Genomic DNA, 42,830 nt, shown 5'->3' on the forward strand with positions numbered 1-42,830 from the left:
GCGGGATGGAGCAGCCCGGTAGCTCGTCAGGCTCATAACCTGAAGGTCGTCAGTTCAAATCTGACTCCCGCAACCAATTTAATCAAATAAAACAGTGACTTACACAGCGCCCCAAGGGGCGCTAAACGTGTTTCAAAATTTGAGTCACCACCTGGTCACCAAAAATGGCCAACGCGATGCAAGCTGATTCTCAGTCACCGCAAGGCGGCATCGACAATCAGATTTAGCCGGACGGCATTGTCAGAGGAAACTGGCTTGAGCTGGGCCGAACGTCGGCCTAGCCTTGCCGAATGACAAAACGCAACCCATTTCGCTACTTCAAAACCAGCCCTGAGGTGCTCCGCCTGGCGGTGATGATGTACATCCGTTTTCCTCTTTCACTGAATAGCCCCTAGATTTGTAGATGCCTTGCTTGGTAACTTTGGAAGCAAGGAGGACGAGATGTCCACGAACAAATTCACTGACGAGTTCAAGCGCGATGCGGTCGCTCAGGTTGTTGATCGGGGCTATGTGCGAACTTAAAGATGATTCTGTCTTCGAGAACGGAAGCACCCTGATCCTGCTGGGCCATGCTTGTGAAATGTGGCTTTGGCTGGCTGTCAGTGCTAACAAGAAGAAAGTGAAATGGCGCGCCAAGGCCGCCCTTTTGGCGGGGACGCACTGCCAGTTTCTCCTTTGGGTTTGGCAAGAATTTGCGATTTGATTTGGAATGGGGTGACCACGATGCGATATGAGAAACCCGCGACGGCAGAGGAAGCCGTACGTCTTTTGGCAAACGAGCCGGGCGTTGCCCGCGTGCTGTCGGGCGGAACGGATATCCTGGTGCAGCTTAAGGCAGGGATCATTGAGCCGGATCTGATTGTCGACATCAAAAGCCTCGACCAGATCAAAGACATCCTCGCTGAGGACGGGGGTTTCAGAATTGGCGCTGCCGTCTCTGGCGCTTCGCTCGGAGAGCACGAGGGCGTTGCCGCGCTTTGGCCGGGGGTCGTCGAAGCCTTCGAATTGATCGGTTCGACGCAGGTGCAGGGGCGGGCGACGATGGCCGGAAATCTGTGCAACGGGTCGCCTGCGGCAGACAGCGTTCCCGCCATGGTCGCCGCGAACGCAACGGCGCGCATCGTGGGGCCGGACGGTGTTCGGGACTGTCTGGTGCAGGACATACCCGTCTCGCCGGGCCGTATCTCTTTGGCAAAGGGCGAGATCGTGACCTCGATCTTTTTGCCCGCACGCCCCGCACGCGCCGCAGACGCCTATCTTCGCTTTACACCTCGCACGGAAATGGACATTGCCGTAGCTTCAGCCGCTGTCAGTCTGGAACTTGACGGAGGCGGCACATGCATAGCGGCGCAGATCGCACTTGGAGCAATCGCGCCGACTGTCGTGTTGGTCGATGCCGCGTCCAGATGCATCATCGGAACAAAGCTTGATCTGGTCGCGCTGGAGGCCTTGTCGGCGGCCTGTTCCGCCGCGTGCAATCCAATCGACGACAAGCGTGGAACCATCGCGTTCCGCACCCAGGTTGTTGGCGTTCTGGCCAAACGGGCCGCGTTGATTGCCTATAAACGAGCAGGAGGCCGCTCATGAATACCCTTCACATTTCGACCACGGTGAATGGCGACCAGACTGAATTTGTCTGTGCACCGGACGAGACATTGCTGGATGTGCTGCGAAATCGTCTTGGGCTGACCGGCGCAAAAGAGGGCTGCGGGACCGGCGACTGCGGCGCCTGTAGCGTGACGCTGAACGGGCGCCTTGTCTGTTCGTGTCTGGTTCTGGGGGTAGAGGCCGACGGCGCTGAAATAGGCACGGTCGAGGGGCTGGCAACAGGCGATCACCTGCATCCCTTGCAACGTAATTTCATTGACCATGCCGCCCTGCAGTGCGGGATCTGCACCCCCGGCATTCTGGTTGCGGCAAAGGCCCTGCTTGAAAAAAATCCGGACCCGACCGATCAAGAGATCAGATACTGGCTTGCGGGAAACCTGTGCCGCTGCACCGGCTATGACAAGATCATAAAAGCCGTTCAGATCGCAGCAGCCGAAATGAGGGGTGCATAAGATGGCTTTGGATTCAAAGGTGAACCGCGTGTTCAAAGTGGTCGGAACCCGCCCTCCGCGCCCCGATGGCGTCGAAAAGGTGACCGGACGTGCGATGTATGGTGCCGATGCGACTGCACCCGGCATGCTGGTGGGGCGCATTCTGCGCAGCCCGTATGCTCATGCCATCATTCGGTCCATCGACACCTCTGCGGCAGAGGCACTGAAGGGGGTCAAAGCGGTTGTCACGGCTGCAGATTTCGGAGTGCCCGATGATCTGTCAATCCGTGATGTGCAGGACAACTGCATGGCGCGGGGAAAGGCGCTGTATCATGGCCACGCCGTTGCCGCCGTCGCCGCGACCACCGCAGCCGTAGCCGCGCAGGCGTTAAAGTTGATCCGGGTGACCTATGACGTCCTGCCTCATGTCACGGATGTGGACGAGGCGATGCGCGCGGGCGCGCCGGTTGTTCAGGCAGGGCGGGTTCTGGAAAACGTTGCGGCGGGATTTTCGGAAAATGTGACAAGCCAGTGCGAATTCGGGCACGGCAATCTGGAGGCGGGCTTTGCTAGGGCCGACAAGATCATCGAGCGCAGTTTTACCACCGCCGCGACCCATCAGGGATATATCGAACCGCATGCCTGCCTTGCGTCGATGTCGTCGGACGGACGGGGCGATTTGTGGTGCTGTACGCAGGGCCAGTTCTATGTCCGCACCCTGTGCGCCGAAATCATGGGTATGGACGCCAGCCAGTTGCGGGTGACAGCTTCGGAAATCGGCGGTGGGTTCGGCGGCAAGACGACGGTGTTCATCGAACCGGTGGCCCTTGCCCTGTCCCGCAAATCGGGGCGGCCTGTCAAGATCGTGATGACCCGCGACGAGGTGTTCAAGGCGACGGGGCCGACGGTGTCGTCCTCTATGGATGTAAAGATCGGCATGACCAGGGATGGTCGTATCACCGCTGCGCAAGCCCGTCTGCGCTATCAGGGCGGCGCATTTCCTTCGGGAACTGCGGCGATGGGGGCCCAAAGCGCCTTTGCCTGCTATGATCTTGACGCGGTTCAGACTTTGGGTTGGAACGTGCTGACCAATCGCCCGAAAGAGGCCGCCTACCGCGCGCCCGGTGCCCCGATGGCGATATATGCTGTCGAAAGCGTTGTGGACGAGCTGTGTCAGGACCTTGGCCTTGATCCGCTGGACGTCCGGCTGAAGAACGCCGCTGCCAAGGGAACGAAGTCGTCCTATGGTCCGACCTTTGATGACATCGGTCTTCGGGCCACGCTTGAGGCGGCAAAGGCGCATCCGCATTACTCCGCCCCCCTTGGTCCAAATCAGGGGCGCGGTCTGTCCTGCGGATTCTGGTTCAATTTCGGCGGGAATACCTGCGTGTCATTGAACATCAATACCGACGGCACGGTAGGGATTACCGAAGGCAACCCGGATATCGGCGGCTCTCGGGCGGCGATCAGCCAGATGGCGGCGGAGGAGCTTGGCATTCCCTACGACAAGGTCAGGACGATCATCGCCGACACCAATTCGCTTGGCTACAACGACGTGACCGATGGCAGTCGCGTCACCTTTTCAGTAGGCCTTGCCACGATCGAGGCGGCGCGGAACGCGATCAAGGTGATGTGCGGGCGGGTTGCGAAAATCTGGGGCATCGATGAAGACGCTGTAATGTGGGAAGAGGGATGCGCCAAGCCATCGGGCGCGAATGCAGGCAATTTTGCCCCGATGTCGATCAAGGAGATCGCGGCGATCTCTGCCAATACCGGCGGCCCGATCGCAGGTCACCACGAGGTCAATGCAGACGGCGCGGGGGTAAGTTTCGGTGTGCATCTTGCGGATGTCGAGGTTGACCCGGAAACCGGCGCGACCAAGATCCTGCGCTACACGGTGTTTCAGGACGCTGGAAAGGCCGTGCATCCCGACTATGTCGAGGGCCAGATGCAAGGCGGAGCGGTTCAGGGGATCGGCTGGGCGCTGAACGAGGAATACATCTACGGCAAAGATGGATTGCTGCAGAATGCGGGCTTTCTTGATTACCGGGTGCCTGTCGCCTCGGACCTGCCGGACATCGAAACCGTCATCCTTGAAATCCCGAATCCGGGTCATCCTTATGGCGTGCGCGGGGTCGGCGAGACGCCGATCGTGCCGCCCTTGGCCACATTGTCAAACGCGGTTGCCCGCGCCATCGGGAAGCGCATGTTCGAACTGCCGATGTCGCCGCCAAAGCTGCTGAAGACGATCGGGCAAAAGGGGTCCGCATGGTCAAGGTGACGATCTGGGGATCATTGCGGTCTGCCACGGATGGACAGGGTGAAGTCGACGTCGATGCGAGCAATTTCAAGGAATTGCTGGACCGTCTGGCGACCCAATACCCCGGCCTGAAACCGCAAATCGAACGCGGCGTGTCGCTGGCATTGGATGGCAAAATCTACCGCGAGGCATGGTTTACCGAAATCGGGCCAGAGAGCGAAGTGGTCCTCATGCCCTATATGACAGGCGGGTGATAGTCGGCGACTTCGCTGTGACCCAACTTGGTTTCGGGCCAACCGCAGCACATCTGGTTGTTCGAAATTTGATCGATGTTTCAGTCGCAGTAGATTATGGGCGCTTCGCGCCCTGAGCTGCGCCTCCGGCGGGGAAGTTTTGTTTTGGGGTTACCTGCGAGAACGCCATTAATAGGTGTAAGCAGAACAACGATTGCAATTTCTGGGGCCATTTTGTCCAACCTTAACCGGACAATCCGGCCATTCATCTCACAAGTATTCTATCGAATACCATGATGCGGAGTATGAAGTAGCGCGTTAACTCTGGAAGACCTGAATATTCTGACGACGAAGTCCCAAGGATCCGTAACTGCCGCCTATGCCCCGTTGATTTCGCCGATTTCTGACGTGTGACGGGCTTGTTGATGCCATGGGAGGGCATCCGCGCCGTCAACAAAGTCTCCCCTGCAGTTGAGGGTGTACCAATTAAAAAAGGTTCACGTGCGCTGCAGTTGAACAGCGGAAAGCCAAGAAACCCTTTCGACGACGACTAAATATTAGCCATATTGATTAAATTAATGCCATATTTTTATGACCATGTTCGGAATTCTAATTTTTCCCTTGCGTGATTTGCGATCTGTTGTGAACGTGTACCAATAAGAATTGGTGCAAAGGAATCCTTGGTGTCGGAACAAGACAACTCCAGCCTCGCCTTCGAGCGGCTTCGCGAGATGCTTTGCGAGATGCCGCAAACGGGCGACGTGAAGCTTCCGACCGAACGCGCGCTTGCCGAAGCGCTACGGATCAGCCGCCGCTCGGTCCGGCGCGCGTTGGAGGTGCTGGAGGCAGAGGGTTTGGTCTGGCGGCGGCAAGGTGCTGGCACATTTGCAGGGCCGCGACCTGATACGCTTATCGACACACCCGCTCCCGAGGCTAACCTCACCGAAGTGATGGAGGTTCGCCTGCGGATCGAACCGCATCTGGCCCAGCTTGCAGCGCTGCGCGCCGGGGCCGAAAGTGTGGAGCGGATGCGTGACATTCTGTCCCGCCTCGAAGTCACCGAGGATGCTGACGGCCGTGAGCTTTGGGATTCCGCCTTTCACCGCGAAATTGCGCGAGCAGCGGGCAATCGCTTTTTTCTGATGATCTTTGACACGATCGACCGGTCCCGCCACGAGGAAAGCTGGCGCGCGATCCGCGAACAGGCCCGCAACCGCCCGAACCTTGAACGATACAAGGGCCAGCACCACGAGATCGTCGAGGCGATTGCGGCCCATGACCCGGTGCGCGCCGGAGAGGCGATGCGCGCGCATATCAAGGCCGTCAACGATGGCGTTCTGAACCTTACAATGATGGAGCAGCCCGCCGATGCGCCTTGAACCCGTGCTGGACATCCGCGACCTCTCTATCCGGTTTCGCGGACAGACGATCGACCTGATCGATGGGGTAAGCCTTTCGATCGATCCGGGTCGGACGCTGTGTCTGGTGGGCGAGTCGGGCTGCGGCAAATCGGTGACCTCGCTGGCCATCATGGGGCTGCTGCCGAAGCAGGCCGCACAAGTGACCGGGGGACAGGTGTTGTTCCGGGGGCAGAGCCTGTTGACGCGCCCCGAGAATGAGATCGAGGATCTGCGCGGCAACCGGATCGCGATGATCTTTCAAGAGCCGATGACCAGCTTGAATCCCATCTTCACCGTTGGCCATCAGGTGGCCGAGGCGGCGCGGCGACACAGGGGCTGTTCTGCGCCAGAGGCGCGCGACCGGGCGTTGGAGATGTTCCGCAAAGTGCGCATTCCGGCTGCGGAAAAGCGGCTTGACGACTATCCGCACCAGCTTTCGGGGGGGATGCGACAGCGCGTGATGATCGCCATGGCACTGGTGAACGATCCCGAATTGCTGATCGCGGACGAGCCGACGACGGCGCTTGATGTCACGATTCAGGCGCAAATTCTTGACCTGATGCGAGAGCTTCAGGAGGAAACCGGCGCGGCGCTGCTGATGATCACCCATGACCTGGGTGTCGTGGCCGAGATCGCCGACGACGTGGCGGTGATGTATGCGGGCCGCGTGGTCGAAAGCGGCCCGGTGGCACAGATATTCGACGATCCGCAGCATCCCTATACACTGGGGCTCATGGGGTCGATGCCCGCCATATCCGGTCGTCAGGGGCGACTTTTGACCATTCCCGGTTCGGTCCCCGGCCCCGATGCGATGCCGCCGGGCTGCCGTTTCGCCTCGCGCTGTCCTTTTGCCGATACAGGCTGCGACGCTGGTCGGCCACCGTTGACCAACATGACCAACGGACAGCGGGTGGCCTGCTTCCGCGCGCCCCTCGAACGGATGGCGGCAGTGGCATGAGCGATATCATCCTTGAAACCCGCGGCCTTGAACGGCGGTTCGAACAGGGCAGGGGCCTGTTCCGCACCCCGACGGTCATTCACGCGGTCAACGGCGTATCGCTTCGGATCAGGCGGGGCGAGACCTTTGCCATCGTCGGGGAATCCGGCTGCGGAAAATCCACGCTTGCGCGGCTTTTGCTGCGGCTGATCGACCCGAGTGCTGGCGAGGTGATCTATGACGGCACACCGCTGACCGATCTTTCGCCCGCCGAAATGCGGGCAAAGCGGGCCGAGATGCAGTTCATCTTTCAGGATCCGTTCTCGTCGCTGAACCCGCGCATGACGGTCGAGGCGATCATCGGCGAGCCGTTGCGCGTCCACACGACGCTTGGCACCGCGCAGCGACGTGCGAAAGTGGCGGATCTGATGGTGCGCGTCGGCCTGCGCCCCGAGATGGCCGACCGCTTTCCCCATGAATTCTCGGGTGGGCAGCGACAGCGCATTTCCATCGCGCGGGCGCTGGCCTCAGGGCCGAAACTGCTGATCGGGGACGAACCTGTTTCGGCGCTTGACGTGTCGGTTCAGGCCCAGATTGTCAACTTGCTGGAGGATCTGAAAGCCGAGTTCGGGCTGACGCTTGTTGTCATCGCGCACGACCTTGCGGTGATCCGGCACATGAGTGACCGCGTCGCGGTGATGTATCTGGGCGAGGTGGTCGAACTGGCCGGAACCGAGGCGCTATTCACTGCGCCGCGCCATCCCTACACACAGGCGCTGCTTGCCGCGATTCCGGTGCCGGTGCCGGGCGGGGCCAAGGGGCGCAAGGTGCTTGGGGGGGATATGCCGTCGCCTGCAGCGCCACCGCCGGGCTGCCTGTTCAGCACGCGGTGCCCCTATGCGACCGACATCTGTCACAGCACCCGACCGACGCTTTCGCAAGGCCCGCATCACGTGGCCTGCCACCACTGGAACGACCTGCCGCCCCCCGTGCTTCCGCTTGCGGTAGCAGGGCACCGCAGCGCCGCAGCCGAAGCACGTTTTGCCCTGTGGCGGCGTGCAACGCAAAACGGAACCCCCAGCAAGGAGACTATCAAATGATCACGAAAAAGCTGCTGACCACGCTACTTGCGTCGGTTGTCATGGCCTCTTCGGCCATGGCCACCGATCTGCGAATAGGCCTTCAGGAGGATCCCGATGCGCTTGACAGCGATCAGGCGCGGACCTTTGTCGGGCGCATCGTGTTTGAATCCCTCTGCGACAAACTGGTGAACATCACCCCCGCACTCGACTTCGTGCCAGAGCTTGCCACCTCGTGGAACTGGTCCGAAGACGGCAAGACGCTGGTGATGCAGTTGCGCACCGATGCGACGTTCCACGATGGCACCCCGTTCAACGCCGAGGCGGTGGTGGCCAATATCACCCGGTCCAAGACCCTGCCCGAAAGCCGTCGCAAGTCAGAGCTGACCTCGGTCGAGACGGTTACGGCGACCGGCCCACACGAGGTGACGTTCAACCTGCAATCCCCCGATGCAACGCTGATTGCGCAGCTGTCCGACCGCGCGGGCATGATGGTGTCGCCCACCGCCGCCGCCGAAAAGGGTCTAGAGCTGTCCAATAGTCCAGTCTGTTCCGGCCCCTACAAATTCGTCGAACGCATTCAGCAGGACCGTATAGTTCTAGAGAAATTCGCAGAACATTACGATGCAGATAAATATAGCTTTGACCGTCTGGTCTTTTTGCCGATCCCGGACACGACCGTTCGTCTCGCCAACTTGCGCTCGGGCGATCTTGACATGCTAGAGCGGCTGGCACCGTCCGATGTCGCTGCGGTCAAGGCCGATGGATCGCTTCGGTTCGAGGCCGCCACGAGCCTTGGGTATCAGGGCATTACGGTGAACCTTGCCAACGGCCCTCGTGCGGAAACACCCTTCGGACAGGATACGCGCGTGCGCCATGCGCTGTCGCTTGCCATCGACCGCGAGGTGATCAACCAGGTGGTGTTCGAGGGAACCTATGCGGCCGGAAACCAGCCGTTCCCGCCGACCTCGCCGTGGTATGACGCATCCAACCCGGTGCCTGCGCGCGATCTCGAGGCAGCCAAGGCGCTGCTGGCAGAGGCCGGGATTGACCGGATCGACGTCGAGGTGCAGGTTGCCAACAACCCGGTGCAGTTGCAGCTGATGCAGGTGGTTCAGGCGATGGCAGCCGAGGCCGGTATCGACGTATCAATCAAGGCCACCGAGTTCGCCACCATGTTGCAGGAGCAAAGCGCCGGCAATTATCAGGGCACGCAGGTGGGGTGGTCGGGCCGGACCGACCCCGATGGCAACATCCATTCCTTCGTGACCTGCAAGGGCGGGCTGAACGACTCCAAGTTCTGTTCGGAAGAGGTGGATGCCCTGCTCAACGCCGCCCGCACCTCGACCGATCCGGCAGAGCGCAAGGCGAAGTATGATGCGGCAGGCACGATCCTGAACGCCGAGCTGCCGATCATCTACCTTTATCACCAGACTTGGCTTTGGGCCATGTCGGACGCATTGAAAGGCTTCACCGCTTATCCCGACGGGATGATCCGCCTTGCAGGCGTCTCCAAAGGCTAGCACGCAACCGCCCTGCGCAGCATTGGCCTGCGCAGGGCTTTTCCCCGCATGACCGGATTTGCCCATGCTGACCTATATCCTTCGCCGCATCCTGATTGCGATTCCGACATTGCTTCTGGTGTCCGTCTTTGTGTTCGGGCTTCAGAAGCTCTTGCCGGGCGATCCGATCCTTGTCATGGCAGGCGAAGACCGCGACCCGGCGGTGATAGAGCTTTTGCGCGAGAAATACCGCCTGAATGATCCGATCCCGATGCAATATCTTTACTGGCTGGGCGATGTCGTCAGGGGCGATCTGGGAATTTCGCTGCGCACCAATGAACCCGTGCTTTCGCTTATCGCCTCGAAACTGCCGGTCACGATCCAGCTTGCGATCATGTCGATGATTTTTGCCGTGCTTATAGGTATTCCGGCGGGCATTCTATCTGCGGTGCACAAGGGCACCTGGGTGGACTGGCTGGCAAATGTGGTGGCGCTTTCGGGCCTTTCCATCCCGAATTTCTGGCTGGGGATCATGCTGATCCTTTTGGTTTCGGTCAACCTTGGCTGGCTGCCCGCCTCCGGCTACGAAAGCCCATGGGTCGATCCGGTCAGATCGTTCCAGACGATGCTGATGCCGGCCTTTGTGCTGGGCACGGGGCTTGCCGCCACGCTGATGCGGCACACCCGGTCCGCGATGCTGGGGGTCCTTCAGGCCGATTACGTCCGCACCGCCCGCGCCAAGGGTCTGCGCAACCGCGTTGTCGTGCTCAAACACGCTTTCCGCAATGCGGTTCTGCCGGTTGTCACGCTTCTGGCGCTGCTTTTTGGCGAGCTTCTGGCAGGCGCAGTGCTGACCGAACAGATCTTTACCATTCCGGGCTTTGGCAAGCTGATCGTCGATGCCGTCTTTAACCGCGATTTCGCCGTGGTCCAAGGCGTTGTGCTGTGCACAGCCATCGGATTTATCGCGATGAACCTTGTGGCCGATGTCGCCTATGTGCTGCTTAACCCCCGTTTAAGGACCAACTGATGCCTGCCGCCAACACTGCCACCGCCATCGCAGGTCCGCAACGGCGCCAGAGCCGGGCGTGGAAAAAGCTGCGCTCGAACCGGAGCGCCCTGCTTGGGGCCGCCATCGTGCTTGTCTTCGTGACGCTGGCGGTGCTGGCACCGGTCCTGCCCATCGCCGACCCGATCACCACCAGCTGGACCGCCATCCGCAAGCCGCCCTCCACGCTCGCGTGGTTCGGCACGGACGAGCTGGGGCGCGACGTCTTCTCGCGGATGATCTGGGGCGCGCAGGCCTCTTTGCTGGCGGGTGTCGTTTCAGTGATGATCGCAGTGGCGGTGGGGGTGCCCTTCGGTCTTGTTGCCGGCTATTTCGGCGGCTGGACCGATGGCGTCATCAGCCGCGTCACCGATGCGCTTTTGGCGATGCCGTTCCTGATCATGGCTATTGCGCTGGCGGCGTTTCTGGGGCCGTCGCTGACCAATGCCATGGTTGCCATCGGCCTTTCGGCGGTGCCCGTCTTTATTAGGCTGACCCGCGGTCAGGTTCTGGCCGTGAAGATGGAGGATTTTGTCGAAGGTGCGCGGGCTATCGGCCTTGGACACGGAGCGATCATGTTCCGCTATATCCTGCCCAATGTGCTGGCACCGATCCTTGTGCAGGCGACGCTGACCGTCGCAACGGCGATCATTGCAGAGGCGTCGCTGTCGTTCCTTGGGCTGGGCCAGCAGCCGCCCGCGCCAAGCTGGGGATCGATGCTGAACATTGCCAAAAATTTTCTGTCCCAGGCCCCATGGATGGCCATCTGGCCGGGTGCCGCGATTTTCCTTGTGGTTATGGGATTCAACCTTATGGGCGACGGGCTGCGCGATGCGCTGGACCCGCGCGAACATTGACTGTCCGGGAGTAGACACATGACATCATTCACCACCCGCCCCGAGATTCTGGGCCGCTTCGGGGTTGTCACCTCGACCCATTGGATTGCCTCGGCTGTCGGAATGAAAATCCTGGAACAGGGCGGCAATGCCTTCGATGCCGCCGTGGCCACCGGCATGACCCTTCAGGTGCTGGAACCGCATCTGAACGGGCCGGGCGGGGATATGCCCGCGCTTGTGTATTCCAAGGCCAAAGGCAAGATAGAGGTAATCTGCGCCCAAGGCGCCGCGCCCGCAGGTGCGACGATCGAACATTACCGCGCCGAGGGGCTTAAGGTCATCCCCGGTGACGGGCTGTTGGCCACGGTCATTCCCGGTGCCTTCGACGGCTGGATGCTGATGCTGCGCGACTATGGTCGCCTGTCGCTGGCAGAGGTGATGGCCCCCGCGATCTGGTACGCCGAAAACGGGCACCCGATGCTGCCTCGCGTATCCGCCACGATTGAGGGGTTGGGCGATTTCTTCAAAAAGGAGTGGCCAAGCTCGTATCAGACCTGGCTGCCCGGCGGGGCGGCCCCCGCACCCTATTCGAATTTCTGCAACCCGGCGCTGGCCGAGACGTGGAAGCTGATCGTGCAGACCGCCGAGGCGAAACGCGGACGCGAAGCCCGGATCGATGCGGCGCGGGATGCTTTCTATAGGGGGTTCGTCGCCGAGAAGATCGGTGACTTCCTTGAAACCGCCGAGGTGATGGACGCCTCAGGCAGCCGCCATCGCGGCGTGCTCTCGATGGAAGACCTCGCCGGCTACTCTGCCAATATCGAGGCCCCGGTGACCTATGACTACCACGGATGGACCGTTGCTAAATGCGGGCCCTGGACGCAGGGACCGGTCTTGCTTCAGGCGCTGGCGCTGCTCAAGGGGATCGACCTTGCGGCGATGGACCCGAATGGGGCCGACTTCGTCCATAATGTGGTCGAGGCTAAAAAGCTCGCCTATGCCGACCGCGAGGTCTATTACGGCGATCCCGACCATGCCGAGGTGCCGCTGGATGTGTTGCTGTCCGACAGCTATAACGAGGCCCGTCGCGCCTTGATCGGCGACAAGGCCAGCTTCGACCTTACCCCCGGCACCGTTCCCGGTTTCGAGGGCCAGCGCACGCGCACATTGGCGATGCTGGACGCGATCTCGGCAACCGATCAGACGGTTTATGAGCCGACGATGGCGCATCTGTCCGAGAAAAAGGGCGACACAGTGCATATCGACGTGATCGACAACGAGGGCAACATGGTCTCCACCACCCCCTCGGGCGGCTGGCTGCAATCCTCGCCCACCATCCCCGGACTTGGCTTCTGCCTGAACAGCAGGGCGCAGATGTACTGGCTTGAGCCGGGGCTGCCCACCTCGTTGCAACCGGGCCGACGCCCGCGCACCACACTTACACCGTCAATGGCATTAAAGGACGGTCAACCACAATTGGCCTTCGGAACACCCGGCGGCGATCAGCAGGACCAATGGCAACTCGCCTTCTTCCTGCGCTATGTCCACTTCGGGATGAACCTTCAGGAGGCGATTGACGCGCCGCTCTTTCACACCAGCCATTTCCCGGCGAGTTTTTATCCGCGAGCCCGCCAGCCCGGTATGATTATGGCCGAGAAAAGCTTTGGCCCTGCCGTTCTCGACGACTTGCGCGCGCGCGGCCATCTGATCACCGAGGCCGAGGAATGGACCGTGGGCCGCTTGACCGCCGCCCGGCGTGATCCTGATGGGCTGTTGCGCGCCGCAGCCACCCCCCGCCTGATGCAGGCCTATGCGATCGGACGCTGACATGACCTATTCCATCGTCGCCAGAGACCCCGTAACCGGCCATTTCGGCATCGCTGTCGCCAGCCGCTTTTTCGCCGTGGGCGCCCTTGTTCCGCACATCCGCGGACGGGTCGGGGCAGTAGCCACACAGGCGTTCGTCAACCCCACCTACGGCCCGGACGGGCTGCGCCTGATGGATGCGGGCGCCCCGCCCGAGGCAATCGTGCCGATTTTCACCGGGCGGGATGACGGCCACCCGAACCGCCAGTTTCACCTGATCGACGCACAAGGCCGCAATGCCGCCTTCACCGGGGCGGCCTGCGTGGACTGGGCCGGTCACCGTCTGGCCGAGGGCGTATCGGTGGCTGGCAACATGCTGGAAGGTCCGCAGGTTGTAGAGGAGACACTGCGCGCCTATCAGTCGGCCATGGACAAGCCGCTGGCCGAGCGCCTTTTGATCGCGATGCAGGCGGGCGAGGATGCGGGAGGCGACAAGCGCGGCAAGCAATCGGCCTGCCTCGTCGTCTATCGCGATCAGGACTATGCTTGGCTTGATATCCGCGCTGATGACAATGCCGATCCGTTGTTGGAATTGCGGCGCCTGTATGCCGTCGCGCAGGAGCGGTTCCTGTTGGTGGCCGAGACATTGGCGACCCGCGAAACGCCGCACGGATTGACGGATCGCAGCGAAATCGACGCGCGGATTGCACGGCTGGAGGCCGAGCGTATCGCACGCGGGGAACCCACGGCCTCGCATATGGTCAACAAGTGAGTTCGCGTGTTGTTTTCCTATTCCATTGTAACGGATGACTTGGGCAGGAACGTTTTGAACGGCATTCAACACGCTCCGTAGGCCAACAGTCCGGATCGTTATTCAGACGGAGATCACCAGGCCCGATCTCCTTGATCCGGCATTGCTGTGACCATCTCGCGCATCGCCCAGAGCGTGTCTGGACCCGACGCCATCAACAAAGCCCCTGCATTCAACAAACTGCACAGTGATTGAAAAAACAGGTTTCATATGCAAGGCATAGATCGCAGTCTGTTCCGTGCGACACGGATGACAGCGGGGACATTCGGACAGGCGCGCTGAGGAGACCTGAATGGCCGAAGCTAAGATCACGTCTGACTGGGAGCCGGACATCCGGACACTGCGCTGTTTTGTGACGGTGGCGGAAGAGCGCAATATCACCCGCGCCTCGAACCGACTGCACATCGCGCAACCTGCGCTCAGCCGGAAAATTGCCAGTCTCGAGCGTGACCTGAACCTTGTGCTGTTTGATCGCTCTGTGCGCGGGGTCGATCTGACGCCTGCGGGGAAGATCCTGTTGGACCGGGCCTATGCCATCTTCGGGCAGCTTGCACAGACGTTCCATGATGTGACGGCCAGTTCGGAAAAGCCCGCCGGTACAGTCGTTGTCGGTATGCCGCCCACGCCGGGCGAATTCATCGCGCCGCCGCTGTTGCGCCATGTCAAGGCGCATTTCCCCGAGATTGAACTGCGGTTTCGCGAAGGGTTCAGCCGCGAGTTGGAGAACTGGCTTCTGAACGGGCAGATCGGTCTGGCGGTGATGCACAACCCGCCAGAGCGCCCTGACATCACCAGTCAGGAGCTTCTGGTCGAAAAACTTCACCTGATCGGGCGGGCCGGTGCCCTGGACAAGCCATTTTATACTTTGGCAGAGGCTGCGGCGCTGCCGCTGATCATGCCGTCGCGGGCGAATTACCTGCGGCTTTTGGCGGACCAGCACGCCGAAGCTGCGGGTCACCCGTTGAACGTCATTCAGCGGGTTGACGGGATTTGGCAGCTTAAGGCGCTGGTGCGGGACGGTCACGGCTACACGCTGTTGACATTCGGTGGGGTGCTGACGGAATTCCATCTTGGCACCCTGACTGCGGCACCGATCATCGAGCCAGAGGTGCAGTGGCGACTGTGTACGGCAATCAAATCGGACCAGCGCCGTAACATGGCGGTTCTGGAGGTCGAACACGCCATCGGCGAAATCGTCGCCGATCTGGTCGCGCGGGACATCTGGCATTAATCATGCTTATAGGGCATGAAAGTCATGACAAAAGAGTATTTTTGGTATGACGTATTTTCTGTCACGCCTTCCGCAAGGATCGATCGGAGGGTTCGGTTCCAAGGGAGGACATATCATGAAGACACTCGTTTCCATCGCAGCCGTGGCCAGCGTTCTGGCCAGCGGCGCGTTCGCGGATACCTATAAATGGATAACGTCCAAGCCACAGGGAGCAGGCGACGCGCAGGCGATCACCACCCAGTGGTTTGTTGATCAATTTGCCGAACGCACTGGCGGCAAGCACCAGATCGAGATGTTCTGGGGTGGCTCTGTCGCCAAGGCGCGCGAAATCCCCGAGGCCCTGGCCGCAGGCGTCGGCGATTTCGGCGATGTTATCACGCCGTATTTTCCTGACCTGCTGCCGCTGAACAACACGGTGGGCTTTTTTATTCCGCAACCGATGGGCGCCAAAGCCGTTGGTGAGGCGATGGAAGCCTGGCATGCGAAATATCCGCAATTCGCGCAGGAACTCGCCCAGCAGAACCTCTATGCCGTTGGCTTCCGTCCGTTGGAAAGCTACGGGTTGCTCTGCACCAAGCCGGTCACCTCGGTCGCCGAGATGAAGGGCCTGCGTATTCGGTCTTACGGCTTTGCCTATCCTGCGCTGATCGAGGCGATGGGGGCGACGCCGGTCTCGATCACGACATCGGACGCCTATGAGGCGCTGCAACGCTCGGTCATTGACTGCACGCCGATCGGCCCGGCTTTGGCGCGTGGCTGGAAGTATGACGAGGTGGCGAAGTATTACATGGAAGTGCCATTTGGTGCCTCTTTCGGTCATATCATTACCATGAACCTTGATAGCTATACCTCGATGGATGCCGAGACCCGCGCTGTCGTGGATCAGCTGGGGCATGATTATCTGTTGGAGTATAGCCGGATGCTGGATGACGACGCCGCCCGTGTGCGCGAGCTGTGGAAGGGCGATCTGGCCGTCGAGGTCATCGCGTTCCCCGAAGGCGAGCTTGAGGCGCTGGTTGCCGATGAAAAGGTGCAAGCGGGGCGTCAGGAATGGATCGAAAAGGCCAAGGCGCTGGATGTTCCTGTCGATGACGTAGTCGGCATGCTGAAATTCTGAAGGCTGATCGCCGGTGCGGACAATGTCTGCACCGGCCTTACAGGAGATTTCTGATGCACTCTTTGATGCGTATTCGTGCGGGCTTTGGCCGCGTGCTTAACTTTTGCGGCCTGGCGGCGGGCGTGGTCCTGCTGGCGGTGATGGTCCTTGTCGTGGCCAACGCGCTGCTGCGATATTTGTTCAACGCCCCAATCGCCGGAACGCTGGAGCTGACCGAAGGCGCCCTGCCGATTATCGTCTTTCTGTCGCTGGCGATGACGCAATATGAAGGTGGGCACATCAAGGTCGTCTTGTTGACCCGAAAACTGTCTGTCAAAGCCCGGCGCGTCGCCGTGGTGTTTGCCATGCTGGCGGGGGCGGCTTTGTTCGCCTGGGCAACGTACGCGGGCTGGCGATTGACGGCCAAGTCCATTGCTATAGGCGAGATCGAGCGCGGTTCGATCCGCTACCCGCTTTGGCCGATCAAGGGGGCAATTGCCTTTGGCATGGCGCTTTTGACCCTGCAATTCCTAATTGACGCGGCTGTGGCCGCACGCGGCGGCACCCTGCCTGACAGCGAACCGGAGGAAATAGAATGAGCAATCTCGCAATCGGCCTGCTCGGGACGGCGGGTCTGTTTTCAGGCATCCTTCTGGGCGTCAACGTCATGGTGGTGCTGGGCCTTGTGGGTGCGATTGGCCTTGCCGCGCTTGTCGGCTTCAGCGCGTCGACGGCGCTGCTGTCGACGGTCTTCTTCGACACCACCCATTCATTCCATTTCTCGGTCATTCCGCTGTTCCTGCTGATGGGGTTTTTCGCCATGCGTGCCGGTCTGGGCGAGGATCTGTTCGAAGCGGCGTCCAAGTGGCTGGGCGGTCTGCGCGGCGGGCTGGCCATTTCGACGACGCTGGGGGCTGCTGCCTTTGGGGCGGCGTCAGGCTCGTCGGTTGGGACGGCCACGGTTTTTACCAAGCTTGCACTGCCGCAAATGCTGGACCGCGGCTATGACAAAAGCCTCGCGTCGGCTTCGATCGCGATCGCGGGCACGCTTGCGGTGATGATACCGCCCTCGGCGTTGGTCGTGGTCTACGGTATTCTGACTGATAGTTCGATTGGCGCGCTGTTGATCGCGGGGTTCATTCCAGGGATCCTGTTTGCGCTGATCCTGTGCCTTGCGATCTGGATCAGGGTTCGTATCACGCCCTCGTTGGCACCAATCGACACACGGCGCTTTACGCTTAAGGAAAAAGTGCTGTCACTGCGTATGGCGGGGCCGCTGGTTCTGGTCATCGTGGCGATTGTATCGGGGCTGTACCTTGGCATTTTCACCCCGACCGAAGCCGGCGGGATCGGCGCCATGCTGACCTTTCTTCTGGCATTGGTGCGTCATCGCGGCTTCAGGGGCATCGCCATGCGCGAGACGCTGATGGAAACAATGCGCACTACGGCGATGATCTTTGCCATCCTGATGTGCGCCTTGCTGTTTTCAAAGTTTCTGGCGTTATCGGGCATGACCAATGCAGTGGGAGGCTTTCTGATCGGGCTAGAGGTCAACCGGTGGGTGATCGTGGCACTGGTTGCACTGATTTATCTGGCCTTAGGCATGCTGATGGACGCGCCGGCGCTGCTGGCGATCACGCTGCCGATCACCCATCCGGTGATGATGGATCTTGGCTTTGATCCGGTGTGGTTCGGCATCTTTGTGGTGCTGTTGGTCGAGATCGGCGCCGTGACGCCGCCTGTCGGGATCAACTGTTTCGTTGTGCAATCGGCCTCGGGAGGGAGGGTCCAGCTGGAGGATGTGTTCCGTGGCCTGATGCCCTTTATGCTGGCGGGTCTGTTTATGCTAATGATCTTGTGTGTGTTTCCGCAGATCGCGCTGTTCCTGCCGGAGCGCATGAAATGATGGACCTACGCGCCTTGATCGACGATCCGTCGGTGCCCGTCGTGCTGCGCAGCACGGACACGTCCCCCTTCGGGCGCAAGGTGCGCATGGCGCTTCTTGTTCTGGGGCTGGCCGACAGGGTCACGCTGGAGCCGGCCGATACACTGGACACGGCGGACAGCCTGCGGGTGCAGAACCCTTTGGGCAAGATGCCTTGCCTGCTGATCGCGGGCGAGGCGTTCTTTGACAGCCATGTGATCTTGGAAATGCTGGACGGGCTTGCGGAGGGCGGCTTGCTTCGCGCGCAGGGATTGGCCCGATTTCGCGCCTTGACCCGTGCGCGGCTGGCCGATGGCATCACCGACGCCGCGCTGCTGGTCACCTATGAACACCGTTTTCGCGATCCGGCGATGGCCTCTGATCGTTGGCTGGCGCATCAGCGCAGCAAGATAAGCCGAGCGCTGGCCGTTTTCGAGGCCGATGCTCCAGATCCCACTCGGGCCGATCTGGTCACTATCACCTTGGCCGCCTGTCTTGGCTATCTGGACTGGCGGCAGCCATTGGACTGGCGCGCCGATTGTCCGGGCCTGACGATCTGGTTGGACCGTTTTGCACAGACCAATGCCTGCTGGGCCGCAACCGAAAGGACACTGAAATGAGCCGCTGGCCCGATCAACGCCTGTCTGCACCAGACCCCGCGACCTATGATGCGCGGCAACAGGACATCCATAATGCTATTGCAAGCGGCCCGCGCGGCGGGGTTCGGGGACCTTTGGCCGTCTGGCTGCACCGCCCCGAACTGGCGGCTAAGGCGCAGGATCTGGGGCGCTATTGCCGCTATGACACCCTGCTGGCCGACAGCCTGTCAGAGCTTGCGATCCTTGTTACGGGGCGCGTCTTCGGGTCAGAGTACGAATGGCAGATACACAAGGGCTTTGCCCTGAAGGCGGGGCTTTCGCCGCTTATAATCGAGGCGATCCGCCTGAACCAGCGCCCGTCGTTCGACGAGCCCGCCCAAGAGGTCGTGCATGACGTGGCCCGCGCCGTGCATGAGACCCGCAATGTCGATGATGCCCTTTACGCCCGCGCAGTTTCGGTGCTGGGCGAGGCCGCGTTGGTCGATCTGATCGGGCTGCTTGGTTACTACACGCTGATTTCCCTGACCATCAATGTGTTCAAGGTTCCGCCGATCGGCGACGATCCGGCGCCGGAGTTGCAAGATGACTGACACGCCCCTGACATGGAATCCCGAGTCGCACGCGACCAGCAGCGTGCTGCCGAAAGGCGCGACCGATTGCCATTGCCATGTGTTCGGCCCGACTGCGCGCTTTCCCTTCACCGATACGAACAGCTACAAGCCCGCCGACGCGCCGAAAGAGGCGCTGTTCGCCCTGCATGACAGAATGGGGATAGAGCGGTGCGTGATCGTACAATCTGCCGTGCATGGCTATGACAACAGCGTTGTCGTCGATGCCATGCAGGCACGGCCCGGTCGGTATTTGGGCGTGGCGCTTGCCCCGCCGGATATGGGCGATGCGGCGCTGGACACCCTTGCCGCGCAGGGTTTTCGTGGGGTGCGGTTCAACTACATGTCGCATCTTGCGCCCGGTGCAAGCGATGATGAACTGCAAGCGCTTGCGCCACGTCTTCGGGATCGGGGAATGCATGTGCAAGTGCATATGGAGGCCGGACTGATCGAGACACTGTCGCCGGTTCTTTCCAATCTTCCGGTGACGGTCATTGTTGACCATATCGGCCGTGTGGATGCCTCGGAGGGTATGGCACAGCCCCCGTTTCAGGCGCTGTTGCGTCTGCTTGATCATCCGAACCTCTGGTGCAAGGTGTCCGGGTGCGAGCGTGCCTCGCGGCAGGATCCGCCTTACAGCGATTCAGTGCCCTTCGCCCGTGCAGTGGTAGAGCGGTTTGGCGATCGCGTCGTCTGGGGCACCGACTGGCCGCACCCTAATTACCGCACCGATCCGCCCGATGACGGCGACCTGTTCGACCTTCTGCCGCATATCGCGCCGGATACGGCGGCGCTGAAGGCGCTGATGGTGGACAATCCGACACGCCTTTACCGATTTGAGGAGAGCTGACATGACTGGACGTCTTGAAGGAAAAGTTGCCATCGTGACCGGCGCGGGTTGCGTCGCGCCGGGTTGGGGCAATGGCCGTGCGACCTGCGTGCGCTTTGCCCAGGAAGGCGCCAAGATTTTTGCCGTCGATCTGCGCGCCGAGACGATGGAAGATACACTTGCCCGCGTGCGCGACACGGGTAGCGAGATTGAGCCATACCTGTGCGACGTGACCGACCGTGCGGCGGTCGAGGCGATGGTCGCGGCCTGTCTGGAACGGTTCGGGACGGTCGATATTCTTGTCAACAACGTGGGCGGATCCGCCAAGGGTGGTGCAACCAATCTGGACGAAGAGGCCTGGGACCGGCAAATGGATTTCAACCTCAAAAGCGTTTATCTGACCTGCCGCTCGGTGCTGCCACATATGGTGGCCAAGGGGGGCGGTGCTATCGTCAATACCTCTTCCACCTCCGGCACGCGCTATACCGGTGCGCCGCAGGTGGCCTATGCCTCTGCCAAGGCGGCGATCATCCAGTTTTCCAAAGTCACGGCAGTGGAATTCGCCCCCAAGGGCGTGCGTGTCAATACCGTGGTTCCCGGACAACTGCACACCCCGATGGTCGAGGCGCGCCTTGCAGGCCAGCGTGCGGGCGGTGATGTAGCCGCGCTGTTGCAATCGCGGATCAAACGCATCCCGCTGGGCTGGATGGGCGACGGGCGCGACACGGCAAACGCCGCGCTTTTCTTGTGCTCGGACGAAGCGCGCTTTGTCACGGGCACCGAAATCGTCGTTGATGGCGGCATGAGCGCACGTTGCGATTGATGACAGGAGGTCCGCGATGAAACCTGCTTTTTCCGGCCTTCGCGTCGTCGATACGACCCATGTTCTTGCCGGACCCTTCGCCAGCTATCAGCTGGCGCTTTTTGGAGCCGAGGTGATCAAGGTCGAAAACCCCGCTGAGCCCGACCAAGCGCGGTTTCAGGGCACGGACCGCGACTTGACCGGCGCTGCCATGGGGGCCTCTTTTCTGGGGCAGGGGGGCGGCAAAAAGGCGCTGGCGCTGAACCTGAAGACCGACGCGGGCCAGGACGCGCTGCGCCGGCTGGTGGCCACCGCCGATGTCTTTGTCGAAAACTATCGCCCCGGTGCGTTCGACGCGCTTGGGTTGGGCTATACGGCGCTGTCACAGTTGAACCCGCGCCTGATCTATTGCTCTATATCAGCCTTCGGGGCGACAGGCCCGCGCCGCGCCGAGACGGGCTATGATAATGTCATTCAGGCGTTTTCAGGCATGATGGACCTGACCGGATTTGGCAATGGGCGTCCACTGAAATGCGGTGCGCAGGTGGTCGACTATGCCACCGGCTTGACCGCCGCTTTCGCTATCACGGCCGCGCTTTTTCAACGCGAACGCGAGGGGCATGGCCAGCATATTGACGTCTCCATGCTTGATGTGGCGATGACGCTGATGACGGCGCATGGCACCGACTTTCTGCAATCGGGCAAGCATCCGCGTGCGGCGGGCAACCGCTTCGGCTTTGCCACGCTGGGGATGTATCGCGCGGCTGATGCCGACATGATGATCGGTGCCTCGAACCTGCGCCAGCAGCGGCGCCTGTGGACGGCGCTTGGCCGCACGGATCTGATCAAAGCCGACAACCTTGCGCGGATCGCAGGCTATGACGAAGAACACGACGCCCTGTCCCGCATCATTGCCGCCAAACCCGCCGGGTACTGGGAAACCTTCCTGACACAGAACCGCATCCCCGCGGCGCGTGTCCGCAGAATGGAAGAGGCCCTGAGCGACCCACAAACCCTTGATCGCGGGCAGATTATGACGCTGAGCGATCCATCGGGGCGGCTAAATGGTCTCAAGGTGATCGGTCCCGCCTTTCGGATGTCTGGTGGTCAGGCCGTTCTTCCCACCCCGCCACAGGCCGTTGGTGCTCAAAATGCTGAAATCCTGCGGGCCCTTGGTCTGACCGACGCCGAGATCGAGGCGCTATGTGTCGATACCCTCATCGGGGCGGATGCGGGGGTGTAGCCTGACCATTGGTCGGGCAGCGCAAAGTCATGCTCCGTTGCGATTTTGACGATGCTCGGACCATGTGGCTGGGAACAACGGGAGCTTGATGACGATGCCGGATGCCTTCATTTGCGATTACAGGCGCACGCCAATCGGACGATATGGCGGTGCCCTGTCCGGCGTGCGGGCGGATGATCTGGGTGCGATCCCGATCCGCGCCGTGATGCAGCGCCATGCGCTGGACTGGGCCGCGCTGGATGAGGTTGTGCTCGGCTGTGCCAATCAGGCGGGCGAGGACAACCGTAATGTCGCGCGTATGTCCGCGCTTTTGGCAGGATTGCCCGAAACGGTGCCTGGCACCACGATCAACCGGCTGTGCGGCTCTGGTATGGACGCTGTACTGACCGCTGCCCGCGCGATCCGGGCGGGCGAGATTGACCTGGCCATCGCGGGCGGTGTCGAAAGCATGTCGCGCGCGCCTTTTGTGATGCCCAAGGCAGGGGCTGCCTTTTCTCGTGCGGCCGAGCTGCACGACACCACCATTGGCTGGCGTTTCGTGAACCCACTGATGAAGGCGCAATACGGGGTCGATTCCATGCCTGAAACGGCCGAGAACGTGGCCGAGAAATTCGGCATATCGCGCGCAGATCAGGATGCGTTTGCCCTGCAATCCCAGCAAAAGGCAGGCGTGGCGATGGCCAAGGGGCGTCTGGCGCAAGAAATCACTCCGGTCACGATTGCACAGCGCAAGGGCGATGACCTGATCATCGACACGGACGAGCATCCGCGTCCCGATACCACAGCCGACGCCTTGGCCGCCCTGAAAGCGCCCTTCCGGCTGGGCGGCTCGGTGACGGCTGGCAATGCCTCGGGCGTCAATGACGGGTCGGCGGCGTTGCTTATCGCGTCGGGTGCGGCAGTGCGCAAGTACGCCCTGACACCGCTGGTGCGGATCATGGGCGGCGCCACGGCGGGCGTCGCGCCGCGGATCATGGGATTTGGCCCTGCTCCTGCCTCGGAAAAGCTGATGACGCGGCTTGGGCTGACGCAGGCAGATTTTGACGTGATCGAACTGAACGAGGCATTCGCAAGCCAGGGTCTTGCCACGATGCGTCACCTTGGCATTGGCGACGATGACCCGCGGGTGAATCCCAATGGCGGGGCCATCGCCCTTGGCCACCCGCTTGGCATGTCGGGCGCACGGATAACCGGGACCGCCGCACTGGAACTGTCCCTGACAGGCGGCCGCTATGCGCTGGCGGCGATGTGCATTGGTGTCGGTCAGGGGATTGCCATCGCGCTGGAGCGGGTCTGAGACGGACTTTTCGCATCAAGCCTGACTTAAGATTATGCAATAGCCACAATCGGTCACTTTTCTATACTGTTTCTTTGTCTAGAAAGACGGGGCAGGCCGGAACAGGCCTGCACAGTAGCCAAGAAGGAGCCAGCCCCGTGACATCCGGACTTACCCCAGATCAGGTGGAACTTGCACATGCCGTTCGACGCTTTGCCGAAGGCGAACTGGCTGATGGAGCGCTTGATCGGGCGCATTGCCGTGACTACCCGTGGCAGATTGCTGGAAAATTGTCCGACATGGGCATGTTGGGCATCACCATCCGCGAGGAAGACGGCGGCATTGGCGGCACCTTGATGGACGCGGTCATCACCATTCAGGAACTTGCCATGGTCTGCCCCAAAAGCGCCGATGTGGTGCAGGCGGGGAATTTTGGTCCGATCAGAACGTTTGCCGAATTTGCCACGCCTGCGCAAAAGAAACGCTGGCTGCCCGACCTTCTGGCGGGAAAAAAGCTGATCTCGCTGGGGATGACCGAGCCGGACGCGGGGTCTGCCGTGACCGAACTCAAGACAACGGCACGCAAGGACGGGGAGGGGTATATCCTCAACGGGTCCAAGGTGTTTTCAACCCACAGCCCGCATGCGGACCTGTTTTTAGTCTACGTGCGCTTCGCGCCAGGGACGAATGGCATCGGTTCGGTTCTGGTCGAGCGTGGCACGCCGGGCTTTATCATAGGGACACCGTCGCCCTTCATGAGTGGCGAAGAGTGGTGCCCGCTTTACTTTGACAACTGTCGCATCCCGGAAAGTCAGCTTCTTCTGGGGGAGGGCGGCTTCAAAAAACAGATATCAGGGTTCAACGTCGAGCGGATTGGCAATGCCGCGCGCGCGTTGGCGCTGGGGCGGCACGCCTACGAGGTGGCACGGCGTCACGCGATGGAGCGTCAGCAATTCGGCCGGGCTTTGTGCGAGTTTCAGGGCCTGCAATGGAAATTTTCGGAGATGATCGTAAAGCTGGAAAGCGCGCAGATGCTACTGTACCGCGCGGCGCGGGACGGCGACGAAAACGGATTGCCCTCGGCGTTCAACACCGCTGTCGCCAAGCTGGCCTGCAACGAGGCAGGCTTTGACGTGGCCAATGCCGCGATGCAGGCGATGGGTGCCTATGGGTATTCGACAGAAAGCCTTGTGGAGTATTGTGTCAAACGCACACGTGGCTGGCAGATCGCGGGCGGCTCTATCGAGATACTCAAGAACCGGATCGCCGAGCATGTGTTTGATCGCCGTTTCAGCCAAAGGCCATCATGATGACAGTCGACGTCTGGCAAAAAGCCCTGTTGCGCCCCGATAGCATTGCGCTTGTGGGCGTGTCGGACGATGTTGGAAAGACCTCTGGCCGGCCTCTGCGGTTCCTGCGGGCGGCCGGCTATGGCGGCACGATTTTTCCGGTCAACCCGACCCGCGAAACGGTCCAGGGCGAGCGGTCCTACCCGTCATTGTCGGCGCTGCCAGAGGTGCCCGAACACGCCTTTATCCTGACAGACGCACAGCGCGCCCTCGATGCGCTTGAAGAGTGCGAGGCGCTTGGCATACCTGTTGCCACGGTGCTTGCCACCGGCTTTGCCGAGGCGGGCGAGATGGGTGCTGCCAATACTGAAAGACTGCATGCGCTGATCTCACGGAGGCGGTTGCGGGTGCTGGGTCCGTCATCAATCGGGCTGGCGCAACTGCACCACGGTATGACGCTGACGGCCAACGCCGCCTTTGCAGAGCCTGACCTGCCGAAAGGGGGGCTTTTTGTGGCCTCTCACAGCGGCAGCCTGATCGGGGCGATGTTGTCGCGGGGCAAGCGAAAGGGGTTGGGCTTTGCCGGTCTTGTCTCCGTCGGTGGCGAGGCGGATCTGGCCATTGGCGATGTCTGCATGGCGGCGCTGGATGATCCAGACGTGACGGGCTTTCTTCTGTTTCTTGAACATATGCGCCACGCGGACCGGCTGCGGAGTTTCGCCGAAATGGCCGCGATGCGCGGCAAACACGTGGCCGCGTTCAAGCTGGGCCGCTCGGACGAGGCGGCGGAACTGGCGCAATCGCACACCGGCTCGCTTGCCGGTGCGGATGCGGTGGCGGATGTGTTCCTAAGGTCCTGCGGAATCGCGCGCGTGACGTCCTTTGAAGGGCTGCTAGAGGTGGCGCCCCTGTTGGCGCGGGTGCCTGCGGCCGTTCTGCCGCGACGCGGGCGGGTCGGTGTGATCACCACCACAGGTGGTGGTGCGGCGATGGCCGTCGATCAATTGGCCGGGCGGGGGGTGGATATTGTGCCCGCCGGTGACGAAACCCGCGCCCGTCTGGCGGAACTGGGGATTGCGCCGGGGCGCAGCCGCATCCTTGACCTGACGCTTGCCGGTACGCGCTATGACGTGATGCGTGCCGCGATCGAGGTCTTTCGCGCGGCGCCAGAATTCGATCTGGTGCTGGTTTGTGTCGGATCCTCGGCGCGGTTCAACCCGGACCTTGCGGTTCAGCCTGCGCTTGATCTGATCGACACGGCTGGCCATCCTTTCGCGGTGTTTCTTGTGCCCGACGCGCCGGATGCAACCCGACGCTTGGCAGAGGCGGGCGTGCCGGTTTTCGAAGACCCCGAGACCTGCGCTGATGCCGTGGCCACGGCGCTTCATCGCCAGACGCCCGCATTGCCGCAGATTGTCCCGTTCATCGCGCCCTGCGCGGAGCGCACCTTGGACGAGGCAGAGGCCTATGGCCGCCTTGGCACCCTACCAGTGGCGGACTGGGTGGTGCTGGACGTCGGCGCCCCTGTGCCGGAGCTTCCCTTTGGCTATCCCGTGGTGGTAAAAGTGCTTGATGCCGCAATCCCGCATAAAAGCGATGCGGGCGGCGTCATTGTCGGTTTGGGCAGCGCACAAGCACTGGCAGAGGCCATTGAGCGGATACAGGCCAACATCGCAAACCGCTTGCCCGGCCACAGTGTCAGCCGTGTTCTTGTCCAACGCATGCGTGCGGGGGTCGGCGAGGTCCTGATCGGCATGCGCCGCGACCCCCAGATAGGCCCCATGGTGGTGCTGGCCGCTGGTGGCATCTTCACCGAGATATACCGCGACAGCGTCATGCGGCTTGCCCCTGTCGATCTGGAGGGTGCAAAAGCGATGATCGCAACACTGAAGGTGACGCAGATCCTCGACGGAGCCCGAGGCCGGACCAAAGGCGATCTGGACGCGCTGGCGCGGGCCGTGGTCGCGGTGTCAAACCTTGCCCTCTGCGATGATATAATCGAGGCGGAAATCAATCCGCTTATTGTTTTGCCCAAGGGCGAGGGGGTCGCAGCAGTGGACGCATTGATCCGGGTGAGGGCGTAATGGCGGGGCAGGTTCATCTGGAACGCGACGGCGATATTGCCGTTTTGATCATAGATAATCCACCGGTGAATGCGGGGTCGCACGATATTCGCAAAGGGTTGCTTTCGGCAATCATGGCGGTCGAGGGTGACGCAAGTCTGTCGGGGGGCGTTCTGATCGGTGCGGGGCGCAGCTTTATCTCCGGCTCTGATATCCGCGAATTTGATCTGCCGCTTGGTCCGCCGCAGATGCCGCAGGTGATTGCGGCGATCGAGAGCGCGGCAAAGCCTTTCGTCGCGGCGCTGCACGGGGTGGCCCTTGGGGGTGGATACGAGCTGGCGCTTGGCTGCGATGCGCGCGTTGCTGCGCCCGGTACGGTGGTCGGGCTGCCTGAAACTGCGCTTGGGATTATTCCGGGCGCAGGCGGCACGCAAAAACTTCCCCGGCTGGTTGGTCGGGCCGAAGCGATCCGTCTGATTGCCGGTGCGGTGCGGGTCAAGGCGGACGAGGCCCTGTCGCTTGGCATGATCGACGCCATCGCCACGGGCGATCTGCGGGCGGCGGCGGTCGCGATGGTGCGTGATCTGGCGGGGGTGAAACGACGTGTGATCGACCTGCCCGTGCCCGAGGACGAGGATCTGGCCGCCGCGGTCACCCGCGCATCGCGCCGCGCCCGTCCCCATGTTCTGGCTGCAATCCATCATGTGCAGCAGGCCGGTCGGGTCCCCCAACAAGAGGGGTTGGCGGCGGAGCGCGCGACGTTCGAGGCCTTGCGCACCGCGCCCGAAGCTAAGGCGCTGCGCCACATCTTTTTCGCCGAGCGTGACGCGGCGCGTGGTAAGCCGGGCCGTGAGGCCAAGCCCTGCACGATCGAGCGGTTCGGCGTGATCGGCAGCGGCACGATGGGCGCGGGGATCGCGTCGGCGATCCTGATGGCGGGCAAACCGGTGATCCTGATCGACACGCAGGCCGAGGCCCTTGCACGCGGGGTCGAGCGTATCTCGCAGGCGATAGACGGCGCGGTGACCCGCGGCCGTTTGACCGCGCTGGCAGCACAAAACGCCAAGGCGCGGCTGATCGCGCAGACTGACCTTGCCGCACTCGCGCCCTGCGATGTGGTGATCGAAGCTGTATTCGAGGATCAAGCGGTCAAGCAGCAGCTGTTCCGCAAGCTGGATGCGATTCTGGCCCCTGACGCAATTATCGCGACCAACACGTCGTATCTGGACATCGACCGGATGGCGCAGGAAACAACACGCCCCGATCGGGTCATCGGCCTGCATTTCTTCAGCCCCGCGCATATCATGAAGCTGCTGGAAATCGTCCGTGCCAGCCACAGCAGCGATCAGGCGATGGCCACAGGTCTTGCCGTTGCGCGTATGCTGGGTAAACAGCCGGTCGAGGCGGCGAATGCCTTTGGCTTTATCGGAAACCGGATCTATGCGGCCTATAGGGCGGCCTGTGAATTCATTCTTGAAGACGGCGCGTTGCCGCATCAGGTGGATGCCGCACTGGAGCGGTTTGGCTTTGCCATGGGGCCTTTTGCGGTGGCTGATTTGTCGGGGCTGGACATCGCCTGGCATATGCGGCGGCAAACGGCGGCGGAAAGATCCCCCGCCGATCGCTATGTCCAGATTCCCGACCTCCTGTGCGAGGCGGGCCGCTTCGGGCGCAAGACCGGTGCGGGCTATTACCGCTATGATGAGGTTGGAGCACGGCACCGTGACCCCAAGGTCGAGGCGCTGATCCTTGCGGCATCACGAGACAAGGGCATCCTGCGCCAAACCCTGACAGACGAAGACATCCAGATGCGCGCCTTGGCGGCCATCGTGAACGAGTCCGCTTGCGTTGTCGCAGATGGGGTCGCGCTGCGGCCGGGGGATGTGGATGTCGTTTTGGTGAACGGCTACGGGTTTCCACGTTGGACAGGTGGTCCGGTGCATTGGGCAGGCCAGCAGGATCCTGTGGCGCTTGCCACGGCCTGTGCGCACTTTGTCCAAGATGCTGGGCCAAGATGGAAAATTGGGGATCTGCGTGTTTTGATCGGATCGATGGGAGATACGGAATGACTATGTCACAGACCGCGCTGGATGCGCTTTGGGCCCCGAAAAGCGTTGCGATTGTCGGCGCATCGGCTGATCCGACCAAGACCGGCGGACGGCCGGTCGCCTATCTGGTGAAACATGGGTTCGACGGGGCCATCTGGCCGATCAATCCACGTGCGGATCAGATCGCAGGTCTGCCCTGCTTTGCCAGCGTCGCAGATCTGCCGGGCGCACCGGACGTGGCCATTGTGCTGTTGGGCGTCGAGCGGGCAGAGGGCGCGGTGCGCGATCTGGCGGCCAAGGGCTGCAAAATCGCCATTGTGCTCGCCAGCGGCTATAGCGAGGCGGGCGAAGATGGGCGAAAACGGCAAGAGGCCCTGCGTGAGGCCGCCGGTCCCATGCGGTTGCTGGGTCCGAACACCATCGGTGCGATGGACCTGTCGCGTGGCATCGTCCTGTCGGCCAGCGGCGCGCTGGAGGGGGACAATATCCCCAAGGGCGGCATTTCCGTCGCCTCGCAAAGCGGCGGCATTCTTGGCGCGTTGCTGTCACGGGGGGCGGCTCGTGGGATCGGCTTTTGCAAACTGGCATCGACTGGCAACGAGGCCGATCTGGACATCGCGGACCTGATCGAGGCCTATGCCCATGATGACGCGACCACGGTGATCGCCGCCTATGTCGAGGGTATCCGCTCGGTCGAGAAATTCCGTCGCGCGGCCACCGCCGCCCGAGAGGCTGGCAAGCCATTGGTCGTTTACAAGGTCGGGCGCTCTGAATCCGGTGCGCGGGCGGCGGTATCTCATACGGGCGCCATGGCGGGCGAGGATCGGACCTACGACGCGCTGTTCCACCAGGTCGGGGCGATCCGTGCCGAGACGTTCAGCGATTTGCTGGACCTGCCGGCGATGCTGGCCAGCCGCCGCCGGATGCGAGGGCAGCGGGTGGCGATCCTGACCTCGACCGGTGGGGCGGGCAGCCTTGTGGCGGACAATTGCGGTATCCTCGGGCTGGAGGTTCCCGAGCTTGACGTGGCGACGGGCCGAACATTGGCGGGGCTACTCGGGCAGAGTGCACCGATGACGGGCAATCCGGTGGATGTCACGCTGGCGGGCGTCGAGCCTGCGATCATGACGGCGGCCACGCAGGCCTTGCTGGCCTCAGACGGGATTGACGGGGTCGTGGTGGTTGTGGGGTCTTCGGCGCTTGCGCGGCCTGATGTGGCCGTGGGCGCTATCCGTGCAGGGGCTGCGGCCAGCGACAAGCCTTTGATCGCGTATGTCAGCCCCCATGCACCGCATATCCTGGATCTGCTGAACCGCGAAGGTGTGCCGGCCTTTGCCGCGCCCGAAACCTGCGCCATCGTGCTAAAGGCTGCGCTGCCCCTGCCTGCGCTCGGCCCGCTTTTGCCTATGGATGCGGCTCCTGTGCCTGACGGTTTGCCCAGTGGCACACTTAACGAGGCCGAGGCGCGCGCGCTGTTTGACGCCTTCGGGCTGGCGGGGGCTGAAAGCCATGTGGTGCAAACCGCCGCGGAGGCTCAGGTGGCCGCCGCGAAGTTGGGTGGTCCTGTTGTGCTAAAGGTCTTGTCGCGAGACATCGTGCACAAGTCCGATGTAGGCGGTGTCCGTGTCGGCCTGTCGCCCGAGGACGTCGGCCCGGCCCTGACGCAGATGGCGGGCAGTCTGTCTGCCCAAGGCCTGCCTGACCCAGAGGGGTATCTTGTGCAGGCGATGCTGTGCGGCGGCATCGAGATGATCCTTGGCCTGCGGCGCGACCCGCAACTGGGGATGCTGATCCTGCTGGGGGCGGGCGGTGTGCAGGCGGAACTTTCGGGCGACAGCACCTTGCGGTTGTTGCCACTGCGCAAAGGCGATGCATTGGGAATGGTTCAGGCGCTGCGTGTCAAGGCGTTGCTTGACGGGTATCGCGGTGCACCGGCGCATGATGTTGCAGCGCTTGTTTCCTCGATCGAGGCACTGGCGCGGATGGGCGAGGCGCTGGGGGATCGCCTTGTCGAGGCAGAGATAAATCCGCTTTTCGTGATGGCAGACGGGCAGGGCGTCGCTGCCGCTGACGGTCTTGTGGTGCTGAGCGCCTGACGGTCTTCAGGCGCTGTGTGACACCCGCCAGACGCCCTGCGCCGAAGCGACAGGGGCAGCGCCGACAAAGGCGGTGCCTGTCAGAAACACCATGCGCGTCGTTGATTGGGTGATCTGCGGCGTCATCTCCACCAGATCACCGATCCGCACCGGCGCAAGGAATTGATGATTCAGGCTGATTGTGGCGCCGCGGACGGCCCCGGTCGACAGCCGCGCGGTCTGGCCCATGACGCGATCCACAAAGGTCATCAGCATCCCGCCGTGCACCGCGCCATTGCGATTGGCGTGGATGGCGCGTGCAACAAAGGCAAACCTTTGCTGCCCGTTTACCTCGCGGCGCCACAGGCCGCCCACATGCCCGATGAACCCGTCATCAGGGTCGAGATGCCAGCCTGCTGTCCCGAGTTCTTTTTCCATAACGTCATTTGTGCGCCGCATCTCGCGGCCAAGCAAGCCGCTTGTCAGGCACATCAAGCCTGACTGTTTGTTATGCTCGCCCCCGCTTTAACCTGTTGTGTGACAACAGCGAAGGTTCAACACTGCAACGTAGCTACAGACGTGCTGATCCGCAGGGAGGGGAAAAGTGCTTGATCGCGATTACCGAGATATCGTTGCCGGGCTTGGGCTGACCCTGATTGGTGTCGCTGCCGCGCTTTATGCGCTGTCAAAATATTCGATGGGAACGGTGAGCCGCATGGGGCCGGGCATGATGCCTGTGTCTCTGGGCGTCATTCTTGCCGTGTTCGGCCTTTCGATCGCAATTCCGGCCCTGTTCCGCAAGGGCGCGCCTTCGGACCTGCGTCTGCGCCCGTTGATCGTTCTGTGCATCTGCATTGTGTGCTTCGCGCTGATGATCGAAACGCTGGGCTTTGTGCCTGCGGTATTTTCGACCGTCGTGATAGCGACATTTGCGGAAAATAGGGTTCCGTTGACGCGTGCGCTGATCCTCGGGGCGGGGTTGGCGCTGCTGACATGGGCGATCTTCATTCTTGGGCTTGGGTTGCCCATTTCCTCATTCGATTGGGCATTCTGATGGATATGCTGGCAAATCTTGCGCTGGGGCTGGAAACGGCGATCGCGCCGGTAAACCTGTTCTATTGTTTCGTAGGGGTCTTTTTGGGGACTTTTGTGGGCGTCATTCCGGGCGTTGGCCCGCTGGCCGCCATCTCAATGCTGTTTCCGATCACCTTCTATCTGGAGCCGACAGCGGCGCTGATCATGTTGGCGGGCATCTATTACGGCACCACCTATGGCGGCTCTACCGCGTCGATCCTGTTGAACATTCCCGGCGCGACCTCGGCGGCGGTAACCTGCCTTGATGGCTATCCGATGGCGCAGCAGGGCCGGGCCGGCGTGGCGCTGTTCATGACCACAATCGCCTCGTTCGTCGGCGGATCGTTCGGGATCATCATCCTAAGCCTGTTTTCGCCTCTCATTGCGGATTATGCGCTGACCTTTGGGCCGGCAGAGTATTTCGCGTTGATGGTGCTGGGGCTCGTGTCGGCCTCGACCATCGCGAATGCGTCGCCCTCCAAGGGGCTTTCGATGGTTGTGTTCGGGATGCTGATCGCGACGGTCGGCATCGACAGCCAAAGCGGTGTGGGGCGGTTCACCTTTGGCTCCATGAGCTTGCTCGAAGGCTTTGGCATCAGCGCCATGGCCATGGGTCTGTTCGGCATCGGCGAGATTCTGACCTCTGTCGGGGCAGAGCGGAGCGCCAAGATCGACGCAACCAGTGCGCAAATGAAAAATATGATGCCCACCCGCGACGATTGGCGCCGCTCCTGGATGCCCGCTATCCGCGGATCGTCCATTGGTGCGTTCTTCGGTGCCTTGCCGGGCACCGGCCCCTCAATTGCGGCCTTTATGGCCTATGCGATGGAAAAGCGCGTGTCAAAGACGCCAGAGCGGTTTGGCAACGGTGCCATCGAAGGGATCGTCGCCCCCGAGACCGCCAACAACGCGGCAGATCAGACCGCCTTTATTCCTACTTTGACGCTGGGTATTCCCGGCAGTGCCACCATGGCGTTGATGCTAGGCGCACTGATGGTGCACGGCATTCAGCCGGGGCCGACGCTGATCGCAAACGAGCCCGCGCTGTTCTGGGGGCTGGTCATGAGCTTTTGGATCGGCAACCTGATCCTTTTGGTGCTGAACCTGCCGTTGATCGGTCTTTGGGTGCGGCTATTGCTGATCCCCTATCACTATCTTTATCCGGGGATCCTCGTTTTTGTTTGCATAGGGGCCTACAGCGTGCGGGCCAACCCTGCGGATGTGTTCATGGTTCTGTGCTTTGGCGTGCTCGGCTATGCCATTCGCCTTGCCGGTCTGCCAGCCGCGCCGTTGCTTTTGGGGTTCGTGCTTGGCCCGCTTGTCGAAACCCAATTCCGTCGCGCGATGGTGCTGGCCCAAGGCGACTTTACCGCTGTTATAGAGCGCCCCATGGCAGGTACAGTGCTGGGCCTTTCGGCGCTGATGCTGATCTGGACGCTGGTCAGCGCGATCCTTACCCGCCGGCACAAGCGTCGTCTGGGCAAGGCAGAAAACGCATCGCTGGGAGGATAGCGATGCACGTCGCATGCGGTTTCTGCCGCAGGTGACACGAGGTGCCACTGGCATAATAAATCATCAAGACTCAACAGGAGGAGACTAAAATGAAGAAGATTATTGTAGCGGCACTCGGGGCCGTCCTTAGCACAACGGCAGCTTTCGCGCAGGACAACTATCCCAGCGGTCCCGTCACCATTATAGTGCCTTACGGCACCGGCGGCTCTACAGACGTCACCGCGCGTCCGCTTGCCATCGAACTTGAAAAGATCTGGGGTCAGCCCGTCGTGATCGAGAACAAGCCGGGCGCAGGTTCGATGATCGGCACAACAGAAATGACACAAGCGGCCCCTGATGGCCTGACACTGCTGATCAATACTGCCGCCATCACCACGGCACCCGCGCTACAGTCCGACCTGCAATTCGACCCGGAAAAAGACGTGACACCGATTTCGCTGCTGGTCACCAGCCCTTATGTGCTTGTCGGCGGTGCCAAGGTTGAATCGACCGATTTCGCGGGCTTCTTGGAAGAGGCGCAGAAGCGGCCGATGTTCATGGCGACGGCGGGTCCTGGCAGCTCTAGCCATTTCATGTCCGAACTGGTCATTCAGGCGGCGAACCTGCCTGCGGATGTTGTCCACTTCTCGGGCGCAGGTGAATCGATGACCAACCTGATGGGCGGTCATGCCGACACCTATATTTCGACCACTGCCAGCGTGATGCCCTATGTCAATGATGGCCGCGTCAAGGCGCTTGCGGTTCTGGCGCCTGAACGCTTTGAACTGCTGCCCGACGTCCCCTCGAGTGGCGAAGCCGGCATTTCTGGCGTCGAAATCAACGGCTGGGTTGCCCTTTTTGGGCCGGGTGGCATGGACGAAGCGCTTGTCGAGAAAATCAGCGCCGATTTCGGAACTGCTATGGCCTCGGACGCGATGAAAGAACAGCTAGAGCAGAACTTTGCCGTGGCCGGAAAGCTGACGCCGGCTGAGTTCCGCAATGTTTACCTGAGCGATATGAAGACCTGGAAAGATCTGGCCGTTGCCCGTGGCATCGGTAAATAAGCAGTATCAGTGATGTGACGATGAAACCGGCCCTCAGGGGCCGGTTTTTTCATTTTCCTGCAAGCAGTCTGATGGGCACACCATTCAGCCAGGCATTCAAATTCTCGACGGTTTCTTGGTAGAACGCCTCGAACGTTTCCTGCACTGCGTAGCCCAGATGCGGCGTCAACAGCGCATTGGGCAACGCGCGGATTGGATCATCCGCAGGCAGCGGCTCGCTGTCATAAACGTCGATCCCCGCACCGCCGATCCACTTCTGCGTCAGCGCGTCAAGCAGCGCGGTTCTGTCGATCAACGGGCCCCGCGCAGTGTTGATAAGCAGGGCATGGGGTTGCATCCGCGCCAGATCCTCTGCCGCCACAATACCCGATGTGGTCGGGCCAAGCACCAGATGAAGCGATACGATATCGGCGCTGCGAAACAGCGTCTCCTTGTCGACATAGGCAGCCCCGCCCTCGGCTGCGCGTGCGGGCGTCAGGTTCGGGCTCCATGCGATCACGTTCATTCCGAAGGCTTCTGCTGCCAGCGCCATCCGTCGGCCAAGTCGACCCAGCCCCACAAGGCCCAGTGTCCGCCCGTAAAGAGCATTGCCCAACCGCGTCTGCCACGCACCGTCGCGCAGCGCGGCGGATTCCGCTGGAATATGGCGCATCAACCCAAGAATAAGACCCCACGCCAGTTCGACTGTGGCGTAAACGCCGTTGCCGCTGCCCCCGGTGGTCATGATGGGAATGCCCAGATCCGCTGCGGTGACACTGTCCAGCGTTCGGTTCTGTCGGCCTGTGGCCGCGATTGCCTTTAGGTTTGGCAGCGCCCTTAAAACCTCGGCTGGAAAATCTGTCCTTTCGCGCAGCAGGCAGATCGCATCATAGGGCGCCAGCTTTTCGGCAAGACGGTCGGGGGCGATGGCGTGCCGTAAAAAGGTTACCTCTGCCCTTGTGTCCAGCACCGTCCAATCGGCAAGGCGGTGCGCCACACCCATATAATCGTCAAGGACGGCGATGCGGGCGCGGCGGTCTGTGGGAACGGGTCTATGGGGCGTCATGGCGGCTCTCCTTGTTACGGCTGTGCTGTTCGCGTCGGGCCAAAAGCCTGACGATCCACGGAATATTGGGCATGAAAATGAAAATGCGCACCAGATGAAACGTCGTAATCAGAACGACGTTCTGTTGCAGGAACTTGGCGGTCAGCGCCATTTCAACCGCCCCGCCTGGGGCGGCCCCCAGTACCAGCGTCCGCCAGTCAACGCCGGACATCCAAGCAATCCCCAGCCCGCTGAGCGAGCAGAGCAGCAGCAACAGAACAGCGGTCGCCACGCCGACCAGCGACATCCATAGGGCCGTGGTTACGATCTCTCGTCGAAAGGTCGCGCCCAACCAAGTGCCCAGCACGATCTGTGCAACAGCCAGCACGATCGGGGGATAAGGGGCGGGGCCAAACCCGCTGGCAGACAGGATGGCGGCCAGCGTCATCGGCCCGAGAAAATTTGGGTTTGGCACCCGTGCCATCCGAAACATCCACGCTCCCGCCACACCAAAGCCGGCCAAGATTAACACTGCGACCGGATCGCCGATGCGCAGCGTCACAGGCGTGCGCTGAGCATCCGGCCAGCCGTCGATGGCATAAAGCGCAAAGGGCAAGATCAGAACGACGGCGGCCAACCGGATGGTCTGCGACAAGATCACCGGCATCGGGTCGATCCCTGCGGCGCGGGCCATCGCAGCGGCCTCTACAGGGCTGGTCGGAGCGGCAGACAGAAAGGCTTGCGCCAGACTTTGGCCGCTGATCCGGCTTATGATAAGGGCCGTGACAAAGATGCAGGCAACAGTGGCCAGTGCCGTGCCAACGATGATTGGCGCAAGCTCTGCCAGCACGCTCAGGGCTGCGGGTGAAAACGCCAGCCCCACTTGCGTGGCGACAACGATCTGACCGACAGGACGCAACCGGTTCGGCACCGTGATGCGTGGCGCTGGCCCGATAAAGACCGCCGCCGACAGCAACAGTGGCCCGATCATCCACGGCAACGGTGCGCCGATCCGCTCAAACCCCCAGCCCGCGCAGGCGGTCAATAGAAACAGCAACAGCAGCCCGGCACCGGCGGGCCATCCTCGCAACGGTGGGGGGGCAGAAGGGGTCATGTTCATACGTGGATCTTCGGCTTGGGCGCAGCAGTAGCCGCCGCCTTGACTATTTTACATGTTGTACATTAGCCTAACAATTGCGGGTTTTCAGTGCCCTTTTGTAGCCCAAGGATAACCAAAGATCATGCAAAACCGCCGCATTAACCTGCCGCTAAACCCGCTTCGGTCCTTTGCTGTCGCCTCGCGTCACAAGACGTTCACGGCGGCAGCGAAAGAGCTTGGCGTCAGCCAAGTCGCCATCAGCCGGCAAATCTCGACCCTCGAGGATTTTCTCGATGTCAGCCTGTTCGAACGCGGAGTGCGGTCGGCAAAGCTCACTGAGGTGGGCCGCGCGTTTGGAATGGAAATCGCGGGGCTTTTTGACGATCTGGAGCGCGCGACCCAGCGCATGATCAGCCATGAAACCGAAGGCACGGTCAATTTACGGGTGCATCCCACTGTTGCGCATCACTGGCTTATGCCAAAGCTATTGCACTTTACGCGCCAGCACCCTGACATTCGCGTTCGCTTTGATACACGGGTCGAGCCGCTGGATTTTCGTGGCACGCATCTGGATGTCGCCCTGCAGCTGGGCCGCGGTGACTGGCGCGATGCTCGCAGTCGCAAGCTTTGGGACGAAGAGGTCGATGTGGTGTGCAACCAGACCTATCTGGACTCGATCGGTGGCTTGGAAAAGCCCGGGGACGTGGCAAAGGGCGAACTGTTGCATTCCCGATACCGCCGCCGCGCATGGGAGTTCTGGGCCCGTGCCAATAATCTGGATATGGACTTCAACTCGGGCACGGATTTCGAAACTTCTTTGCTGACATTTTCGGCAGCGCAGCAGGGCTTCGGGCTTGCTATCGGCCAGCTTGGGCTGCTGGATGACGTCATCGGAGAGGGCGGTCTGGTGCGCCCGTTGGATATGCGTATTCCAACTGGGGCCGCGTTCTACGTGATCTGGCCAACTACCATTTCGGTCAGCGTCAAGACCAAGCGGTTCATCGACTGGTTGTTGGACCAGGTGGGCCAACCTCGCGAGTTCTTCAAGTCCGGCACCCCTGAAAAAGCCTGAGCCTGTCAGACCCACGCTTTGCCGAGCCTGACCTCTAATCAGGTCTGGTCCCGCGCAACTGCTGCTAGACTGATCACAGCTTCGGGAAGGACAGGCAGGATCATGGGCACGCGACTCAGCGGAAAAGTGGCGATCATCACAGGGGCGGGCCAGCAACCCGGTGCGACGCCCGGCAATGGCCGTGCCACAGCCCTTCGGTTCGCCGAGGAAGGTGCGATTTGCGTTCTGGTCGACATCCAGCGCGATTGGGCCGAAGACACCCGCGCGATGATTGGCGGCGACACAGCCATCGTCGTGCAAGCCGATGTGACGGACGAGGCATCCTGCCAGCATATTGTGCAGGACACGCTGCGCAGGTTCGGCCGGGTCGACGTGCTGCACAACAATGTGGGTCTCTCGAAAGGGGATCGCGCGACGCCCGATCTGGGGGTTGATGTCTGGGACCGGATCATGACGCTAAACCTCAAAAGCATGTTCATGCTGTGCAAGGCGGCGCTGCCTGTGATGCGCGAACGGGGAGGTGGATCAATCATCACGATCTCGTCGACCTCGTCGCTGTCGATGCGACCGACCGTAGCCTACAAGACGTCGAAGGGTGCGATCAACACCTTCACCCAGCACATCGCCGCCGAGAACGCGTGCTACGGAGTTCGGGCCAATGTCATTTTGCCCGGCCTGATCGACACGCCCATGGCGATCGAGCGGCGCGCCGAGGAAACTGGTCGCCCGCGCGAAGATATCCGGGCCGAGCGCGCTGCGTTGGTGCCGATGGGCCATATGGGGCAGGCTTGGGATGTGGCCAATGCCGCGGTATTCTTGGCCTCTGACGAGGCAAAATACATCACCGGCGCGCTGTTGCCGGTCGATGGTGGTCTACTTTTGAAACGGGGGTAGGGGCATGAACGACAATCCACTTGTAACGCTTGCCCACGCCGCAAACGACTGGCACTTTCGGACGCTGACAGCCGACGTGGTGCATGACACGCGCCGCGCGGTTCTGGACTGGTTCGCCTCGATGTTGCCCGGTTGCGCAGAGGGACCGTCGGTGGCGCTGTCCCGTGCGCTGGTATCAGGGCGCGGCACAGGTCGCGCGGTGGCCTATGTCGACGGCGCCTGTGGCAGTGCCCGCCATGCGGCGCTTCTGAATGGGACCGCAAGTCACACGGTCGAATTCGATGACATCTTTCGTGACGGTGGCTACCATCCCGGCAGCCCCACGATATCCGCAGCACTGGCCGTGGCGCAGGCCGAGGGTGCCAGTGCCGAGGCGTTTCATCGTGCGGTAATCGGCGGCTACGAGGTGGGATGCCGAATTGCTATGGCGCTTCAGCCCAGCCATTACCGCAACTGGCACATCACGGCGACGGTGGGCACGCTGGGGGCGGCTGTGTCGACCGCCATGCTCAAAGGTTGTGATGCCACCGGCATAGGCCATGCCATCGCCATCGCCAGCAGCTTTGCCGGTGGCCATCAGGAAAACCTGCAAGGGCAGGGCGGGACCAAGCCGATGCATTGCGGCCATGCGGCGGAGGCCGGCGTTCTGGCGGGTTTGGCCGCGGCCGAGGGGCTGACCGGTTCTTTGGATAGCCTGCATGCGCGCCACGGCTATGCCGCCGCCACCAGCGACAGCACCGGAAACTGGCAAGCCGGATTGGCCGGGCTTGGCGACTGGACCCCGATCTCGCGCATGACGTTCAAGAACCACGGGTGCTGCGGGCATATATTTCCCAGCCTTGACGGCCTTCGCGCAGCGCAGGAAAAATGCCCGTTCGGCCCCGATGACGTCGCGCGGATCGACATCCAAGGCTATGGTCCGACGGTCGCGATTTGCGACCGGATGGACGTGAACAGCGCCCGCGATGCGCGCTTTAGCCTGCAATATTGCGTGGCGGCCTTGCTGTATACGGGCGGGGTCCGCCTTGCGGCGTTCTCACCCGACACGCTGGCCCGCGCCGATCTGCGCGCCTTTATGGCCAAGGTGACGGTGTCGGAAGATCCCGAGATTTCCGCGCTCTATCCAGCCCGTCGGCAGGCCCGCCTTAGGATCACGCTGACAACGGGCGAGGTGATCGACCACTTCCAGCCGACGCGTAAGGGGGATCCGGACGATCCGCTGACCGATGCGGATCTGTTCGAGAAATACGACGAACTGACCGCAGGGGTTCTGGACCCTCAGGGTGCCGCCGACCTTCGCAAACTTATCATGCAGTCCAACGATCTGCCCGGTCGGGTTGCACTGACTATCAGCCGACGCTCCGCAGCATGAACCGGACAAATTAAGGATTACAAAAGCCATGAAAGACAACGTTATAGCATCCGCCCCGTCGGCCGAGTTCATCGAGGTCGAGCTTCGGAGCACCTCTGCCATCATCCGCCTGAACCGCCCCGACATTCGCAACGCCCTGAACGACCAGATGCGGCAGGAACTGATTGCCGCGTTCGAATGGGCGGATCGCACGCCAGAGATCCGCGCGATCATTCTGACGGGCGCGGGCAAGGGGTTTTGTTCGGGTGGCGATATAGGCGGCATGCGCGAGCGGCTGAATGCCCCCTTGGGCGATGTGGCGTTCAACGGTTGGACGCGGCAGAAACAGACACATCGGGGTGTGGCCGCGATCCATGGCTGTACCAAGCCGGTGATCGCGGCGATAAACGGGGCGGCCTTTGGCCTTGGCCTCGACATGGCGATGGCGTGCGATTTCATCGTCGCAGCCGAGGGTGCCAAGATGTCGATGAGCTTTCTCAAGCGCGGGTTGGTTTCGGACGGGGGAGGCATGTATTTCCTTCCACGGCGTGTTGGGTTGCCACGTGCTAAAGAACTCATTTTTTCGGGGCGCGTTGTCCTCTCCGACGAGGCGCTTGCGATGGGTTTGGTTGACCGGGTCTCGCCTCCTGAGGACCTTATAGATATGGCTTGCATCTGGGCCGCGGAACTGACCCAAGGATCGCCGGCGGCCGTGGCCCTGAGCAAAGCAATTCTCGACCGCACATTCGAAACCTCAGACGAAGAAATTTTTGCTATGGGCCGACAGGCTCAGGCCGTCTGCTATACGACGAAAGAGCACCGTGCGTCGGTTGAGGCATTTTTGAACAAAACCGACAGCAAAGTATAAGCCTGCCAGTATCTGCAATTCGATCAAGCACGGTGCCGGGCCCAATATGCCGAAGATGGAAGGATCTGAAGGCGTTAGGCAGGGCGGAAGGGCCAATATGATCTATGTAAAGCGAATGAGGAAGCCATGCCCAAGTTTTCAGCGTTTAATATGCGGTGCTTAGACGCGATGATCATCCGGGGCGGTTCGTCCAAGGGTGTCTATCTTGATGTGCGCGATCTTCCCCCGGCGGGGCCGCAGCGCGATTCAGTGATCCTCAAGATCTTCGGCTCGCCGGACAAGCGCCAGATCGACGGGCTGGGTGGTGCGGACAAACTGACTAGCAAAGTGTGCCTGATGGGGCCGCCCACCCGGTCTGACTGTGATATTGATTATCTGTTCGGCCAGGTCAATCAGACCTTGCCAAAGATCGATTGGACGTCGAATTGCGGGAACCTTTCGTCTGGGGCAGCCTATTATGCCGCGCTTAAGGGCTATGGCCAGACGACTGCGGGTGACACGATGCATGTGCGCGTGCATCAGGTCAATCTTGGCCGAAGAATTCTGGCACAAGTCCCGATGCGTGATAGCCAGCCCGAAGTCGAAGGCGACTTTGCCATCGGCGGTGTGCCGGGAACGGCGGCGCGGATTGATCTGGATTTCGGCGATTTCGCTGGCGCGGTGCTTAAGCGCGGCCTGCTACCGACCGGCAACCCAAAAGACCTGATCGACGTTCCCGGAGTGGGCCAAATAGAGACGAGCATAGTGGACATGGCCAACCTGCATGTCTTTGTGCGTGCAATTGATATGGGGCTGGACACATCGTTGTCGATCTATGATCTGCAGGCCGACGCGAGCTTGGTGCAGCGCCTTGAAAACGTGCGCGCTGCTGCGTGCAGACATATTGGCTTCGGCACGGGACATGACATGGACGAACTGATGCGGATCAGCGTCAACCCGTTAATTTTCGTGGTTGCACCACCAGTGGGCTACACCTCCATCACTGGCGATGAGGTCGCTGCCGAAGACCATGATCTCTTTGCGCGGTCTATGGCGCGGTATGAATTTTCCAAGGCCTATCCTGGTTCTGGCAGCGTTGGGACAGCGGTGGCGGCGGGCATCCCCGGCACCGTTGCGCATGCGGCCACCCGGTCCGGCGCTGTCGCGGATGCGGCGTTTACTCTGCGCATCGGCCATCCCGGCGGAACACTTTCGGTCGATGCCGCGGTGAACGGCAATAGTCGCAGCGTCTCTTATGCGCGCCTGGGCCGTACAGCGCGACTTTTGATGGATGGCAGAGCGTATTACCGCTAGGCGGGATGGTAGATTCCCAAGTGGCTTCGCCCGGTGAATTTTAAGGTTTTTGTCACGAAACGGTCCCAGAGGGCTGGGTTCATGGATCACGTGCGAAGCTGTGAAGTGGTCCTGCCTTTCTGGATGGGTTTGCGGCTCAGCTAAGATGCATCTGGGTTAGGTTTCATGCCGCTTGGTTCATCATCTGCGTTGCGCCAAAGTGTGCGTCGTCGGGCGTCTGTTTATCAAGCGCGGTGTGGGGCCGCGCGGCGTTGTCGAACCCGATTCAGGTGTCGATGATCCGTTTGGCTTGGAACCCGTCGTGCAATTCGTGCAGATAGACGGCCTCCTGTTTGAGCGATCGCCACAGTCGCTCGATGAAGATGTTGTCGAGATACCTGCCGCGACTGTCCATCGAGATTTTGATCTTGGCGTCATCCGGAGTCTGGATCAATACATCATCGAAAGCATCGAGGAGGCGCAAGATCACGCCACGCACTGGCAATGGGTGAGCTATGCTTGAATTTGGGTGACGCGCATCATCAGGCGGCGCGGTTTTCGGTGTCGTTGGTCACTTCGACACCGTC

The 42,830-nt window shown here is 61.4% G+C and carries 39 protein-coding genes and 1 pseudogene; 37 read left to right on the plus strand and 3 right to left on the minus strand.

All coding sequences use genetic code 11. The features are described 5' to 3' along the window. Nucleotides 1–290: 290 nt before the first annotated feature. The 28 genes and pseudogenes from ACEN2R_RS17635 to ACEN2R_RS17770 all read left to right on the plus strand — a co-directional run. Nucleotides 291–389, plus strand: a pseudogene (locus ACEN2R_RS17635) (IS6 family transposase); the annotation flags it as partial. Between the two features lie 119 nt (nucleotides 390–508). Next, nucleotides 509–703 carry a hypothetical protein gene (locus tag ACEN2R_RS17640; protein WP_442044000.1) on the plus strand — a complete coding sequence of 65 codons (195 nt, stop codon included), beginning with the start codon at nucleotides 509–511 and terminating at the stop codon, nucleotides 701–703. A 20-nt stretch (nucleotides 704–723) separates the two neighbouring features. Next, nucleotides 724–1,587: an FAD binding domain-containing protein gene (locus ACEN2R_RS17645; protein ID WP_442044001.1), complete on the plus strand. Its 864-nt coding sequence runs from the start codon at nucleotides 724–726 to the stop codon at nucleotides 1,585–1,587. After that, nucleotides 1,584–2,060 carry a (2Fe-2S)-binding protein gene (locus ACEN2R_RS17650; protein ID WP_442044002.1) on the plus strand — a complete coding sequence of 159 codons (477 nt, stop codon included), beginning with the start codon at nucleotides 1,584–1,586 and terminating at the stop codon, nucleotides 2,058–2,060. Before ACEN2R_RS17645 ends, ACEN2R_RS17650 begins: the two co-directional genes overlap by 4 nt. Before the next feature lies 1 nt (nucleotide 2,061). Further along, nucleotides 2,062–4,320 (plus strand): xanthine dehydrogenase family protein molybdopterin-binding subunit, encoded by a 2,259-nt coding sequence (locus ACEN2R_RS17655; RefSeq protein ID WP_442044003.1) that lies wholly within the window; start codon nucleotides 2,062–2,064, stop codon nucleotides 4,318–4,320. Continuing rightward, nucleotides 4,308–4,553 carry a MoaD/ThiS family protein gene (locus ACEN2R_RS17660; RefSeq protein ID WP_442044004.1) on the plus strand — a complete coding sequence of 82 codons (246 nt, stop codon included), beginning with the start codon at nucleotides 4,308–4,310 and terminating at the stop codon, nucleotides 4,551–4,553. The genes ACEN2R_RS17655 and ACEN2R_RS17660 overlap by 13 nt, the downstream gene beginning before the upstream one ends. Before the next feature lie 662 nt (nucleotides 4,554–5,215). Continuing rightward, nucleotides 5,216–5,911, plus strand: a complete 696-nt coding sequence (locus ACEN2R_RS17665) for a FadR/GntR family transcriptional regulator (protein ID WP_442044005.1) — start codon at nucleotides 5,216–5,218, stop codon at nucleotides 5,909–5,911. After that, nucleotides 5,901–6,890 carry an ABC transporter ATP-binding protein gene (locus ACEN2R_RS17670; RefSeq protein ID WP_442044006.1) on the plus strand — a complete coding sequence of 330 codons (990 nt, stop codon included), beginning with the start codon at nucleotides 5,901–5,903 and terminating at the stop codon, nucleotides 6,888–6,890. The genes ACEN2R_RS17665 and ACEN2R_RS17670 overlap by 11 nt, the downstream gene beginning before the upstream one ends. Beyond that, nucleotides 6,887–7,969, plus strand: a complete 1,083-nt coding sequence (locus ACEN2R_RS17675; RefSeq protein ID WP_442044007.1) for an ABC transporter ATP-binding protein — start codon at nucleotides 6,887–6,889, stop codon at nucleotides 7,967–7,969. Before ACEN2R_RS17670 ends, ACEN2R_RS17675 begins: the two co-directional genes overlap by 4 nt. After that, nucleotides 7,966–9,471: an ABC transporter substrate-binding protein gene (locus tag ACEN2R_RS17680; RefSeq protein WP_442044008.1), complete on the plus strand. Its 1,506-nt coding sequence runs from the start codon at nucleotides 7,966–7,968 to the stop codon at nucleotides 9,469–9,471. Before ACEN2R_RS17675 ends, ACEN2R_RS17680 begins: the two co-directional genes overlap by 4 nt. 64 nt (nucleotides 9,472–9,535) lie before the next feature. Then, nucleotides 9,536–10,480 (plus strand): ABC transporter permease, encoded by a 945-nt coding sequence (locus tag ACEN2R_RS17685; RefSeq protein WP_442044009.1) that lies wholly within the window; start codon nucleotides 9,536–9,538, stop codon nucleotides 10,478–10,480. Then, on the plus strand, nucleotides 10,480–11,355 hold the full coding sequence (locus ACEN2R_RS17690) for an ABC transporter permease (protein ID WP_442044010.1): 876 nt from the start codon (nucleotides 10,480–10,482) through the stop codon (nucleotides 11,353–11,355). The genes ACEN2R_RS17685 and ACEN2R_RS17690 overlap by 1 nt, the downstream gene beginning before the upstream one ends. Nucleotides 11,356–11,373: 18 nt before the next feature. After that, nucleotides 11,374–13,161, plus strand: a complete 1,788-nt coding sequence (locus ACEN2R_RS17695) for a gamma-glutamyltransferase family protein (RefSeq protein WP_442044011.1) — start codon at nucleotides 11,374–11,376, stop codon at nucleotides 13,159–13,161. Between the two features lies 1 nt (nucleotide 13,162). Next, nucleotides 13,163–13,912, plus strand: coding sequence for a DUF1028 domain-containing protein (locus ACEN2R_RS17700; RefSeq protein WP_442044012.1), 750 nt, complete (start codon nucleotides 13,163–13,165; stop codon nucleotides 13,910–13,912). A gap of 331 nt (nucleotides 13,913–14,243) precedes the next feature. After that, complete coding sequence (locus ACEN2R_RS17705) at nucleotides 14,244–15,182, plus strand: LysR family transcriptional regulator (RefSeq protein ID WP_442044013.1); 939 nt, start codon at nucleotides 14,244–14,246, stop codon at nucleotides 15,180–15,182. Between the two features lie 115 nt (nucleotides 15,183–15,297). Continuing rightward, nucleotides 15,298–16,299 carry a TRAP transporter substrate-binding protein DctP gene (gene dctP, locus ACEN2R_RS17710; protein WP_442044014.1) on the plus strand — a complete coding sequence of 334 codons (1,002 nt, stop codon included), beginning with the start codon at nucleotides 15,298–15,300 and terminating at the stop codon, nucleotides 16,297–16,299. 53 nt (nucleotides 16,300–16,352) lie between these two features. After that, complete coding sequence (locus ACEN2R_RS17715) at nucleotides 16,353–16,877, plus strand: TRAP transporter small permease subunit (protein WP_442044015.1); 525 nt, start codon at nucleotides 16,353–16,355, stop codon at nucleotides 16,875–16,877. Continuing rightward, nucleotides 16,874–18,184 (plus strand): TRAP transporter large permease, encoded by a 1,311-nt coding sequence (locus ACEN2R_RS17720; RefSeq protein ID WP_442044016.1) that lies wholly within the window; start codon nucleotides 16,874–16,876, stop codon nucleotides 18,182–18,184. The genes ACEN2R_RS17715 and ACEN2R_RS17720 overlap by 4 nt, the downstream gene beginning before the upstream one ends. Next, a complete protein-coding gene (locus ACEN2R_RS17725; RefSeq protein WP_442044017.1) occupies nucleotides 18,181–18,822 on the plus strand; it encodes a glutathione S-transferase N-terminal domain-containing protein in 642 nt (213 codons plus the stop codon). Before ACEN2R_RS17720 ends, ACEN2R_RS17725 begins: the two co-directional genes overlap by 4 nt. Continuing rightward, on the plus strand, nucleotides 18,819–19,391 hold the full coding sequence (locus tag ACEN2R_RS17730) for a carboxymuconolactone decarboxylase family protein (RefSeq protein ID WP_442044018.1): 573 nt from the start codon (nucleotides 18,819–18,821) through the stop codon (nucleotides 19,389–19,391). The genes ACEN2R_RS17725 and ACEN2R_RS17730 overlap by 4 nt, the downstream gene beginning before the upstream one ends. After that, nucleotides 19,384–20,259, plus strand: coding sequence for an amidohydrolase family protein (locus ACEN2R_RS17735; RefSeq protein ID WP_442044019.1), 876 nt, complete (start codon nucleotides 19,384–19,386; stop codon nucleotides 20,257–20,259). The genes ACEN2R_RS17730 and ACEN2R_RS17735 overlap by 8 nt, the downstream gene beginning before the upstream one ends. A 1-nt stretch (nucleotide 20,260) precedes the next feature. Beyond that, complete coding sequence (locus ACEN2R_RS17740) at nucleotides 20,261–21,061, plus strand: SDR family NAD(P)-dependent oxidoreductase (protein WP_442044020.1); 801 nt, start codon at nucleotides 20,261–20,263, stop codon at nucleotides 21,059–21,061. A gap of 16 nt (nucleotides 21,062–21,077) precedes the next feature. After that, nucleotides 21,078–22,283, plus strand: a complete 1,206-nt coding sequence (locus ACEN2R_RS17745) for a CaiB/BaiF CoA transferase family protein (protein ID WP_442044021.1) — start codon at nucleotides 21,078–21,080, stop codon at nucleotides 22,281–22,283. Between the two features lie 94 nt (nucleotides 22,284–22,377). After that, nucleotides 22,378–23,580, plus strand: coding sequence for a 3-oxoadipyl-CoA thiolase (gene pcaF / locus ACEN2R_RS17750; protein ID WP_442044037.1), 1,203 nt, complete (start codon nucleotides 22,378–22,380; stop codon nucleotides 23,578–23,580). A gap of 137 nt (nucleotides 23,581–23,717) precedes the next feature. Then, complete coding sequence (locus ACEN2R_RS17755; RefSeq protein WP_442044022.1) at nucleotides 23,718–24,869, plus strand: acyl-CoA dehydrogenase family protein; 1,152 nt, start codon at nucleotides 23,718–23,720, stop codon at nucleotides 24,867–24,869. Then, nucleotides 24,866–26,932 (plus strand): acetate--CoA ligase family protein, encoded by a 2,067-nt coding sequence (locus ACEN2R_RS17760; protein WP_442044023.1) that lies wholly within the window; start codon nucleotides 24,866–24,868, stop codon nucleotides 26,930–26,932. Before ACEN2R_RS17755 ends, ACEN2R_RS17760 begins: the two co-directional genes overlap by 4 nt. Beyond that, a complete protein-coding gene (locus ACEN2R_RS17765; RefSeq protein WP_442044024.1) occupies nucleotides 26,932–28,980 on the plus strand; it encodes a 3-hydroxyacyl-CoA dehydrogenase NAD-binding domain-containing protein in 2,049 nt (682 codons plus the stop codon). Before ACEN2R_RS17760 ends, ACEN2R_RS17765 begins: the two co-directional genes overlap by 1 nt. Beyond that, on the plus strand, nucleotides 28,977–31,055 hold the full coding sequence (locus ACEN2R_RS17770; protein ID WP_442044025.1) for an acetate--CoA ligase family protein: 2,079 nt from the start codon (nucleotides 28,977–28,979) through the stop codon (nucleotides 31,053–31,055). The genes ACEN2R_RS17765 and ACEN2R_RS17770 overlap by 4 nt, the downstream gene beginning before the upstream one ends. A gap of 6 nt (nucleotides 31,056–31,061) precedes the next feature. Here the strand turns inward: ACEN2R_RS17770 and ACEN2R_RS17775 are convergent, their stop codons facing one another. Next, nucleotides 31,062–31,526, minus strand: coding sequence for a PaaI family thioesterase (locus tag ACEN2R_RS17775; RefSeq protein WP_442044026.1), 465 nt, complete (start codon nucleotides 31,524–31,526; stop codon nucleotides 31,062–31,064). A gap of 112 nt (nucleotides 31,527–31,638) precedes the next feature. Between ACEN2R_RS17775 and ACEN2R_RS17780 the strand changes: the two genes are divergently transcribed. The 3 genes from ACEN2R_RS17780 to ACEN2R_RS17790 all read left to right on the plus strand — a co-directional run bounded on the left by ACEN2R_RS17780 (nucleotide 31,639) and on the right by ACEN2R_RS17790 (nucleotide 34,663). After that, nucleotides 31,639–32,088: a tripartite tricarboxylate transporter TctB family protein gene (locus tag ACEN2R_RS17780; RefSeq protein WP_442044027.1), complete on the plus strand. Its 450-nt coding sequence runs from the start codon at nucleotides 31,639–31,641 to the stop codon at nucleotides 32,086–32,088. Further along, entirely contained in the window at nucleotides 32,088–33,620 is a 1,533-nt protein-coding gene (locus ACEN2R_RS17785; RefSeq protein ID WP_442044028.1) for a tripartite tricarboxylate transporter permease, read from the plus strand. Before ACEN2R_RS17780 ends, ACEN2R_RS17785 begins: the two co-directional genes overlap by 1 nt. Nucleotides 33,621–33,709: 89 nt before the next feature. Then, on the plus strand, nucleotides 33,710–34,663 hold the full coding sequence (locus ACEN2R_RS17790) for a Bug family tripartite tricarboxylate transporter substrate binding protein (RefSeq protein WP_442044029.1): 954 nt from the start codon (nucleotides 33,710–33,712) through the stop codon (nucleotides 34,661–34,663). A gap of 49 nt (nucleotides 34,664–34,712) precedes the next feature. On the opposite strand, the gene ACEN2R_RS17795 is transcribed toward ACEN2R_RS17790, so the two are convergent. After that, on the minus strand, nucleotides 34,713–35,708 hold the full coding sequence (locus ACEN2R_RS17795) for a D-2-hydroxyacid dehydrogenase family protein (protein WP_442044030.1): 996 nt from the start codon (nucleotides 35,706–35,708) through the stop codon (nucleotides 34,713–34,715). Next, entirely contained in the window at nucleotides 35,695–36,807 is a 1,113-nt protein-coding gene (locus ACEN2R_RS17800) for an AbrB family transcriptional regulator (RefSeq protein ID WP_442044031.1), read from the minus strand. Before ACEN2R_RS17800 ends, ACEN2R_RS17795 begins: the two co-directional genes overlap by 14 nt. Nucleotides 36,808–36,928: 121 nt before the next feature. Here ACEN2R_RS17800 and ACEN2R_RS17805 point away from each other — a divergent pair, with 121 nt between their 5' ends. The 6 genes from ACEN2R_RS17805 (at nucleotide 36,929) to ACEN2R_RS17830 (ending at nucleotide 42,766) form a co-directional block, all read left to right on the plus strand. After that, a complete protein-coding gene (locus ACEN2R_RS17805; RefSeq protein ID WP_442044032.1) occupies nucleotides 36,929–37,858 on the plus strand; it encodes a LysR substrate-binding domain-containing protein in 930 nt (309 codons plus the stop codon). Nucleotides 37,859–37,960: 102 nt separating this feature from the next. Next, the gene (locus tag ACEN2R_RS17810) at nucleotides 37,961–38,752 is read left to right on the plus strand and encodes an SDR family NAD(P)-dependent oxidoreductase (RefSeq protein WP_442044033.1); all 792 of its coding nucleotides are present in this window, start codon (nucleotides 37,961–37,963) and stop codon (nucleotides 38,750–38,752) included. Nucleotides 38,753–38,756: 4 nt separating this feature from the next. Further along, nucleotides 38,757–40,124, plus strand: coding sequence for an MmgE/PrpD family protein (locus tag ACEN2R_RS17815; protein ID WP_442044034.1), 1,368 nt, complete (start codon nucleotides 38,757–38,759; stop codon nucleotides 40,122–40,124). 28 nt (nucleotides 40,125–40,152) lie between these two features. Then, a complete protein-coding gene (locus ACEN2R_RS17820) occupies nucleotides 40,153–40,971 on the plus strand; it encodes an enoyl-CoA hydratase/isomerase family protein (protein WP_442044035.1) in 819 nt (272 codons plus the stop codon). A 126-nt stretch (nucleotides 40,972–41,097) separates the two neighbouring features. Then, nucleotides 41,098–42,264 (plus strand): PrpF domain-containing protein, encoded by a 1,167-nt coding sequence (locus tag ACEN2R_RS17825; RefSeq protein WP_442044036.1) that lies wholly within the window; start codon nucleotides 41,098–41,100, stop codon nucleotides 42,262–42,264. Between the two features lie 172 nt (nucleotides 42,265–42,436). Beyond that, nucleotides 42,437–42,766 (plus strand): hypothetical protein, encoded by a 330-nt coding sequence (locus ACEN2R_RS17830; RefSeq protein WP_442044038.1) that lies wholly within the window; start codon nucleotides 42,437–42,439, stop codon nucleotides 42,764–42,766. Nucleotides 42,767–42,830: the final 64 nt, after the last annotated feature.

It is taken from the genome of Pseudogemmobacter sp. W21_MBD1_M6 (genome assembly GCF_052119585.1).
Lineage (GTDB): Bacteria > Pseudomonadota > Alphaproteobacteria > Rhodobacterales > Rhodobacteraceae > JBGQOJ01.

Bases quoted from the DNA above. Each gene is read 5' to 3' on its own strand.
- ACEN2R_RS17820 (WP_442044035.1), top strand. From the start codon at position 40,153: ATGAAAGACAACGTTATAGCATCCGCCCCGTCGGCCGAGTTCATCGAG.
- ACEN2R_RS17705 (WP_442044013.1), top strand. From the start codon at position 14,244: ATGGCCGAAGCTAAGATCACGTCTGACTGGGAGCCGGACATCCGGACA.
- ACEN2R_RS17660 (WP_442044004.1), top strand. From the start codon at position 4,308: ATGGTCAAGGTGACGATCTGGGGATCATTGCGGTCTGCCACGGATGGA.
- ACEN2R_RS17695 (WP_442044011.1), top strand. From the start codon at position 11,374: ATGACATCATTCACCACCCGCCCCGAGATTCTGGGCCGCTTCGGGGTT.
- ACEN2R_RS17790 (WP_442044029.1), top strand. From the start codon at position 33,710: ATGAAGAAGATTATTGTAGCGGCACTCGGGGCCGTCCTTAGCACAACG.
- ACEN2R_RS17725 (WP_442044017.1), top strand. From the start codon at position 18,181: ATGATGGACCTACGCGCCTTGATCGACGATCCGTCGGTGCCCGTCGTG.
- ACEN2R_RS17700 (WP_442044012.1), top strand. From the start codon at position 13,163: ATGACCTATTCCATCGTCGCCAGAGACCCCGTAACCGGCCATTTCGGC.
- ACEN2R_RS17735 (WP_442044019.1), top strand. From the start codon at position 19,384: ATGACTGACACGCCCCTGACATGGAATCCCGAGTCGCACGCGACCAGC.
- ACEN2R_RS17640 (WP_442044000.1), top strand. From the start codon at position 509: ATGTGCGAACTTAAAGATGATTCTGTCTTCGAGAACGGAAGCACCCTG.
- ACEN2R_RS17680 (WP_442044008.1), top strand. From the start codon at position 7,966: ATGATCACGAAAAAGCTGCTGACCACGCTACTTGCGTCGGTTGTCATG.
- ACEN2R_RS17775 (WP_442044026.1), bottom strand. From the start codon at position 31,526: ATGTGCCTGACAAGCGGCTTGCTTGGCCGCGAGATGCGGCGCACAAAT.
- ACEN2R_RS17670 (WP_442044006.1), top strand. From the start codon at position 5,901: ATGCGCCTTGAACCCGTGCTGGACATCCGCGACCTCTCTATCCGGTTT.
- ACEN2R_RS17655 (WP_442044003.1), top strand. From the start codon at position 2,062: ATGGCTTTGGATTCAAAGGTGAACCGCGTGTTCAAAGTGGTCGGAACC.
- ACEN2R_RS17815 (WP_442044034.1), top strand. From the start codon at position 38,757: ATGAACGACAATCCACTTGTAACGCTTGCCCACGCCGCAAACGACTGG.
- ACEN2R_RS17765 (WP_442044024.1), top strand. From the start codon at position 26,932: ATGGCGGGGCAGGTTCATCTGGAACGCGACGGCGATATTGCCGTTTTG.
- ACEN2R_RS17675 (WP_442044007.1), top strand. From the start codon at position 6,887: ATGAGCGATATCATCCTTGAAACCCGCGGCCTTGAACGGCGGTTCGAA.
- ACEN2R_RS17760 (WP_442044023.1), top strand. From the start codon at position 24,866: ATGATGACAGTCGACGTCTGGCAAAAAGCCCTGTTGCGCCCCGATAGC.
- ACEN2R_RS17720 (WP_442044016.1), top strand. From the start codon at position 16,874: ATGAGCAATCTCGCAATCGGCCTGCTCGGGACGGCGGGTCTGTTTTCA.
- ACEN2R_RS17810 (WP_442044033.1), top strand. From the start codon at position 37,961: ATGGGCACGCGACTCAGCGGAAAAGTGGCGATCATCACAGGGGCGGGC.
- ACEN2R_RS17785 (WP_442044028.1), top strand. From the start codon at position 32,088: ATGGATATGCTGGCAAATCTTGCGCTGGGGCTGGAAACGGCGATCGCG.
- ACEN2R_RS17770 (WP_442044025.1), top strand. From the start codon at position 28,977: ATGACTATGTCACAGACCGCGCTGGATGCGCTTTGGGCCCCGAAAAGC.
- ACEN2R_RS17795 (WP_442044030.1), bottom strand. From the start codon at position 35,708: ATGACGCCCCATAGACCCGTTCCCACAGACCGCCGCGCCCGCATCGCC.
- ACEN2R_RS17685 (WP_442044009.1), top strand. From the start codon at position 9,536: ATGCTGACCTATATCCTTCGCCGCATCCTGATTGCGATTCCGACATTG.
- ACEN2R_RS17740 (WP_442044020.1), top strand. From the start codon at position 20,261: ATGACTGGACGTCTTGAAGGAAAAGTTGCCATCGTGACCGGCGCGGGT.
- ACEN2R_RS17800 (WP_442044031.1), bottom strand. From the start codon at position 36,807: ATGAACATGACCCCTTCTGCCCCCCCACCGTTGCGAGGATGGCCCGCC.
- ACEN2R_RS17645 (WP_442044001.1), top strand. From the start codon at position 724: ATGCGATATGAGAAACCCGCGACGGCAGAGGAAGCCGTACGTCTTTTG.
- ACEN2R_RS17690 (WP_442044010.1), top strand. From the start codon at position 10,480: ATGCCTGCCGCCAACACTGCCACCGCCATCGCAGGTCCGCAACGGCGC.
- dctP (WP_442044014.1), top strand. From the start codon at position 15,298: ATGAAGACACTCGTTTCCATCGCAGCCGTGGCCAGCGTTCTGGCCAGC.
- ACEN2R_RS17825 (WP_442044036.1), top strand. From the start codon at position 41,098: ATGCCCAAGTTTTCAGCGTTTAATATGCGGTGCTTAGACGCGATGATC.
- ACEN2R_RS17730 (WP_442044018.1), top strand. From the start codon at position 18,819: ATGAGCCGCTGGCCCGATCAACGCCTGTCTGCACCAGACCCCGCGACC.
- pcaF (WP_442044037.1), top strand. From the start codon at position 22,378: ATGCCGGATGCCTTCATTTGCGATTACAGGCGCACGCCAATCGGACGA.
- ACEN2R_RS17745 (WP_442044021.1), top strand. From the start codon at position 21,078: ATGAAACCTGCTTTTTCCGGCCTTCGCGTCGTCGATACGACCCATGTT.
- ACEN2R_RS17715 (WP_442044015.1), top strand. From the start codon at position 16,353: ATGCACTCTTTGATGCGTATTCGTGCGGGCTTTGGCCGCGTGCTTAAC.
- ACEN2R_RS17650 (WP_442044002.1), top strand. From the start codon at position 1,584: ATGAATACCCTTCACATTTCGACCACGGTGAATGGCGACCAGACTGAA.
- ACEN2R_RS17805 (WP_442044032.1), top strand. From the start codon at position 36,929: ATGCAAAACCGCCGCATTAACCTGCCGCTAAACCCGCTTCGGTCCTTT.